The sequence below is a fragment of the Aquitalea sp. FJL05 genome (assembly GCF_003852595.1).
Classification (GTDB): domain Bacteria; phylum Pseudomonadota; class Gammaproteobacteria; order Burkholderiales; family Chromobacteriaceae; genus Aquitalea; species Aquitalea aquatilis.
Window position 1 is genome coordinate 56,104 of record NZ_QAJS01000010.1, and the last position, 57,671, is coordinate 113,774.

General features: G+C 59.6%; 49 protein-coding genes, 1 other RNA gene and 1 pseudogene (2 of these 51 only partly in view). 32 read left to right on the forward strand and 19 right to left on the reverse strand.

Annotated features, from left to right (window positions below):
* Together DBR44_RS10845 and DBR44_RS19505 are read left to right on the forward strand one after the other, a co-directional pair.
* Positions 1-2,772: the 3' portion of a translocation/assembly module TamB domain-containing protein gene (locus DBR44_RS10845; RefSeq protein WP_124644079.1), read on the forward strand. Its footprint begins 1,056 nt before the window's first position; the window shows 2,772 of its 3,828 coding nt (coding positions 1,057-3,828); the start codon falls outside the window, past its left edge; it ends in the stop codon at positions 2,770-2,772.
* Positions 2,773-2,875: 103 nt separating this feature from the next.
* Positions 2,876-4,996, forward strand: coding sequence for an amidohydrolase (locus DBR44_RS19505; protein WP_158613597.1), 2,121 nt, complete (start codon positions 2,876-2,878; stop codon positions 4,994-4,996).
* Here DBR44_RS19505 and DBR44_RS10855 read toward each other — a convergent pair.
* Positions 4,970-8,146, reverse strand: coding sequence for an EAL domain-containing protein (locus DBR44_RS10855; RefSeq protein WP_124644080.1), 3,177 nt, complete (start codon positions 8,144-8,146; stop codon positions 4,970-4,972). The genes DBR44_RS19505 and DBR44_RS10855 overlap by 27 nt on opposite strands.
* Positions 8,147-8,251: 105 nt before the next feature.
* On the opposite strand from DBR44_RS10855, the gene rnpB reads away from it, so the two are divergent.
* The 6 genes from rnpB (at position 8,252) to purD (ending at position 14,114) form a co-directional block, all read left to right on the forward strand.
* An RNA gene (rnpB, locus tag DBR44_RS10860) (RNase P RNA component class A) lies at positions 8,252-8,614 on the forward strand.
* A 144-nt stretch (positions 8,615-8,758) separates the two neighbouring features.
* Entirely contained in the window at positions 8,759-9,778 is a 1,020-nt protein-coding gene (gene dusB, locus DBR44_RS10865) for a tRNA dihydrouridine synthase DusB (RefSeq protein ID WP_124644081.1), read from the forward strand.
* 93 nt (positions 9,779-9,871) lie between these two features.
* Positions 9,872-10,108 carry a helix-turn-helix domain-containing protein gene (locus DBR44_RS10870; RefSeq protein WP_045845804.1) on the forward strand — a complete coding sequence of 79 codons (237 nt, stop codon included), beginning with the start codon at positions 9,872-9,874 and terminating at the stop codon, positions 10,106-10,108.
* A gap of 145 nt (positions 10,109-10,253) precedes the next feature.
* Positions 10,254-11,831 (forward strand): bifunctional phosphoribosylaminoimidazolecarboxamide formyltransferase/IMP cyclohydrolase, encoded by a 1,578-nt coding sequence (purH, locus tag DBR44_RS10875; protein ID WP_124644082.1) that lies wholly within the window; start codon positions 10,254-10,256, stop codon positions 11,829-11,831.
* 75 nt (positions 11,832-11,906) lie between these two features.
* A complete protein-coding gene (locus DBR44_RS10880; RefSeq protein ID WP_124644083.1) occupies positions 11,907-12,758 on the forward strand; it encodes a hypothetical protein in 852 nt (283 codons plus the stop codon).
* A gap of 78 nt (positions 12,759-12,836) precedes the next feature.
* Positions 12,837-14,114 (forward strand): phosphoribosylamine--glycine ligase, encoded by a 1,278-nt coding sequence (gene purD / locus DBR44_RS10885; RefSeq protein ID WP_124644084.1) that lies wholly within the window; start codon positions 12,837-12,839, stop codon positions 14,112-14,114.
* A 326-nt stretch (positions 14,115-14,440) separates the two neighbouring features.
* Here purD and DBR44_RS10890 read toward each other — a convergent pair whose 3' ends face one another.
* The 10 genes from DBR44_RS10890 to DBR44_RS10930 form a co-directional block, all read right to left on the reverse strand.
* Positions 14,441-15,679, reverse strand: coding sequence for a capsule biosynthesis protein (locus DBR44_RS10890; RefSeq protein WP_158613598.1), 1,239 nt, complete (start codon positions 15,677-15,679; stop codon positions 14,441-14,443).
* Positions 15,680-16,003: 324 nt separating this feature from the next.
* The gene (locus DBR44_RS19770; RefSeq protein WP_233578488.1) at positions 16,004-16,744 is read right to left on the reverse strand and encodes a hypothetical protein; all 741 of its coding nucleotides are present in this window, start codon (positions 16,742-16,744) and stop codon (positions 16,004-16,006) included.
* Positions 16,735-17,970, reverse strand: coding sequence for a hypothetical protein (locus tag DBR44_RS19775; RefSeq protein ID WP_233578490.1), 1,236 nt, complete (start codon positions 17,968-17,970; stop codon positions 16,735-16,737). Before DBR44_RS19775 ends, DBR44_RS19770 begins: the two co-directional genes overlap by 10 nt.
* 182 nt (positions 17,971-18,152) lie before the next feature.
* Positions 18,153-18,758 (reverse strand): acyltransferase, encoded by a 606-nt coding sequence (locus DBR44_RS10900; RefSeq protein ID WP_124644086.1) that lies wholly within the window; start codon positions 18,756-18,758, stop codon positions 18,153-18,155.
* The gene (locus DBR44_RS10905) at positions 18,758-20,980 is read right to left on the reverse strand and encodes a galactosyltransferase-related protein (RefSeq protein WP_124644087.1); all 2,223 of its coding nucleotides are present in this window, start codon (positions 20,978-20,980) and stop codon (positions 18,758-18,760) included. The genes DBR44_RS10900 and DBR44_RS10905 overlap by 1 nt, the downstream gene beginning before the upstream one ends.
* A 30-nt stretch (positions 20,981-21,010) precedes the next feature.
* The gene (locus tag DBR44_RS10910) at positions 21,011-22,480 is read right to left on the reverse strand and encodes a polysaccharide biosynthesis/export family protein (RefSeq protein ID WP_199731024.1); all 1,470 of its coding nucleotides are present in this window, start codon (positions 22,478-22,480) and stop codon (positions 21,011-21,013) included.
* 182 nt (positions 22,481-22,662) lie between these two features.
* A complete protein-coding gene (locus DBR44_RS10915; protein ID WP_158613599.1) occupies positions 22,663-23,778 on the reverse strand; it encodes a lipopolysaccharide biosynthesis protein in 1,116 nt (371 codons plus the stop codon).
* Positions 23,771-24,433: an ABC transporter ATP-binding protein gene (locus tag DBR44_RS10920; RefSeq protein ID WP_124644152.1), complete on the reverse strand. Its 663-nt coding sequence runs from the start codon at positions 24,431-24,433 to the stop codon at positions 23,771-23,773. Before DBR44_RS10920 ends, DBR44_RS10915 begins: the two co-directional genes overlap by 8 nt.
* Positions 24,430-25,203, reverse strand: a complete 774-nt coding sequence (locus DBR44_RS10925) for an ABC transporter permease (RefSeq protein WP_124644090.1) — start codon at positions 25,201-25,203, stop codon at positions 24,430-24,432. The genes DBR44_RS10920 and DBR44_RS10925 overlap by 4 nt, the downstream gene beginning before the upstream one ends.
* Positions 25,200-26,147, reverse strand: coding sequence for an SIS domain-containing protein (locus DBR44_RS10930; protein ID WP_124644091.1), 948 nt, complete (start codon positions 26,145-26,147; stop codon positions 25,200-25,202). Before DBR44_RS10930 ends, DBR44_RS10925 begins: the two co-directional genes overlap by 4 nt.
* A 213-nt stretch (positions 26,148-26,360) precedes the next feature.
* On the opposite strand from DBR44_RS10930, the gene DBR44_RS10935 reads away from it, so the two are divergent.
* The 11 genes from DBR44_RS10935 (at position 26,361) to gap (ending at position 38,449) form a co-directional block, all read left to right on the forward strand.
* Positions 26,361-27,089: an ABC transporter substrate-binding protein gene (locus DBR44_RS10935; protein WP_124644092.1), complete on the forward strand. Its 729-nt coding sequence runs from the start codon at positions 26,361-26,363 to the stop codon at positions 27,087-27,089.
* Positions 27,090-27,170: 81 nt separating this feature from the next.
* Positions 27,171-27,758 (forward strand): L-threonylcarbamoyladenylate synthase, encoded by a 588-nt coding sequence (locus DBR44_RS10940; RefSeq protein WP_233578492.1) that lies wholly within the window; start codon positions 27,171-27,173, stop codon positions 27,756-27,758.
* Positions 27,759-27,793: 35 nt separating this feature from the next.
* On the forward strand, positions 27,794-28,453 hold the full coding sequence (gene tolQ, locus DBR44_RS10945) for a protein TolQ (RefSeq protein ID WP_370449648.1): 660 nt from the start codon (positions 27,794-27,796) through the stop codon (positions 28,451-28,453).
* Between the two features lie 115 nt (positions 28,454-28,568).
* Complete coding sequence (yedA, locus tag DBR44_RS10950; protein WP_124644094.1) at positions 28,569-29,501, forward strand: drug/metabolite exporter YedA; 933 nt, start codon at positions 28,569-28,571, stop codon at positions 29,499-29,501.
* A 42-nt stretch (positions 29,502-29,543) separates the two neighbouring features.
* The gene (locus DBR44_RS10955) at positions 29,544-29,840 is read left to right on the forward strand and encodes a hypothetical protein (protein ID WP_124644095.1); all 297 of its coding nucleotides are present in this window, start codon (positions 29,544-29,546) and stop codon (positions 29,838-29,840) included.
* Between the two features lie 86 nt (positions 29,841-29,926).
* Positions 29,927-30,661: a GntR family transcriptional regulator gene (locus DBR44_RS10960; RefSeq protein ID WP_059286461.1), complete on the forward strand. Its 735-nt coding sequence runs from the start codon at positions 29,927-29,929 to the stop codon at positions 30,659-30,661.
* Complete coding sequence (gene nagA / locus DBR44_RS10965; RefSeq protein WP_124644096.1) at positions 30,658-31,779, forward strand: N-acetylglucosamine-6-phosphate deacetylase; 1,122 nt, start codon at positions 30,658-30,660, stop codon at positions 31,777-31,779. The genes DBR44_RS10960 and nagA overlap by 4 nt, the downstream gene beginning before the upstream one ends.
* The gene (locus tag DBR44_RS10970; protein WP_233578494.1) at positions 31,760-32,782 is read left to right on the forward strand and encodes an SIS domain-containing protein; all 1,023 of its coding nucleotides are present in this window, start codon (positions 31,760-31,762) and stop codon (positions 32,780-32,782) included. Before nagA ends, DBR44_RS10970 begins: the two co-directional genes overlap by 20 nt.
* 173 nt (positions 32,783-32,955) lie before the next feature.
* On the forward strand, positions 32,956-35,457 hold the full coding sequence (ptsP, locus tag DBR44_RS10975) for a phosphoenolpyruvate--protein phosphotransferase (RefSeq protein ID WP_124644097.1): 2,502 nt from the start codon (positions 32,956-32,958) through the stop codon (positions 35,455-35,457).
* Positions 35,458-35,520: 63 nt separating this feature from the next.
* Positions 35,521-37,263 carry an N-acetylglucosamine-specific PTS transporter subunit IIBC gene (gene nagE, locus DBR44_RS10980; protein ID WP_124644098.1) on the forward strand — a complete coding sequence of 581 codons (1,743 nt, stop codon included), beginning with the start codon at positions 35,521-35,523 and terminating at the stop codon, positions 37,261-37,263.
* 175 nt (positions 37,264-37,438) lie between these two features.
* On the forward strand, positions 37,439-38,449 hold the full coding sequence (gene gap, locus DBR44_RS10985; protein WP_124644099.1) for a type I glyceraldehyde-3-phosphate dehydrogenase: 1,011 nt from the start codon (positions 37,439-37,441) through the stop codon (positions 38,447-38,449).
* 217 nt (positions 38,450-38,666) lie between these two features.
* Here the strand turns inward: gap and DBR44_RS10990 are convergent, their stop codons facing one another.
* On the reverse strand, positions 38,667-39,110 hold the full coding sequence (locus DBR44_RS10990; protein ID WP_124644100.1) for an Lrp/AsnC family transcriptional regulator: 444 nt from the start codon (positions 39,108-39,110) through the stop codon (positions 38,667-38,669).
* 454 nt (positions 39,111-39,564) lie between these two features.
* Here DBR44_RS10990 and phoB point away from each other — a divergent pair, with 454 nt between their 5' ends.
* From phoB to tal, 4 genes are all read left to right on the forward strand, one after another.
* A complete protein-coding gene (gene phoB / locus DBR44_RS10995) occupies positions 39,565-40,254 on the forward strand; it encodes a phosphate regulon transcriptional regulator PhoB (protein ID WP_124644101.1) in 690 nt (229 codons plus the stop codon).
* Between the two features lie 7 nt (positions 40,255-40,261).
* Entirely contained in the window at positions 40,262-41,581 is a 1,320-nt protein-coding gene (phoR, locus tag DBR44_RS11000) for a phosphate regulon sensor histidine kinase PhoR (protein ID WP_124644102.1), read from the forward strand.
* Between the two features lie 130 nt (positions 41,582-41,711).
* Entirely contained in the window at positions 41,712-42,011 is a 300-nt protein-coding gene (locus DBR44_RS11005) for a Dabb family protein (protein WP_158613600.1), read from the forward strand.
* 93 nt (positions 42,012-42,104) lie between these two features.
* Positions 42,105-43,166, forward strand: coding sequence for a transaldolase (gene tal, locus DBR44_RS11010; RefSeq protein ID WP_124644155.1), 1,062 nt, complete (start codon positions 42,105-42,107; stop codon positions 43,164-43,166).
* Between the two features lie 79 nt (positions 43,167-43,245).
* Here the strand turns inward: tal and DBR44_RS11015 are convergent, their stop codons facing one another.
* The gene (locus DBR44_RS11015) at positions 43,246-43,776 is read right to left on the reverse strand and encodes a hemerythrin domain-containing protein (RefSeq protein ID WP_124644104.1); all 531 of its coding nucleotides are present in this window, start codon (positions 43,774-43,776) and stop codon (positions 43,246-43,248) included.
* 372 nt (positions 43,777-44,148) lie between these two features.
* Here DBR44_RS11015 and DBR44_RS19780 point away from each other — a divergent pair.
* Positions 44,149-44,436, forward strand: a pseudogene (locus tag DBR44_RS19780) (GNAT family N-acetyltransferase); the annotation flags it as partial.
* Between the two features lie 3 nt (positions 44,437-44,439).
* The gene (ampD, locus tag DBR44_RS19785) at positions 44,440-45,015 is read left to right on the forward strand and encodes a 1,6-anhydro-N-acetylmuramyl-L-alanine amidase AmpD (protein WP_233578505.1); all 576 of its coding nucleotides are present in this window, start codon (positions 44,440-44,442) and stop codon (positions 45,013-45,015) included.
* 246 nt (positions 45,016-45,261) lie between these two features.
* Here ampD and kup read toward each other — a convergent pair whose 3' ends face one another.
* Positions 45,262-47,127 carry a low affinity potassium transporter Kup gene (gene kup, locus DBR44_RS11025; protein ID WP_124644106.1) on the reverse strand — a complete coding sequence of 622 codons (1,866 nt, stop codon included), beginning with the start codon at positions 47,125-47,127 and terminating at the stop codon, positions 45,262-45,264.
* A gap of 300 nt (positions 47,128-47,427) precedes the next feature.
* On the opposite strand from kup, the gene DBR44_RS11030 reads away from it, so the two are divergent.
* The 3 genes from DBR44_RS11030 to DBR44_RS11040 are packed head-to-tail and all read left to right on the forward strand — an operon-like array spanning position 47,428 to position 51,131.
* Positions 47,428-49,134, forward strand: coding sequence for a proline--tRNA ligase (locus tag DBR44_RS11030; RefSeq protein ID WP_124644107.1), 1,707 nt, complete (start codon positions 47,428-47,430; stop codon positions 49,132-49,134).
* On the forward strand, positions 49,134-49,772 hold the full coding sequence (locus DBR44_RS11035) for a lytic transglycosylase domain-containing protein (protein WP_124644108.1): 639 nt from the start codon (positions 49,134-49,136) through the stop codon (positions 49,770-49,772). The genes DBR44_RS11030 and DBR44_RS11035 overlap by 1 nt, the downstream gene beginning before the upstream one ends.
* Before the next feature lie 51 nt (positions 49,773-49,823).
* A complete protein-coding gene (locus DBR44_RS11040; RefSeq protein WP_124644109.1) occupies positions 49,824-51,131 on the forward strand; it encodes an Nramp family divalent metal transporter in 1,308 nt (435 codons plus the stop codon).
* 67 nt (positions 51,132-51,198) lie between these two features.
* Here the strand turns inward: DBR44_RS11040 and DBR44_RS11045 are convergent, their stop codons facing one another.
* The 5 genes from DBR44_RS11045 to DBR44_RS11065 all read right to left on the reverse strand — a co-directional run bounded on the left by DBR44_RS11045 (position 51,199) and on the right by DBR44_RS11065 (position 53,763).
* Positions 51,199-51,696, reverse strand: coding sequence for a MarR family winged helix-turn-helix transcriptional regulator (locus tag DBR44_RS11045; protein WP_124644110.1), 498 nt, complete (start codon positions 51,694-51,696; stop codon positions 51,199-51,201).
* Between the two features lie 155 nt (positions 51,697-51,851).
* Positions 51,852-52,397, reverse strand: coding sequence for an RDD family protein (locus tag DBR44_RS11050; protein WP_124644111.1), 546 nt, complete (start codon positions 52,395-52,397; stop codon positions 51,852-51,854).
* Between the two features lie 22 nt (positions 52,398-52,419).
* Positions 52,420-52,809, reverse strand: a complete 390-nt coding sequence (locus DBR44_RS11055; protein ID WP_124644112.1) for a DUF3106 domain-containing protein — start codon at positions 52,807-52,809, stop codon at positions 52,420-52,422.
* Positions 52,802-53,200 (reverse strand): DUF3619 family protein, encoded by a 399-nt coding sequence (locus tag DBR44_RS11060; protein ID WP_124644113.1) that lies wholly within the window; start codon positions 53,198-53,200, stop codon positions 52,802-52,804. The genes DBR44_RS11055 and DBR44_RS11060 overlap by 8 nt, the downstream gene beginning before the upstream one ends.
* Positions 53,197-53,763, reverse strand: a complete 567-nt coding sequence (locus DBR44_RS11065; protein ID WP_124644114.1) for an RNA polymerase sigma factor — start codon at positions 53,761-53,763, stop codon at positions 53,197-53,199. The genes DBR44_RS11060 and DBR44_RS11065 overlap by 4 nt, the downstream gene beginning before the upstream one ends.
* A 226-nt stretch (positions 53,764-53,989) precedes the next feature.
* On the opposite strand from DBR44_RS11065, the gene ilvB reads away from it, so the two are divergent.
* The 4 genes from ilvB to pssA all read left to right on the forward strand — a co-directional run.
* Complete coding sequence (ilvB, locus tag DBR44_RS11070; protein ID WP_124644115.1) at positions 53,990-55,756, forward strand: biosynthetic-type acetolactate synthase large subunit; 1,767 nt, start codon at positions 53,990-53,992, stop codon at positions 55,754-55,756.
* Positions 55,757-55,766: 10 nt separating this feature from the next.
* On the forward strand, positions 55,767-56,258 hold the full coding sequence (gene ilvN / locus DBR44_RS11075) for an acetolactate synthase small subunit (protein ID WP_059284698.1): 492 nt from the start codon (positions 55,767-55,769) through the stop codon (positions 56,256-56,258).
* 63 nt (positions 56,259-56,321) lie between these two features.
* On the forward strand, positions 56,322-57,338 hold the full coding sequence (ilvC, locus tag DBR44_RS11080) for a ketol-acid reductoisomerase (RefSeq protein ID WP_124644116.1): 1,017 nt from the start codon (positions 56,322-56,324) through the stop codon (positions 57,336-57,338).
* Between the two features lie 229 nt (positions 57,339-57,567).
* A protein-coding gene (pssA, locus tag DBR44_RS11085; protein WP_124644117.1) for a CDP-diacylglycerol--serine O-phosphatidyltransferase crosses the window boundary here: on the forward strand, positions 57,568-57,671 show its 5' portion. Its footprint extends 658 nt past the window's final position; only the first 104 of its 762 coding nucleotides appear in the window; it begins with the start codon at positions 57,568-57,570; its stop codon lies off the right edge, out of view.

Below are 57,671 nucleotides of genomic sequence, written 5' to 3' on the forward strand. Positions count from 1 at the left end.
GGCGGTGGTCAGCTCAACCTCACCGGCAAGGTCGAACACAACTCGCTGGACATCGTGGCGCTGCTGGACAATATCGGCCTGCGTACCCTGCATGAGGCCGCGCCGGATGATGTCATCAAGGGCACGGCGCGGGTGGCCGGAGCGCTGAGCGGACCTGATATCAAGGCCAGCCTGTACGGCAAGACCCTGCAATTGCAGACAGCACTGGGCTTTCAGCAGGCGGCTGCTGGCAAGGTGCTGCTGCTGCGCCAGCTGGATCTGACTGCCGGTGCCGGCAAAGTGGCGTTGAGCGGCCAGTTGGGGCTGGAAGGGCGGCAGGAATACCTGCTGGAAGGCAAGTTGCTCAAGGCTGATCCCTCGCGCTTGCAAGCCGGTTTGCCGGCTGGCGAACTGAATGCTGCCATCAAGGCCAGCGGTCAGCTGGCCGCGCCGCTCAGTGGCAAAGTGGGCCTGCAGTTCGCACCCAGTCGGCTGTCGGGTGCCGCCTTGTCCGGCCAGTTCAGCGCCGATTGGCAGGGACAGCGTTTGCGCCAGCTGGCTGCCGACCTCAGGCTGGCCAGTAACCGGCTGCAGGCCACTGGTGCTTATGGCGCAGCTGGCGACAAGCTCAAGCTGTTGATTGATGCGCCCAATCTGTCGTTGCTGGGGCGGGATTTCTCCGGTGTGATCAAGGGCCAGGCCGAACTGGCCGGCACCCCCAAGGCACCGCTGCTCAGCGCCAGCCTGCGCGCCGAACGCTTGCGCCTGCCGGGCAATCTGGCGGTGCAGAGCCTGAGTCTGGACGGCGACATCAAGGCTGACCCCAGCAGTCCTTTCCGGCTGCAACTGGTAGCCGACAAGCTGCAGGCCGGCAGCTTCAGTGCCGAGCAGCTGCGGGCACAGGGCAGTGGTACCCGCACCCGCCACCGGCTGCAACTGGATGGACGACTGCGGCTGGACGGCCGCCCCTATGGCTTGCAGCTGGCCGCCAGTGGTGGTCTGCCGGTCAATAGCGGTCAGTGGCAAGGCGTGCTGGAAGGCTTGGAACTGACGGGCAAGCCCGGACTGAGCCTGCTGTCACCGCTGGCGCTGGAAGCCGGTGCGGCGCGCATCAAACTGGGCAGTGCCCGGCTGGCGCTGTTGGGCGGCAGCCTGAGCCTGAGCGAGCTGACCCGTACCAGCGACGGAGCCCTGAGCACGCAAGGCCATGCCGAGGGCTTGCGGCTGACCGACTTGGCCCCGCTGCTTCATTTGCCGGTCGAGCAGAATCTGGTGCTGGATAGCGGCTGGGACTTGAAGCTGAACGGTAATCGACCACAAGGTCAGCTCTGGCTGAAACGCGTGGCCGGCGACATCAGCCTGCCGGCCGAGGCCGGACGTCCTGCCGCACTCGGACTGAAATCTGCCCAGCTCAGGCTGCGCTTTGACGGTGGCAGCCTGTTGTTCGACACCGACATCGACAGCCGCTATGCCCAGCTGACCGGCAAGGGCAGCCTGCCATGGAATGGTGGGGTCATCGACAGCCGCACCCCGCTGTCGGCCACCGCCTCGGTATCGCTGCCTTCATTGGCCAACCTGGCGCAGCTGTCTTCGCCCTCGCTCGAACTGGCCGGCCAGCTGTCGGCCAATCTGTCGCTGACCGGGCCGCTGGGACAGTTGCAGGCCCAGGGCTCCATCCAGGGCAGCAAGCTGCTGCTGGCCGACCATAAAACCGGTATCCGGCTGGGCGATGGCGTGTTGCAGGCCAGAATGAGTGGCCGCAGCCTGATCCTGGACAAGCTGCGCTTTGCCGGTGGCCAGGGTGAAGTGAGCGCCAGCGGCAGCCTGGACCTGAAAGAAGCCGGACCGGATGCCACGGTGAGGGTCACGCTCAACAAGTTCAGCGTGTTCGATAAGCCCAGCCGCAAACTGGTGGTATCCGGCAGCACCGAACTGAGCATGGTGGATAAGAAAATTTCGCTGACCGGTCGTATTCGTGCCGATCAGGGCCGTATCGACCTGCCCAAGACCGGTGCGCCCAGCCTGAGCGACGATGTGGTGATCAAAGGGCGCGAGAATGCCGAGCCGTCGGCCTTTGCCAGCCTGCCGCTGACCGTGGCGCTGGATCTCGATCTGGGCGAGCGTTTCCGTCTGGTTGGTCAGGGGCTGGACGTGGAGCTGACCGGCGTGGTCAAGGTCACGGCCAATCCGGGCATGCCGCCGGGCGCGCGCGGACAGGTGAGGGTGGTGAAGGGGCGTTACAAGGCTTATGGCCAGGATCTGGATATTGAGCAGGGCATCATCAGCTTTGTCGGCCCGCTGGATAATCCGGTGCTGAATGTCGTGGCCAAGCGCCATCTGTCCCCGGTGGGGGCTGGTGTGGAGGTGACCGGCAGCGTGGCCGCGCCGCGCATCCGGCTGGTGGCCGATGAGTCGATGTCGGAAAAGGACAAGCTGTCCTGGCTGGTGTTGGGTCATGCTGCCAGTGGCGATCGCGACGATGCTGCGCTGGCTGCCTCCGCCGGCATGATGCTGGCCGGTTCCATCAATGATCAGGTTGGCCTGTTCGACGAGCTGGGGTTGGCCAGCCGCAAGGAAAGAACCCTGGCCAATGGTACGGTAAGCCCGGCCGAGCAGGTGGTGACGGTGGGGCGTCAGCTCACCCGTGAACTGTACCTGGGCTACGAATATGGCGTGACCAGCGCCGATCAGGCAGTCAAGCTGGCCTACCAGCTGAGCAAGGGCTGGTCCATGGTATTGCGTGCCGGCACCAATACCTCGGTGGAGTCTCGCTACACCCTGCGCTTCGATTAGCGCCAACGCCTGGCGGGCCGCCCTGCACTTTGTCCCGGTATCGCCCGCCAGGGTTTTTCTCCCAGTCTTTGCAGTCCTGTACCTGATTGCGGAGACTGTTCCCATGCACAGCGCCATTCTGCCCGGCATCCTGCGTATCAACGATGAAATGGTGGCCCTGCGCCGCCAGTTGCATGCTCATCCCGAACTGGGTTTCGAGGAGTTCAATACCCGGCGGCTGGTGATGGAAAAGCTGCAGGGCTGGGGCTACCAGCTCACCGAAGGTATCGGCGGCACCGGGGTGGTGGCGAGTCTGCATTGCGGTCGCGGGCCAACCATTGGCCTGCGTGCCGACATGGATGCCCTGCCCATTCAGGAGGAAACCGGCCTGCCCTGGGCCAGTCGCATCGACGGCAAGATGCATGCCTGCGGTCATGATGGCCACACCGCCATCCTGCTGGCCGCCTGCGAGCTGGCACGCAGCCGGCGTTTTGCCGGCACCCTGCACCTGATTTTCCAGCCGGCAGAGGAGGGGCATGGCGGCTCCGGTGCCCAGCGCATGCTGGATGACGGGCTGTTTCAGCGCTTTCCCTGTGATGCCATCTTCGCCTTGCACAATATGCCGGGCATCCCGCTGGGCAAGCTGGGTTTTCGTGCCGGCCCCTTCATGGCCTCCACCGACACCATCACCATTCTGATCCATGGCACTGGTGGTCATGGCGCCATGCCACAACGCGCAGTCGACCCGGTGGTGGTGGCGGCGTCGCTGGTGCTGGCATTGCAGACCATTGTTTCGCGCAATGTGCCACCGCTGGAAACGGCGGTGCTTACCGTGGGGGCCATTCTGGCCGGCGATGCCGCCAATGTGATTCCGGCCAGTGCCGAATTGCGCCTCACTGTACGCGCGCTGAATCCGGCTGTGCGTGATTTGCTGCACCAGCGCATCCGCCAACTGGCCGAGCAACATGCCGCCGGTTTCGGCGCACAGGCGGAGGTGCTGTTTCAGCATGGCTATCCGGTCTTGGTCAACGATGACGTGATTACCCAGCAGGCCATGTTGCTGGCGAGCGAGTGGCTGGGTGCCAACAACGTCATCGCCGATCTGGAACCATTGACCGGCAGTGAGGACTTTGCTTACTGGCTGGAGCAGGTATCCGGCCCGGTGGTGCCGATCTGTCTGCTGATGCTGTACCACGAGGTGAAAGATCCCCGGCGCTATGGCCTGCTGATGGGGGTGATCACGGCAGTCAATGGCGGCATTGCCGGCATCGATGCCATTGCCGGTGGGGTGCTGGCGACCCACTTCGGCTTCCGGGCGGTATTCTGGTGTATTGCCATGGTGGCTGCTCTGGCCTGTGTGCTGGTAGCCAGGTGCGCGCCGGAGTCGCGCCCGTCGGCTGGTGCCGTCATGGACTGGCCCGGAGTGGGGTGGCTGGTGCTGACGCTGGCCAGCCTGCTGTGGGCGCTGAATCTGGCGGCGGCTCCCGGGCCTACGCACTGGAGCGGCATCGGCGGCATGGTCTTGCTGGCGCTATTGGCATTTGTCTTATTCCTGCGTCGGGAGCAACGTAGCCCACAGCCGCTGGTGGCTCTGGACATTCTGTGCCGGCGCAGCACCTGGGCACTGTTGCTGACAACGATACTGACCATGAGTGGCGTGTTCGCCATCATCAATGGCCTGGTGATGTCCCATGCCCAGCAAGCGGGCAGTGGCTTTGGCCTGGCTGCCGATCAAGCCTCGTGGTTGTTGCTGACGCCCTATGCGCTGGTGGGCTGGCTGGTGGGGCCGTGGGCCGGGCGGCTGGCACCGCAATGGGGATATGGCCGGGTATTGCGATGGGGATTGCTGGGCAGCATGCTGGCCATCGTGCTGATGCTGGTTTGGGGCTTGTACAGCCTGTGGTGGATGGTGGCTGCCTGCGTGCTGGCCGGCGTGGCCTATGCCGGTACCGCCAATATCATGCTGAATGGCCTGGGTGTGGTGCTGTCGCCACCACAGTATCCGGGGCTGTTGCCCGGCCTGAATGCCGGTGCCTTCAATCTGGGGGCCGGGCTCAGCTTCGCCGTGCTGCCAGCGCTGCCGGCCTGGCTGCCGGGCGTTCCCGCCGCAGCCAGTGGCATGCTGCTTGGTTTGTGCATCGTGGGCCTGGCCTGGCTGACTTCATTGCTGATACCGCGCCCGCAAGCGGCCGAGCTGGCCACGGCTGCTGGGCGGGTGTCAGCTGACGCTGACCAGCTCGCCTAGTTGGCGGGCAATGGCGGTGGCGTCCTGTGGCTTGCCCAGCAGATAACCCTGGATGCCGCCGCAACCCAGCTGGCGCAGAAAGTCGCACTGTTCCACGGTTTCCACGCCTTCGGCCAGCGTGCTCATGCCAAGGGCGCGTGCCAGGTGAATGATGGCGGACACGATGGCGGCGTCTTCGCTGTCACCGGGCAGGTCGCAGACAAAGGAGCGGTCGATCTTGATGGTGTCCGGGGCAAAGCGCTTGAGGTAGGCCAGGCTGGAGTAGCCGGTGCCAAAGTCATCGACCGATAGCCGCACCCCCATGGCCTTGAGGATGGCCAGCTGGCGCGAGGCCAGGTCGGCGTCTTCCATCAGTGTGCTTTCGGTGACCTCGATTTCCAGGCAATGGCCGGGCAGGCCGCTCTCTTGCAGGGCATCCCGCACTTCGTCGATGAAGTCCAGCCGTGCCAGCTGGCGGGCCGACACATTGACAGCGATCTTGGGTAGTTGCAGGCCCTGTGCCCGCCAGCGTGCCATCTGCAGGCAGGCCTCGCGCATGACCCAGCGCCCCAGCGGCACAATCAGGCCGCTGTCTTCCGCGATGGGGATAAAGCGATTAGGCATGATCAGTCCCTCTTCCGGGTCCTGCCAGCGCAGCAATACCTCGCAGCCGATCAATGTCTGACTGTTGATGTCGTGTTGCGGCTGGAATAACAAGAACAGCTCATCCTGCTCCAGCGCCCGGCGCAGCCGGTTTTCCAGTTGCAGCCGGTCCGCCACCTGAGTATTCATCTCGCGAGTATAGAAGCGGAAGGTGTTCCGGCCATGTGCCTTGGCATGGTACATGGCCAGGTCGGCATTCATCAGCAGGGTCTGAATATCATTGCCATCACCTGGCAACAGGCTGATGCCGATGCTGCATCCCACCACCAGCACATTGCCATCGATATCAAACGGTGCCTGCATGGCGCGCAGGATGCGCTCGGCGACCTGGGCTGCCTCGTCTGGCTGGGCGATGGCCGGCAGGATGAGCACAAACTCGTCGCCGCCGGTACGACCCACGGTATCCAGCTCGCGCACCGCGCCGCACAGCCGGCTGGCTACCTGCTTGAGCAGTTCGTCGCCACTGTTGTGGCCCAGGGTGTCGTTGATGTTCTTGAAATGATCCAGATCGACAAACAGCACGGCCAGCTGGCCGCCGTGGCGCTCGGCCAGGCGGATGGCTTGCTGCAGGCGGTCGTTGACCAGGATGCGGTTGGGCAGGTCGGTCAGGGCATCATATTCCGCCAGATGCTGGATGCGTGCCTCGTGTTCCTTGCGTTCGGAAATATCGGTAAACAGTGCCACGTGGTGGGTGATCTGGCCCTGTTCATCGGTCAGCACACTGATGTTCAGCCACTCGGGGAAGGCTTCGCCGTTTTTGCGCCGGTTCCAGATTTCTCCTGACCACTGGCCGCGCTTGTCCAGGCTGTCCCACATGCGGGTGTAGAAATCGGCATCGTGCTGGCCAGAAGCCAGTAGCGCCGGGGTCAGCCCCAGCACCTCCTGTTCGCCAAAGCCGGTAATCAGGCTGAAGGCACGGTTGACTGCCAGGATGCGGTTGTCGGCATCGGTGATCAGGATGGCTTCATTGCTGGATTCGAATACCTTGGCTGCCAGCCGCTGCTGCCGGTCGGCATGGTGGCGCGGGGTGATATCGCGGGCGGTGGCACACAGATAACTGTCACCGTGGTAGTCGATGCCGGTTAGCGTGACTTCCAGATGCAGATGTCCCTGGCAGCATTGCAGCCGGGTTTCGAAGGTATGCGGCAGGCTGACGTCGGTCGGGGCAAACAGCTGTCGCTCCAGTTGCTGCAGTCCTTCCGCTTCGGCTCCCAGGCAATCCAGTGCGGCGCGGTTGGCATAGACCAGCCTGCCGTCGGCAGCGCGCAGCGCGACCAGATCGGTAGCGTGGTCGATCATGAAATGACTGAGCTTCAGCTCGCGGGTGCTGGCTTCCAGCTCGGCATGGCTTTGGCGCAAGTCCTGCTGGTAGCGGGCCACCAGCGCATTCATCCAGCGCACGAAGAACCAGGAAAACAGCGCCGCACTGGCCATGGCCAGCAGCGTCATCAGCAGGGTGGTATCGATACGGCGCAGCAATTGCTGGTCCAGCTGCTGGCGGGCCTGTACGCTGCCGTCGCGAATGGACTGGATATGCATGGCCGTCACCAGCGTCCACTCCCAGCCCGGCAAGTGGCGGACATAGGCCAGATGGGCGACCGGATTGGCATTGCCGGCTTCGCGCACGGCGTACTCCATGAAACCGCCGCGATTGCCCAGTTGCAGCACTTCCAGCACCCGCTTGCGCAGTTCGGGTTGCAGCGCCAGATAATGCTTGCCCTGCAAGGCCGGTTCAGCGGGGTAAAACAGTAATACCCCCTGATTGTCCACCACCATGAAATCGTCACCATCACGGCCCATGTGCATGCGCGAGAGCAGGGTGATGGCCCGTTGCTGCAGGCTGGCTTCGACATTGGCAATGTATTCGCCGCTGCCGATGACCCAGCGATAGGGTTTGAACTGGCGCGAATAGGCTACTTTGTCCGACATGCTGTGGCTGCCTGGCAAATACCAGCGATAGGCGGTAAAGCCTTGCTGCTCCGGGTTGCTGACCGATTCGATCAGCGATTGCATGATGTAGCGGCCATGGTCATCGCGATTATCCAGCAAGGAGCTGCCTTCGCGCTCCGGCGCGGTGGGCAGCAAGACGCAGCGCCCGTCCATGGTGTCGATGAAGAAATAACCGCGACCTTCGAAAAAGCGCAGCGGGCGCAGCGCCTCGACAATCAGTGCCTTGATGCGCGCTTCAGGCAAGCGCTGGTGTTCGCGCTGCCAGATGCCATCGGCCACATGGTAGGCCTGGTCGACTTGTTCCTTCAGTTGTTGCTTGAGCAGGTCGGTGGAGTGGTCGCGCAGGGCCAGCAGGGTCAGCGCGGTGTGATCGCCAGAGGATTGCAGGTAGTCGCGCGCATGCTGGTAGGCATCGCCTTCGATCTGTTGCTGACGCGAATGGAAATCTGTCCAGCTGGTCAGCAGGAAATAGCCTGCCAGCGTCAATGCCAGCAAGAAAATGATGACCAGCGTGCCAAGCAGCTGCAAGCGCGACAGCCTGGCCTGATTCAGCTCCATTCTTAAACGAACCCCGCAGAAATGACCCGCTAGTATAAATGAATGCTATTTCGCTGCAGGAAAAAATGCCGCGTGTTTGATCTGCTTCGGGTAAACTGTCGGCTGGAAGTCAGACAGACAGTCGCCGCGCCGCTGCGCAAGCAGGGGCGGGGAGGAAAGTCCGGGCTCCATAGAGCATGATGCCGGCTAACGGCCGGGCGCCGTGAGGCGACGGAAAGTGGAACAGAGAGCTGAACCGCCGATGGCTGACTTGTCAGCACAGGTAAGGGTGAAAAGGTGCGGTAAGAGCGCACCGCGGACGTGGCGACACGGACGGCAGGCTAAACCCCATCAGGAGCAAGACCAAATAGGGGGGCGTTAACGTGGCTCGCGTTGTCCCCGGGTAGGTTGCTTGAGACTGTCGGTAACGGCAGTACTAGAGGAATGACTGTCCAACGACAGAACCCGGCTTATCGGCTGACTTCCAATCCCCACCCCTTCTGCAGTACCCGGCTGTACCATTATCTTCTCGCTATCGATCTTGCTCAAAAAATAAGCAAAAAGGTTTTTACTGCTTAAAAAAAAAGCATTACAATGGCCGCCCTTTTGCTTGTTTGACCGCAGAAAACCCTGATGCGCATTGGTCCTTATACCCTGAAAAACCGGCTGATCGTGGCACCCATGGCCGGTGTGACGGACAGGCCGTTTCGCATGCTGTGCAAGAAAATGGGCGCAGCCATGGCGGTGTCGGAGATGATCACCTCCAACAAATCGCTGTGGGCCACGGCCAAGACCTTGCGCCGGGCTGATCATGCCGGCGAGGTGGAGCCGATTTCGGTGCAGATCGCCGGCTCCGACCCCGCCCAGATGGCCGAGGCCGCGCGCATCAATGTCGAGCAGGGTGCGCAGATCATCGACATCAATATGGGATGCCCGGCCAAGAAAGTGTGCAATGTGGCAGCCGGTTCCGCCCTGCTGCGTGACGAGGCGCTGGTTGGACGCATTCTGGACGCAGTGGTCAGGGCGGTGGATGTACCGGTCACGCTGAAAACCCGCACCGGCTGGAGTCCCGAACACCGCAATGCCCTGCGCGTGGCCAAACTGGCAGAAGACTGCGGCATTGCCGCGCTGGCGCTGCATGGCCGTACCCGTGAAGACATGTATCGCGGCGATGCCGAGTACGACACCATCCGCGCGGTCAAGGCCAGCATCGGTATTCCGCTGATTGCCAACGGGGATATCGATACGCCGCACAAGGCGCAGCAGGTATTGCAGTACACCGGGGCCGACGCGGTGATGATAGGCCGGGCAGCGCAGGGCCGACCGTGGATTTTTCGCGAAATACAGCATTTCCTCGACACCGGCGCGCTGTTGCCGCCGCCGCAGGTCAGTGAAATCAGCCAGATCATGCTGGAACATCTGGATGATCTGTACGGGTTTTATGGCGAATACTCTGGCTGCCGGATCGCGCGCAAGCATATTGCCTGGTACACCAGGGGGCTGAGGGGCTCCAACGAGTTTCGCCAGGCGATGTATCAGCTGGAAGACACCACGACGCAACGACAGGCCGTGGCCGGCTACTTTGATCAGTTGGCCGCGCAATCGGAGCGGCTGGAATATGACTCCCTGCCGGAGGAGTCGCTGCCGGTCTAGCCGGCAGGGGAGTACGGTGCTAAAGGTGCCCGGGGCCGACATCGGGGCGAAGCAGCAGTGTTCACACGAAATGCTGAAGACAGAACAATAAACATGCAAAACAACGAACATATTTCCCAGTCGGTACGGCTGGCGATGGAACAATATTTCCGTGATCTGGACGGCGAGATACCTGCCTCCATCTACGACATGGTGCTGGCCTGCGTGGAAAAGCCACTGATAGAGGTGGTGCTGACACACACCCAGGGCAACCAGACTCGGGCTGCCGAGTTGCTGGGGCTCAATCGCAATACCCTGCGTAAAAAAATGAAGTCGTATGATTTGATATGAAGATAAACCGGCCATACCCCACACAGGATGGCCGGTTTTTTTGTGCCTGCCAGCAGCGCAAGGCATACCGAACCAGACCTGATGCGGGCATCAGGTCCAAGCTTGACCAGTTTTTTTCATTCATTAGCCAAGGTGGTAGAGAAACATGACCAAAATCGAACGCGCGCTGATCAGCGTCTCCGACAAGACCGGTGTTCTGGAATTCGCACGGGAACTGGCCAAACTGGGCGTGCACATCCTGTCTACCGGCGGCACCGCCAAACTGCTGGCCGATAACGGCGTGCCGGTGACCGAAGTATCCGACTACACCGGCTTCCCGGAAATGCTGGATGGCCGCGTCAAGACCCTGCACCCCAAGGTGCACGGCGGCATCCTGGGTCGTCGCGACCTGCCGGAACACGTGGCCAAGATGGCCGAATACGATATCGGCAATATCGATCTGGTGTGTGTAAACCTCTACCCGTTTGAAGCCACCATCGCCAATCCGGACTGTGTGCTGGAAGACGCCATCGAGAACATCGACATCGGCGGCCCGACCATGGTGCGCTCTGCCGCCAAAAACTGGGCCCATGTCGCCATCGTTACCGATGCCGCCGACTACGCCGCACTGACTGCCGAGCTGCAAGCCAATGACGGCAAGCTGGCCAAGACCACCCGCTTCGAACTGGCCAAGAAAGCCTTCACCCACACCGCCGCTTACGATGGTGCCATTTCCAACTACCTAACCAGCCTGGCCGATGGCGTGGTGAGCGGCAAGCCGGAACGCGTGGCTTTCCCGAACCGTCTGAACGCACAGTTCGTCAAGGTGCAGGACATGCGCTACGGTGAAAACCCGCACCAGTCGGCCGCCTTCTATCGCGATCTGGACCCGGCTGCCGGCACCATCTCCGGCTACCGCCAGCTGCAGGGCAAGGAGTTGTCCTACAACAACATCGCTGATGCCGATGCCGCCTGGGAAGCGGTCAAGACGTTCGATGCGACTGCCTGCGTCATCGTCAAGCACGCCAACCCCTGCGGCGTGGCCGTGGCTGGCGACACGCTGAGCGCCTATCGTCTGGCCTTTGCCACCGATACCACCAGCGCCTTTGGCGGCATCATCGCCTTCAACCGTCCGGTGGATGCCGAAACCGTGGAAGCGGTGACCGGCCAGTTCCTGGAAGTGTTGATTGCCCCGTCCTTCACCGAAGAAGCCAAGGCCATCATCGCCGCGAAGAAGAACGTGCGCGTGCTGGAAATCCCGCTGGAAACCGGTGCCAACCGCTTCGAACTGAAGCGTGTAGGCGGTGGTGTACTGGTACAGACCCCGGACATTCGCAATGTGGCGCTGGACGAACTGCGCGTGGTGACCAAGCGTCAACCGACCCCGCAAGAGCTGTCCGACCTGCTGTTCGCCTGGCGCGTGGCCAAGTTCGTCAAGTCCAACGCCATCGTGTTCTGCAATAACGGCCAGACCGTCGGCATCGGTGCCGGCCAGATGAGCCGCGTGGACTCCACCCGCATCGCCGCCCGCAAGGCGCAGGATGCCGGTTTGAGCCTGCAAGGTGCCGTGGCCTCCAGCGATGCCTTCTTCCCCTTCCGTGACGGTATCGACGTGATCGCGGAACAGGGCATCAAGGCCATCATCCAGCCGGGTGGCTCCATGCGTGACGAAGAAGTGTTCGCCGCTGCCGACGAGCATGGCATTGCCATGGTGCTGACCGGCGTACGTCATTTCCGCCACTAAGCAGCGCCAGCCTCCCCGTTGCACTTGCAGCGGGGAGCACCGTGCCAGGTCGCGCCAGTGCCTGGCGGAGAAACCGTGAACAAGACCAACAGGACCATGCTGCTGATTGTGCTGATACTCGGCCTGGCCGCCGGCGTGTACTGGCTGGAACAGCCTGCCACGCCACCCGCGGCAGTGCCGGCCGTGGCCCATGCGCCTGACCTGAAGCGTCTGGCCGAACAGGCCGTGGCGGTTTACCGCAGCCAGCAGGACATGCAGGCCGGGCCGAAACCGGGCCAATGGAAGCTGCAGGCGCAGGCCAGCAATAGTCCGGGGCCGTTTGTCGGTGCGTTCGGCCCCTTGCAACTGGCGCGTGATGGCCAGGGCCGCCAGTTGTTGCTGAGCACTTTTGTGGCAGATACGGCAGATTCGGCCGGCGAAGGCATGGACAGCTTTGCCGCCTCCGGCATCAGCCGCCTGTTGTGCTTTGTCTTGCAAGATGGCCAGTTTGTGCTGCAAACCGAAAAACAGCTGGAAATGGGGACCAACGGCATGGCCGCTGCGGCCCGGGTGGTGCAACTGGGCCCGCAGGAGTGGGGCTGGGTCATGCAGAGCGCTTACACCCAGCAAGGCTACAGCGCCAGTACGGTGGAATTTTTCCATGCCGTGGCCAGCGACATCCGCAGCATGGGCCGCCTGACTGAACAGGCTGACAATAATGGCGTGTGTGCCGATGCCGCTGGTGCCGGCTGCCCGGCAGTGACCGATCTGCAGGTACGCTGGCAGTGGCTGCAGCAAGCGGGCCAGCCGGTCGGCCGTTTTTACCCGCTGGATATCAGCTGGCAGGGCCGGATCGACGGCAAGCCGGTCAGTGGTCGACGCCAATTGCTGCCGGATGCAAACAGTGGAAACTACCCGTTTCCCCCCAGCTTGAATGTACAATTCTGACCGTAGTCCCACCATGGCTGCGGCACAATGCTGGCGACGGCAACATGCCTGTCGCCCAACGATGAAGGATCTCGCAAGATGAAAGTGTTGGTAATCGGCTCTGGTGGCCGCGAACACGCGCTGGCCTGGCGTATTGCCAAGTCCAGCCGCGTCTCCAAGGTGTTTGTGGCACCGGGCAATGCCGGCACCGCGCTCGACCCCAATCTCACCAATATTGCGCTGGCCAGTAATGAAGAACTGGTCGCCTTTGCCCGCAGCGAAGACATCCAGCTGACCGTGGTTGGCCCGGAAGCCCCGCTGGCTGCCGGCGTGGTGGATGCCTTCCGTGCTGCTGGCCTGAAAATCTTCGGCCCCACCCAGTACTGCGCCCAGCTGGAAAGCTCCAAGGACTTCGCCAAGGCCTTCATGCAGCGTCATGGCATTCCCACTGCGGGCTACCAGACCTTCAGCGATGCTGGCGAGGCGCATGCCTATGTCGATGCCAAGGGTGCGCCCATCGTGATCAAGGCCGACGGCCTGGCCGCTGGCAAGGGCGTGGTGGTGGCACTGACGCTGGAAGAAGCGCATGCCGCCATCGACGACATGCTGGTGGGTAACAAGATGGGCAGTGCCGGTGCACGCGTGGTGATCGAAGACTTTCTGCAGGGCGAAGAAGCCAGCTTCATCGTCATGGTGGATGGTGATCACGTGCTGCCGATGGCCACCAGCCAGGACCACAAGCGCCTGCTGGACGACGACCTCGGCCCCAATACCGGCGGCATGGGCGCGTATAGCCCGGCACCGGTGGTCACCCCGCAAGTGCACAACCGCGTGATGCGCGAAATCATCCTGCCGACGGTGCAAGGCATGAAAAAGGATGGCCACAGCTATACCGGCTTTCTCTATGCCGGCCTGATGATAGACAAGGACGGTAACCCGTTTACCATCGAATTCAACTGCCGCTTTGGCGACCCGGAAACCCAGCCCATCATGGCGCGCCTGAAGTCCGACTTCACCGTGCTGCTGGAGGCAGGCGTCAATGGCAAGCTCGATCAGGTCGAAGCCGAATGGGACCGCCGCGTGGCGCTGGGCGTGGTACTGGCTGCCGCCGGCTACCCCGAGGCCCCGCGCAAGGGCGACGTTATCAGCGGCCTGCCGGCTGAAACCGCCGACAGCATGGTGTTCCATGCCGGTACCACTTTTAACGACAGCAAGCAGGTGGTCAGCCATGGTGGCCGTGTGCTGTGTGCAGTCGGTCTGGGTGACAGCGTCAAGATGGCACAGGCCAAGGCCTATACCGTGGCCGATGCCATCCATTTCGATGGTTGCCAGCTGCGTCGTGACATTGGCAGCAAGGCGATCAACCGGCCCAAATAAGCGCTAGCTATCCGCGAGAAAACCGAACGGCATCCGCAAGGCTGCCGTTTTTTTGCGTGTTTTTTATGTGGGCCAGTCCTCTCTTGACAGGATATTCACCCGCCCGGCGCTATATTTTTCTCATCCGCGCAGCCTGTTTTCGGGAGAGAGAAATGTTCTGTCGGCACCATGTAAACACCACACCCCCGGAGTCCGACAGTTGGGGCCATGCCCTGCTGCGTTTCATTCGACACGAGCGCCGCTGCTGGCGGCGCGTTGGCTACTGGCTGGCCCGGTTCAGCAGTGAAACCCCGGCCATGCGCTGCGGTGCCTGGCATGCGCAGGTTTCAGGTCGGCCACAGCAACTGACAGGCCAGCACAGCCAGCATGGTCAGAATGAATCTGACGCGATGACGAGGTGATGCCGGAGCTGAGCCTGCCGGAGAAGCCATCCAGTGGCAGGCACCATAAAAAGAGCCATTCAATTGGGTATGGTGCAGCAATGACCGACGTAGCTGTCGGTAGCGTTGCGGGTCTGGTACCGGTGCCCGTTGCCAGAATTCAGCTAGCGGGCACTGCGCAGTTAGCCCCGGCATGTCATACAGCGCGCTACCCAGGGTGATGACGGGTTTACCGTGATATAGAGCGGACAGTCCGACTGTACTGTTGATGGTAATCACCCCTCGACTGGCCTTGAGCAACGAGGGTAGATGGGCATCATGCAGATAATGCACACGCTGGCAGACGCCCAGCTGTAGCGCGATCTGGCGTATCTGCTGCCGATACTGCCGATGCCCCCGGTCCATCGGGTGGTGCTTCAGCAGCAGGTGGTGATCATGCGCTGCATGGCGAGCAAACGAGGTGATGACCTCGCGAATGAATTCCTGCACATCGCCGTAGCTGCTGTGATGTCGCACCTGGCTGTCATTGAATACTTGCAGGGCGACCAGAAAGAATCGATTCTGCCGCAGACCCAGCATGTCGCGGCGCAGCCGGTATTCGGTAAGGAGGTAGAGCATTTTACGCAGGCCTGAGCGCATCCATCGCCATGCTTCCGGCACGGGCAGGAGTGGTTTGTGGTGCTCATAATGCGGATAGCGCCAATGCAGCAGCCAGCAGGCACCGTAATACGCCATCGCCGACATGGCCATGCGCGGATAAGACGCGTTAACCGGTTTGGCCGGATGATGTTCGCCCAGAGCTGGAGTCGTGAGCGCAGCGGAATACCCGGCCAGCGATGAGCGTGCATTGACGCCGTCTTTTTCCAGAGTGATGTAGTCTGGCCGCAGATACCCTTCCTCAAACACATAGAATGCCAGATGGCACTGTCTGGCGATGGCTGCGGCAGTCTGGTGGTATTGGCGACAGTCTCCGAAGCAGACGATGGCCTCAATGCCCCGTTCTGCCAGATAGGCGTGCAACCAGATGGCAAATTCTTCGGGTTTACCGCAGTAATGTTCCGCCTGCTGGTTGCCATAAAACAGCCAGTCACCACCATTGAACAACACGCGGTAAACCATGCACTTGTGTTGTTGCAGCCAGTAAGCAAACTGGTAAAAGAAAAAGCCCATTGGCCCTTGCAGCAACAGGATTCTCCTGTGTCTGAGCAGGGCCTGTAGTGCAGGAACATGCGTCGTCGCCACTGGCTGTGAAGAAGAAGTACCCCTTACCGTGGTGATAGGGTCGGGAGGTGGTGTCGGGCTGGGTGGGGATAAATCGTTGGGCGGCAAGCGCGGCTCCTGCACGGTTTCGAATACCTTGCCCCGAGGCATGCGTCTTGGTGCCTCAGGTAGCTTAAGTACAACCGAAAATGCAGAGCGAATCTGTTACCGGATACTGGTTGGAGAGCAGGAAAACTCCTGGATATGCGACGATATTCATCAAGCAGCTGCTGGATATGCCGGTCGTGGTCAGCGCATGACACTGCGCCATAGCATGCGCAGTTTGCCAAGCTGCTTGGAAAGCCAGTTGCCATGTAGGCGTGTCGCTGTTTTGTCAGTCTTTTGGTGGGCAAGCAGAGTGGCGGCCTGGCTGGGCGAGATGGCATCGCCGCTGACGGGATCGATATAACAGGGATAGAGCAACAGGCTAGCTGCAATCAGCTCGCTCAGTGCCAGGCGTCTGGCACGACGTTTCCAGGCCGGATGAGGCGTGCCACTCGCCAGCGGGACATTGGCGAATACATCCTGGGTCAGGCCCCAGCCAGCATAAAAGGGTAGACCATAGCAAACCACGCGCTTACCACGCAGCAATGCTTCAAAACCCGCGAGCGAGGTCATGGTGTGAACTTGGTCCACCTGCTGTAAACAGAGATGCATATCGCACTGCGTCGTGACCATGTCAGCCAGGCTGTCACTGTCTTTAGCTGTGATGCTGCCAATGCGATTGCCACTGACGACATCGGGATGTGGTTTGTAAACGATGAACGCTGTTGGGTATGTCAGCCGTACCGACTTGAGCAGAGCAAGATTGGTCTGTATCCATGGCGATCCGTTGCAAATCGAGGCATCGTCTTCCACTTGCCCCACCACCAGAATGACGACAGCGGGCCTGGGCAGGGGTAGCTGTAATGCATCCTGACCAACATTGTATTTGCCAAGCCCGGCACGGAGCAGTTGTGCCCGTAGTGCTTCTGCCTCTGCTAGATCCATGTCTGCAAACTGCTGCGTGGCCAGCAGCGTTTCCAGGCGAGATGGCTGGCGTGGGTCGAAATATATGCCCTCATCATCCAGTGCCAGCGATAACGGTGGAGTGAGGTTTGAACTAAACCCACCGAACGGATGAACCCATCTTCTATCCGCAGCAGCGGCCAGTTTCGCTCTTGCGCCAGATGCAGAATGTCAGCCTGGCCGCTGCCCCATACCGCGATCTTGCGCATTGGCTGCATGGGTAAATACTGTAGCGCTTTGGCCGATCGGACAAAACGCACTGTGCAGGAGGGCTGCCGTAGGAAAGGGGCGAGCACTGCCCGCTTCCACCAGCTCATGCCGATACAGACCAATTCCCCGCGTAGGCGATCATTGATTGCTTTTTGGCGCTGCAAATGATGGATGACATCAAATAGTGTGCCTAGGCCACCCGTGCTTGGATTCACATAGCGGCAATACTGCAGATAGGAGGCGGCAAATAATTGCTGCAGTGTTGCCGCTCCCCGCCGTTTGGCCAGATCGGCGGCCAAAGGATGGCGATCATCGCTCAGGCCCCAGCCGGCGTACCAAGGCTGGCCGAAGGTCACCACGGGTTTGTTGCAGAGCAAGGCCTCGAAGCCGAGCTGCGAACAGACGGTGTAAACCTGCGCTATATGCGGCAGTAGCGTGAGTGGATTGGCATCAACGCCAAGCAGCTGCACACGTTCTTCCATTCCGGCTAGCCGGGTGAGATAGCCCTGTTTCTTGCCACATAGTACATCTGGATGCGTTTTTATCCAGATCTGTTTCGTCGGGTTTTCTTGCACGGCGGTGCGCAACATTTGTCGGAAAGTGTCAGCATCTGCATTGCCGTAACGTACAGACCTATCCCCTACGGTCTGGTCGACTACCAGTACCGCGTCGTGCTGCCAGCCCACCGGTGGCAAGAAGTCAGGCGCATGGTTGTATTTGGACAAGCGGTAAGCTAGCAACAAGGCCATGCCGTGCTGCGCATTGTGCAATAGCACATGGGCTGCTGCCTGTCGTTCCGGCTCTGCGGTGTTCTGGCAGTCAGCTGCCAATTGTCTGACCAATATCTCCAGCCGTGACGGTTGGCTGGCGTCATAGTAAATCCCCAGATCATCTGCCACGATGGACCAAGGTGGATAACCTTGTGCACCTAGCCCCAGCGAACGGATGAAACCATCTTCCAGTGCCAGATAGCTCCCGCTACGGCGCTTGGCATGCAAACGTAGCTGTTTGGTAGCCGGTCTATGCCCCCAAGCTGCCCAGGTACGGTGGGGCTGCCCATCTTGTGTGCCAAGAGGGCACCAGTAACAGGGCTGTTGCAGCAGTATTTCCAGCCTGGGCAAGTTGAACAGCCGCCACGAGCGGATGGCGATACCGGCGCTGCATGGATATGTTTTCCGAGTCATCCCAGCAAGCGTCTGTCCCAGTTGATGCCTTGTCGAATCGGGCGTGCAGGAATGCCCGCTATAATCTGGCCACTGTCGGGAAAGGTGTCACATACCAGAGAATGAATCCCCACAACGCAATTACTTCCGATATGGCTGCCCTTGAGTATGGTGCAGTGTGCACCAATCCATACATGGCTTTCCACGCGGATATCCGCTGCTGGATTAATTCGCTTTCCGTCACTGGATTGAAAAATGGCATGTGAGTCGGTGGAACGTATTTCAATTCCCCAGGACAGCATGCAGTCTGCGCCAATAAAAATGCTACTTCCTTCCCCGCAGATTAAATTGGCACCACCCATGGTGCAACTTTGGCCAATATTTATTTGATTGCCATTGGCCAGTTTCATGATGAAGCAGCCTTTTAGTCGGCATGAGTTTCCAATGTGCAATACATTTTCATTGCTTTCAATTTGTATATTTAACCCGTTTAATTCACATTTGCTACCAATGAGAATTTTATTGTTATCTCCTTTTATCTTGATATTGAGATTTTGTTGATTGTCTAGCACCGTTGAACTGTTAATTTCATTGCCAAGCCCAAGCATTGAGATGTTTGCCATCAGAGTATTTTTCCAAGTAAATTCAGTAGCCGATAACGAGAATCTAAGAGGAATGATCTAGGATCTTCTCGCAATTTTTTTATTTTACGCGCACGAGTGGAAGGTAAGGGTTTAATCATTGATTTTTCTATTTCGTGCGTAATTTTTTTGGGTTGTATACTAATGCTGGGCTTTTCCGCTATGATAGGCTGCGGGTGTGGGGGAGCTAGCTTTGGCGTGCGGTATCGATCAAATAAAATTGAGCTTTGTGGAACGGTTTTTTCTTGTGGGTAATAATTTATTCCCGGTTGCCCAGGTATTCTTATTTGGTAAAAATCAATCGATGTTGTAATAGTCATACGGCCAGTGTCTTTCCACGGTATTTCACGGGTTTGAAAGTGACCAAATGAGTAATAGTCCATGATTAGATATTTCAAAAACCGTAAAATGGTTTCTTGGTGTGGCTGAAAATTTTTCAATCCATCTTCAATATCACTAACAGTTCTGACCTGATGGGTGAGTAGCGGAGATCCATAAAATGCATCACCGGCTAATAAAACAGGTTTTTCATAGAGCATGCCCAGTATCCCAACCCCCGAGTTGATGAGAAGCACTGCTGAACTAATGGCAAGCAAGTCCTTGATGTTGATGTTATTCGCAAATATTGCACCAGGCAGGTCGGGGGTTTCATCTTCCAGAGGATGTTTTTTGATAACAAAGACATATTCATCATTGAGCTGAGATATCGCATTTCTGATGAGTTCAATAAATCCTTCATATCCCCCTATTTTTTTACAGAAATGGAGAATGACCGTGTCACTTGGTCTTTGTAGTGGGATGAAGATGATTTTTTTATGTCGCGGCAGCATTAATTTTTTTCTTGTTGCCTCTATGCCGAGTAACGCAGCTTGCTTTTCCAGTGATTCATCCAGTGTTTTTTCTTCAATAATATAATTACGAATATAATCCTGTTCATTTTTTGTGATCGGTACGTTCCAAATATCTTCGTCGAATTTTTTGCTATCTGCATTGAAGCCGGTGTCATCAAAAAATACCGAATTGCGTAATGCACCTCGCTCGGCGATTATAAATTTAATATTGTTATTTTTTATGGTATTAAATAATTTTTGGCGGTGTTCGTTTGCATATGGATTATGAAATAGTATTCGAGTTATATCGTGTTTTTTAATATACGAAATCAATATTTCTGGGGTGAAATTATTTTCATCTTCGTAAAATATTTCGCCAAGGAGAGGTGCGGTTTTTTTGTTGTAGATAAAAGGATTTGTCAAGGAAAAACATAATGTCTTTCCCTTGTCTAGTGCGGCAAGAGGGGGTGGTTCTTCTCCCCGCGAGCTGAATTTTTTTACTTTTTCTTCAAATAGTTGCTTGTTTATAGCTTTTCGTTTCATGTAACCGGAATGGCCATCAATGGCATGCCAGGAATGAAATAAAACAATTCCTTTTTGAAAAGTAATATCGCCAAAAAGTCTATAAATGCTTTTCCACCCCTGGTAGCGGTTTATGTGACGGAATGACTGATTATCGGTGAGAAAATTTTCCGGGAGAGGGAAGTAGCGTGATGCCCGAATGCAACGCGTATTGAACTCAATATCCTCATAGCCCCACTCAATGAAATCTTCATCGTAGCCACCTCGTGATAGATAGTAATTCCGGTTGAATACGGTGACGGATGTTCCGGTGGAAAATTTTTCTATGTAATGAGTATTTTCGTTAAGAAGATGTTGGATAAACAGATTTTTACGCAGATGACTGGGAGTGGTGTAATAAAGTTCGGTGGCAGATTGTGTAAGGTAAATAACACCGAACATTAAGAAAAGGGAAGCATTGTTGGTTAAATTTTGTATTTGTATCTCATTGAGAACATCGCTATAAAATCCATCGTAGGGCATTAGGTCAACATCTTGAAACATAATGAATTCAGATGGAACGGCGCACACCCCAATATTGCGAGCTCTGCTCATGCAGACTGGTTCAAGTTCGCTTTCAATATGCAGATAATTATATCCGTGGTTTTGGCATATTTTTTCCAGCTCTCTGCTGATGTGACGAGGTGAGCCATCGTCTGCGATGGTGAAATGAACAGAGTGAGGACGCTGTGTATCCATCAGCGGATAGTTTAAACGATCAAGTAGATCGGGGCGTTTGTCAGTCCAACGGAATGGGATAATCACCTCAAGCAGGGTAGGGGAGTGATTTGTTTTGAGTTGAAATGGTTTCATGTTTATTTCCAATAATAGAAATATATAGTTTTAAAATGAGAATATTACTTTGGCAGAGACGGCAATTTGATACAAAATTTGAGTTATGCTGCGTGTGATTTCAATATTTTTTGCTTCTATTTTTGGTAATACCATTATTTCATCGCCTGCCTGGATGGAGGGATTACGGTCGGTAATGACGGCTCCGTTTTGCCGAATAATGACAATGCGAGAATCGTCCGGCTCTTGCATGAAGCCACCTGCACGTTTGATATAGTCTGTTGCGCTCAGACCGCGTTGCCAGCCAAGTGCATTGGGAAATAGCACCTCGCCGTGTACCTGCACCACGCTGCTTTTTTCCGGGATGCGAATAATGTCGCCGTCTTCCAGCAGAGTGCTGCTCAGATTTTCTTCATTCAGAATCACCTGCCCTTTAGGGGTGACTTTGCGCGCTTGTTCGACGAATTTGCTAATCAGTTCGGCTTCTTTGCTGCGCAAGTCAGCCTCTTCCTTGGTCGCTGAGCGGGCGGAAAGTGCGCTTTCCTGCAGCTTGTTGAGCGCGACATCCAGCATTTCCTGCTGTCGCTGGGCGACGGATTGGCGAAACAGTTGCAGAGCATTAGTTTGTGACATGCTGTTGCCGCGCAGTTGGGCAAGGATGTCGGCCATGCTGGCCCCATAGGGCAGTACGATGGCATGTTCGCCGGAGTGGGCTCCTTCCACGCGGATCTGGATGGTGCCGGCATAGCGGTCGGCGGTGACGGTTAGCTGGTCGCCGTCTTCCAGCTGCAGCCCCTCGATGGCAGCCAGTGCGTGGTATTCGCTGCGGCGCGCGCTGCCCTGGCCACGCACAATGCTGACGTGGGTGGCGCCAGGTTTTGGCCTGGCCATGGCCAGGGCCTGCTGCAGCGTGATGCTGGGGTGGGGAAATTCGAAGTCATAGGCGTTGTACACCTCGCCGCGCATGGAGAAGGTATGCTGGCGCGGCCCGACGACGATCACGTCGCCATCGGCAAACTGGGTGACATCCAGCTGTCCGTTCAGTAGGAAACGGTAGAGATCGATCTGCAGTCGCAATTGCCCGGCGCGCAAGATGCGAATATCCACATAACTGCCTCTGGCATTGTCCACGCCGCCAGCCTTGTCCAGATAGCTGAGCGGGCTGTCGGCCGCCAGGCCGCCATAGAGGCCTGGCTGTTTGACGTAGCCGGTGACGAAGACCTTGACCGGCTGGGCCGTCTCCAGGCTGGCGTACATGCGGACATTGGATTTGTATACCTTGCCGAGCTGTTGGCTGATGTGTGGGTTCAGTTCGGCATTACGCACGCCAGCCACTGCAACCGGGCCGACATTGGGAATGAAAATATTGCCTTGCGGATCGACTGGCAATTGGCCTTCGTAGGGAAATGCCCCCCACAGGCGCAGATTGATACGGTCACCCAGGCTGATCCGGTAGTCTGGATTGAAGCCGCTGCTTGGTATCTGGCTAAAATGACCATCGAATAATTGCGCTCCAAACATGTTGGAAGTTGCTTTCCCCGGATAAGCCGCGGCTGCTTGAGTAGTGGCAGCGTTTTCAATACTGGTCGCGGCCAAGGCGGCTGTTCCAGAAGCCAGCCATGCCAGACCGAGCAGTAGCGCGAGGCTGGTGGGCAGCGCAGTAGTCCGTGCGTGTTGGGATGAGGTGCGCATGAGTGTGTTGCCTAGGTGTAATGGTCTTCAATGATGGCGCTGGCCAGTTTTAGTGTGCCGCACAGCAGCAGCAGTACCAGTGCGGCGCTGATCAGCCACCATGCGCGCTGCGGGTATTCGGCCTCTTCTGCGAGGCTGGGTGTGGCAATAACAGCTAGGCTTTTGATGTTGCGGCCACTATCGACCCGGGCTTTTTCCAGACTGTTCAGTGCTAGCTTGTAGAGATCGGCGGCAAAGTCGAGCCGTCCTTTGAGTTCGGCATATTCGGCAGCGGTGCGGTTGAGGCGATTGCCGGAGGGGGCGCTGAGCTTGGACTTTTCCTTTTCGATTTGCTGTTTCAATGCGCCCAGGGCATGTCGTGCGGCTTCGATCTGGGGAGCATCTGCCTGCAGATAGCGCTGCAGATTGTCCAGTTCTGCTTCTTGTTGTGCCTGGCGGGTTTCCATTTCTGCGATCATGCGGCTGGCCGCCTGGCCTTCCTCTACCGGGTTGATGACCCGATGCTGGTTCTGAAAGCGCAGCAGTCGTTCGCGTGCCTGGCTTAGTGCCAAATAGGCATGGTCAGTTTCCTGGTGGGCGAACTGCATTTCTTCCCGCGCAATCTTGCGGGACAGTTCGTTGAGAAAGCGTCCACTTTCGTTGAGTAGGATTTGGTTCAGGCGCTGCGCGGCAGCAGGAGTGAAGCCTTCGCTGCGCACGACCAGCATGCCGGTCTTGTCGTCGAAGCGCAGGCTGAGCCGATGGCGGTAGTAGTCCAGCAGTTGTTCCCTACTGGCATCGGCGGGCAGTTGGTAGAACCAGTCCATCCCGGCATCGCCAAAGGCATGGTGCAGGTTGAACTGGCGGTGGACCAGATACAGCATGTCCGGCGATAGCAGATATTCTTGCAGCAGCATGGCATCGTCGCGCAGGGCGCTATTGCCGTAGCCGCTGCCGATGAGGCTGCCCAGCGTCAGTTCTGCATTGCCGGTCTGGCCTGCTTGTTTGACCACGATGCGAGATTCGCTGACATAGCGTGGCTGTGCCAGCAGCAGATACGCACCGAGCAATGTCAGCGGCAGGACGACGAGCCAAAGCGTCAGGGATTTGCCGCGCAAGCGCAGCAGCAGCGCCGGAGTGTCAGACATGGTTCTCTGCCCGGTATTGTGCGATGCCGAGGTCAACATCATCGAAGTAGCGCAGGCCCTGGCTATCTAGCAGCAGGGCGACATCACAGAACTGGCGTAGTTGCTGCAGATTGTGTGAGACAAAAATGAATTGGCTGTGCTGCCGGCGCTGTTGGATCAGTGCGGCGCTTTTTTGTCGGAAGACGGCGTCGCCCACCGCGGTAATTTCATCCAGCAGGTAGTAGTCGAAATCGAAAGCCATGGACAGTCCGAAGCCCAGACGTGAGCGCATGCCTGAGGAATAGCTTTTGAGTGGCATGTCGAAGTAGCGCCCCAATTCGGCAAACTCTTCGACAAAGCCTACCTTGGCTGCCAATTCATGCGGCTTGGCATACAGCCGCGCCACGAACTTGACGTTTTCCCGGCCGCTCATGCTGCCTTGGAAACCAGTGGATAAACCGACTGGCCAGGAAATGGTTTTGTCGCTGTGAATGCGACCACGATCTGGGCGATCCATGCCGCCGATCAGTCGCAGCAGCGTGGATTTACCCGCACCGTTGCGCCCGAGCAGGGCGATGCTTTTACCGGAGGGAATTTCCAGGTTGACCTGTCGGAACAGATAATGCCGTCCGGCAGGTGTCTTGTACGATTTGCAAAGGTTCTCGAAACGGATCATGAGCGCCGCAGGGCATTGGCCCGGCCTTTGTATAACAGCAGGCTGAAAAACAGCAGACCCAGAGTCCATAGCAGCAGATAGCTGCCATGGACATGGTCTGCCGGATAGGATGCCACTAGAGCGTGGCGGATCAGCTCGAGCGCGTGTGCCAGCGGATTCCACAGCAAATAGGTCTGGTATCGTGCAGGAACCAGTGCCAGGGGGAACATCACCCCGCTGAGGAAATACAGTGGCTTGAGCAGTAGCGGAATGAGCTTTTCGCTTTCTGGGTAAGCATGGCCGAGCAGCATGAACAGCAGGCCCAGGCTGAAACTGAAGAGCAATAACAACATCCAGTAGCCGCACAGTGCCGGGAGCTGATCCAGTGCAATGGTCTGTCCGGCTAGTGCCAGACCCAGCAATAGCAGTAGGAAGACTGCCGTGCCGATGACACCCTCCAGCAGGGTGCGTGCCAATATCAGATCGATGGCTTGCACCGGGCGGTAGCTGAGCAGGCCCTGATTGGCATCAAGTGCGTTGAGGGAGCGGGAGACAATCTGGTTGAACATCAGAAATGGCAGCACTCCGCACAGCAAAAAAAGCGGAAACGGAATGGACGGAATACTGCGGTGCATGATGTAGCCAAACAGCAGCAGCAAGATGCTGATATGGGCCAGTGGCTCCAGCAGGCACCACAGATAGCCCAGCCGGTATTTGCCGAAGCGGGTTTTTATTTCGCGCAGAAACAAAGCCAGTACGGTACGGCGGATCAGATCCAGTTGCGGTTTCATGCGCACAGGTCAAGCAGCCTGATCACCCCGGTCGCCATGTGCTGAGGGTTGATTGCCACCAGCGCGGTGACCTGATGGCGCGCCATCTTTTCCTGTGCTGCGCTTAATGGTGCATCCTGCGGGATGGTGAGTGGAGCGGGCGTCATTAACTGATGTGCCTGCAGCTGGCCGAGTACCTCATGCTGTTCCATGGCACGGCGCAGATCGCCATCGGTAATGATGCCCAGCGTCTCTTGTGTTTCGCCCACGACTAGGGTCAATCCCAACTGGCCGTGAGTCATGACGTTGACGATGGTCCGGAAAGGGGCCGACAGTGAGCAGCAGGGAGGGTGCCGATGCATCACGTCGCCGACCCGGGTCAACAGTTTTTTCCCCAGCGATCCTCCGGGATGCCTTCGGGCAAAGTCTTCTGGCTGAAAGGCCCGCTTTGTCATCAGCGCCATGGCGAGGGCATCTCCCATCACCAGCATCATGGTGGTCGAGGTGGTGGGGGCCAGATTATTCGGGCAGCACTCGCGGGGAACATCGACATGCAGCGTCAGATCGGCGACGGAAGCCAGTGTCGACATAGCGACTGCCGTGATGGCGATGACCGGTACGCCTAGTTGTTGCAAGTGTGGGAGCAGCCGCCGGATTTCGTCGGTTTCACCACTGTAGGACAGCAATAGCACACTGTCCTGTGCGGTAATCATGCCCAGATCGCCATGAAAGGCTTCTGCAGGGTGAACGAAAAAGCTGGGACTGCCGGTAGAGGCCAGGGTGGCGGCAATCTTGCGGCCGATGATGCCCGATTTCCCCATGCCACAGACCACCAGCTTACCTTGTGTGGCCGCAATCAATTGGACAGCTTGCTCGAAATCCACAGACAGACTCTCGGCCTGTTTGAGCAGGGCGTGTCCCTGCTGCAAGAATACATTCGCACCGATTTGCACGCTGTCGGGCATGAGCGACATTTCCCTGATGATTTGAAGCGTTCACCTTAGGGCTAGCCTGGCTATTGATCTATCAGACTGGTCGTGCCATTTGGGCGGATCAGTCTGCTGTCATTCACTTCTATTTCTTGTCAGCGCAAGTACCCGATAGCGCAAGTGCTCATCCTTGACTAAGGTGAACAGAGGGAGCAGGTATGGTTCCCGCGTTGAATCGGGAGGGGCAATATGCGCATCCAACTTCATCTGGCCAGCCTGCTGTTGCTGTGCAGCCAGCTGGTCCAGGCAGCCCCTCCGCTGCGGGTGCTGACCGAGGATTACCCGCCTTTCAACATGATGGGGCCGGGTGGCCACATCAGCGGTTTGTCCACCGACATCGTACAGGAGCTGTTGCGGCGCGCTGGTGTCGCTTACGACATTAGCTTGCTGCCCTGGATCCGCGCTTTCAATCTGACGGTGCTGGAGGCCAATACCTGCCTTTACTCCACGACCCGGACCGACAGCCGCGAGCATCAGTTCAAGTGGATAGGTCCGCTGGTGGAAAACCCCTGGGTGCTGTATGCCCGGGCTGACAACCGCCACGCCATCCTGTCGCTGGAAGAGGCGCGCAGTTTCAAGATTGGCGGTTATAGCGGCGATGCCACCTCGCAATACCTGATCGACCGTGGCTTTGATGTCGATCTGGCCAATACCGACCAGCTCAATGTCAAAAAGCTGCTGGCCGGGCGCATCGATTTCTGGGCCACCGGCAAATACCTGGGGGCTTCCTTGCTGGCCAGGGAGAAAGCCGGCAATGTGCGGCCGGTGCTCACCTTCAATACCACCTTGCTGTATCTGGCCTGCAATCCAGCCATGCCGGACATTCAGGTGCAGCAGCTGAATGAGTTGCTGCGTGCCATGCAGCGTGACGGTACGTTTGCGCGCATCAATGCCAAATATCTTAACCAGAAAGACTGAAACCGCTGCAGATCGCGGTTTCATCCCGGGCGAAGCTGCCGCTACAATGGCAGCTTCTGTTTTTTTGTGGTTTGTTAGCCGATGTCCCATCTGCCATTGCTGTCGTCCCGTCGCCGCTTGCCCAAGGCCGGCCTGATGCAGCAGGCACGCGCGCGCTTGCGAGCGGGCGGCGTGATTGCCTATTCCACCGAATCCTGTTTTGGCCTGGGCTGTCTGCCCGAGGATGCACGTGCCATCCGGCGCGTACTGGCGGTGAAAGCCAGACCAAACCACAAGGGCCTGATTGTCATCGCTGCCGATGTCAGCCAGATCCGCCATCTGGTGAAGCCGCTGACGGCGGCACAATGGGCGGAACTTGCCGGCTACTGGCCCGGTCCTTATACCTTTTTGTTGCCAGCCTCGCATAAAGTGCCGCCGGCCTTGCGGGGGCGTCATGCGCAGCTTGCCGTGCGCATTACCGCCCATGGCGAAGCGGCTGCCCTGTGCCGGGCGCTGGGGACGGCGCTGGTGTCGACCTCGGCCAACCGTGCCGGCCAGCGTTCGCTCAAGACGGCGCGTGCTTGCCGGCAGGCCTTTGGCGAGCGGGTACTGACCCTGCCTGGCCGTATCGGCAAGCGCAGAAAGCCTTCTACCATCATCGATTTCGCCAGCGGCCGCGTTTTGCGCTAGGCCGCGCTTTTTGACAAGGAAACATCGTGCAGCAGATTTCCATTTTCAGTCTGGTGATGAATGCCAGTCTGGTGGTGCAGCTGGTCATGGCCGGTCTGGCCGTGGTGTCCGTGCTGTCCTGGGCACTCATCTTCAACAAGATTTCCGTGTTGCGCTCGGCGCGACGCCACAGTGACGAGTTTGAACGCAATTTCTGGAGCGGGGCCGATCTGAACCGGCTGTACGAGGATGCCAACCGGCGCAACGACAGCGTGGGCATGGAGCGCATCTTCCAGTCGGGCTTCGCCGAATTCCTCAAGCTGCGCGGTCGCAGCGGCGCCGAGCTGTCGGACATCATGGACGGCTCACGCCGTGCCATGCGCGCCGCCGCCCAGCGCGAGCTGGATGCGCTGGATAGCCATACTTCCTTTCTGGCGACGGTGGGTTCGGTCAGCCCCTATGTCGGCCTGTTCGGTACGGTGTGGGGCATCATGCATGCCTTTATCGGGCTGGGTAATGCCGGCCAGGCTACCTTGTCCACGGTGGCACCGGGTATTGCCGAGGCGCTGGTGGCCACGGCCATCGGCCTGTTTGCTGCCATCCCGGCGGTGGTGGCTTATAACCGCTTTGCCACCGATGTCGACCGGCTGGCTACCCGCTTCGATACCTATATGGAAGAGTTTTCCAACATCCTGCAGCGGCTGGCCACGCGCTAGGCGGCAGGGTAGCAGGCCGGGATTGTTCTGCCTGCAGAACAGATCTTTTCCCGCCAAGGCTTGAGTTTTCTGCATGCGGAAGGCATGGTAAGCGGCCAGTATCCCCGAGTCCGCCATGTCTTCCCGCCACGCTTCGCTGTCCATGCTGACCCTGTCAGCCTTCTTTGCCCTGTATGTGATCTGGGGCTCTACCTATTTCTTCATCCGCATCGGCATTGAATCCTGGCCACCCTTCATGATGGCCGGCCTGCGTTTTCTGTTTGCCGGTAGCGTGATGCTGGCCTTTCTGCTGCTGCGTGGTCATCGTTTGCCCAGCCGGCAGGAGTTGCGCGGGGCGGCGATTCTGGGGGTGTTGATGCCGGCTATCGGCAATGGCTTCGTCACCCTGGCAGAAAAGCAGGTGTCCTCCGGGGTGGCTGCGTTGGTGGTGGCGACCGTGCCCTTGTTTACCGTGCTGTTTGGCCGCTTCTGTTTTGGCCTGCGTGCCACACGGCGCGAGTGGGCGGGTATCGCACTGGGCATGCTGGGCATGTTGGTGCTGAATCTGGGGTCCAATTTGCGTGCCAGCCCGCTGGGGGCTTTCTGGCTGCTGTTCGCTTCGGCCGGCTGGGCGCTGGGGTCGGCCTGGAGCCGGATCATCGTGCAGCCCAAGGGGCCGATGGGCAGTGCCTGGATGATGATCTTTGGTGGCCTGGCCCTGCTGCTGGGCAGTGCTGCGGTGGGCGAGCGCCTGGCTGCGGCACCATCATGGCAAGGCTGGGTGGCCATTGCCTATCTGTCGATCTTCGGCTCCATGCTGGCCTACAGCGCCTATCTGCATCTGCTGAAAACCGTCTCCCTGGCGGCAGCCACCAGCTATGCCTACGTCAACCCCATCATTGCGGTGATGCTGGGGGTGTTGCTGCTGGGCGAACATGTCGGCCAGCAGGAAGTCATCGCCATGGCCATCATCCTGTCCGGCGTCATTCTGATCAGCTGGCGCAAGCGCTGGTCACTTGTTGCGGCCCGTGGCGGCCGCTTCAGTCCACTCGCAAAGGGCCGTGCGTAAGCAGCGGCCCTTTTTGCATGTCGGCAAGCGTGCCCATACCAGTTGCTGTGGTTTTCTGGCCACGCTGCCGCCGCATTGCTGACGCAGCGATTTTCTATCCCAGGGCATGTGGTGCTGTTCGGCTTGCTGCTGGTCATTCGACTAGCTCTGCACGGTTTAGCGCGTTATTTATTACCAATTCAATACCAATTTTCGCTTGAGCATGCGGCGGCAGTCTGCTCACTGCGCTTGCAGATCGGCCAGCGTTGGCTGCTTTACTACCTGTTGCCTTGCTGTCAGGCAGGTTTTTGCTGGGGTTTTGAGAAAATTGGTATTGACGTGGTATTTAAGTGGTATTAACTTCATCAGCAATCCAGCCGCTAGGCGCAACAGGTAATGAGTGCGATATTGAGCCTGTTATCGTCAAGACCACATGCAGACCGCTTATGGAAAATCGCTGGAGTGCACTCAAACCGGAAGGTGAATCCACCACCCCGCTGTATTTGCAGCTGGCCAGAAAACTGGCCGATGCCATTAACGCCGGCTGGTGGCAGGCCGATGAGGCCCTGCCGTCGGAGCGGACCTTTTCTGAAGAACTGGGCATTTCGCGGGTAACTGCCCGCAAGGCCATGGATGTATTGCTGGAACAGGGGCTGATTCGCCGCCGTCACGGCTCGGGCACCTTTATCACGCCCCGGCTGGAGCAGCCCTTGTCGCGGCTGACCGGGTTTACCGAACAGTTGCGCCAGCGCGGCTTCGAACCCTCATCGGTATGGCTGGAGCGGGGCATTCATCCACCCAGCAACGACGAGGTGATCAAGCTGGGCTTGTCTCCCACCTCGCAGGTGGCGCGGCTGAAGCGGCAACGGCTGGCTGACGGCGTGGTGATGGCGATAGAGATGACCACATTGCCAGTGGCCTATCTGCCAGAGCCGCATAAAGTGGGCAACTCGCTGTACGCCTATCTGGATGCGGCTGGCCATTCGGTGGTGCGTGCCTTGCAGCATATTCGGGCGGTGAATGCCTCACCCGAGATCGCTGCGCTGGCCGGCATCCGCCAGGGTGAGGCCATGCTGTTGATTACCCGGATCGGCTTCAATGCCGACAATCTGGCAATAGAACTGACTGATACCTATTGCCGTAACGATTACTACGACTTTGTCGCTGAACTGAGACGATGACGACACAACATGTACTGCAGGGCCGCATCCTGAGCGGTAATGGCTGGCTGGACGGCACGATCACCCTGGGTGCGGATGGCCGCATCGCCGCCATCGATGGCCGGCTGGCCTCTGGCCGCGCGGTAGAGCGTTACATCCTGCCCGGCTTTATCGACCTGCATGTACATGGCGGTGGCGGGGTAGACATCATGGAAGGCGGCAGGGCGGCCGAAGCGGTTGCCCGGCTGCATGCGCGGCATGGCACCACCGCCATGCTGGCCACCACCATGACCGCGCCAATGGATGAGATTGAAAGCGTGCTGGCTGCGCTGGGGCCTTGTTGCCGCCAGCGCACTCCCGGCACAGCACGGCTGCTGGGTGTGCATCTGGAAGGGCCTTACATCAACCCCGGCAAGCTGGGTGCCCAGCCGGACGATGCCTGTCGCGCCGTGCTGTCGCAAATCGAAAAGCTGGGTGAACTGGCCCCCATCGTCCTGCTGACGCTGGCACCGGAAATCCCCGGCCACATGGAGATCATCCGTGCGCTGAGCGATGCCGGCATCCGGGTGCAGATCGGCCATACCCTGGGCAGTTACGAGGACGGCGTGCAAGCGCTGGAGCAGGGCGCTGCCGGTTTTACCCATTTGTTCAATGCCATGAGCGGCCTGCATCACCGCGAGCCGGGCATGGTGGGTGCCGCGCTGGCGCATGCCGAATATGCCGAGCTGATTCCGGATCTGCTGCATGTGCATCCCGGTGCCATCCGCACCGCCTTGCGCGCCATTCCCCGGCTGTACTGCGTCACCGACTCCACCGCTGCCGCCGGCATGCCGGACGGCGAGTACAAGCTGGGTTCGCATGCCGTCACCAAGTGCATGGGCGGGGTGCGGCTGGCCGACGGCACACTGGCCGGCAGTACGCTGACCATGGATCAGGCCTTGCGCAATCTGCTGGCCATCGGCTTGCCGCTGGCCGAGGCCTCACACCGGCTGTCGCTGTATCCGGCCGATTACCTGGGCCATGCCGACCGTGGCCGGCTGGAAACCGGAGCCTGGGCCGATGTGCTGGTGCTGGATCAGGCCTTGAATTTGCTGGATGTCTATCTGGAAGGGGAACACCTTGTCGTCTCTGATGTATGAAGAAGCGCTGTCTGCGGCCGATGCCGTGGCCACACAACACATGTATGCCGACGAGGGCCTGGCAGTGCTGGGCCGCGAACTGGCTACCGCCCGGCCCACACTGGCGCTGACCGTGGCGCGTGGCAGCTCGGACCATGCCGCCAGCTATTTTGCCTATCTGGCCATGCAAAGGCTGGGCGTGCCGGTGGTGTCGCTGCCGATGTCGCTGGTGACGCTGCATCATGCACCACTGGCAGTGAAAGGCCAGCTGGCGGTGGCACTGTCGCAGTCTGGCCAGAGCCCGGACCTGATCGACACCATGAGCCGCCTGGCCGAGGCCGGCGCCCGCACGGTGGCGCTGGTCAACAAGCACGAATCACCGCTGGCGGCTGCCTGTGAGTGGTCGCTGCCCTTGTGTGCCGGCGAGGAAAAGAGTGTCGCCGCCACCAAGAGCTATATCGCCTCGCTGTCGGCGGTGGCCCGGCTGGTGGCGCACTGGCAGGGTGATAACGCTTTGCTGAGGGCGCTTGATGCGCTGCCGGAGCAACTGAAAGAGGCCTGCCATCAGGACTGGAGTGCGGCCATTCCGGTACTGGCTGCGGCCGAACGCATCATGGTGGTAGGGCGCGGTCTCGGCTTTGCCGTGGCGCTGGAAGCTGCGCTCAAGTTCAAGGAAACCTGCTCCATCCAGGCTGAAGCCTTCTCCGGCGCAGAAATCAAGCACGGGCCAATGGCACTGATCGACGAAGGCTACCCGCTGCTGGTGTTTGCCCCGCGTGGACCGGAGCAGCAGGGGCTGATCGCCCTGGCCGCCGAAATGCGTGGCCGTGGTGCCCGTGTGCTGCTGGCGGCGCCGGCCGATGAGCCCAGCCGTGACCTGACCCTCAGCGTCGCGGATGACGAGGCACTGGACCCCTTGCTGGCCATCCAGAGCTTCTACCTGATGGCCGCGCAATTGTCCGAGGCGCGTGGCCTCAATCCCGATACTCCGCGTCATCTGTCCAAGGTAACGCGCACGCATTGAAGCCTGATCCAGACATGGCTGCCAGCAGGCAGTCAGTGACAGAACAGACACGGTTTGGTGCCGTGTCCGGCCCTGCTTGCGCCTGTGCTTGGCGCAGCAGGCCGGGCAGGGCCTGAACGCCAGGAATCCTCCCTGTGGGACGGCGCTTCCTGGCATAGACAGGAGGATGTCCGATGAACCCTTCGCTGCAACTCATAGCCCCTTTCAGCGGGCCGCTGCTGCCCTTGTCGCAGGTGCCCGATCCGGTATTCGCCGGCCTGATGATGGGCGATGGCCTGGCCATCGACCCCCTGTCTTCCACCCTGCTTGCTCCCTGTGATGGCGTCATCAGCCAGTTGGCGCGCACCCACCACGCCCTGACGCTGACTGCTGCCAATGGCGCACAAATCCTGCTGCATATCGGTATCGATACAGTACAACTGGGGGGTGCCGGCTTTACTGCCCTGGTGGCACAGGGCGACAGCGTGCGGCAGGGGCAGGCTTTGATCGAGGTCGATCTGGATGTCGTGGCACGGCAGGCGGCTTCGCTGATCAGCATGCTGGTGATCGCCAACGGCGAACACTACCAGCTGGACGAGCGCGCCAGCGGGCTGGCACAGGCTGGACAAACCCCACTGCTGCGTCTGCATGCCATGCATGCCGCCACGACTGCATCGGTCAGCACCGAGGCCAGCGAAAGCCGGGGGCGCGCTACGGTACGGCATGCCGGCGGCCTGCATGCCCGCCCGGCAGCGCTGGTGCAGAATGCGGCGCGGCCGTTTGCCGCCCAGGTGCAGGTGGCGTTCAAGGGGCATAGCGTCAACGCCAAAAGCATGGTGGCGCTGATGACCTTGGGTGTTGCCGAAGAGGACGATGTCGAGGTGCTGGCCCAGGGCAGCGATGCCGCGGCTGCGGCTGCCGCCGTGATTGCTGCGCTGCAGACGCGCAGCCAGGGCGCGCATGCCACGGCACAGCCGGTAGCGCGCCCGACGGTGGCAGTGGCGGGCATGCTGAGTGGCGTGTGCGCTGCACCGGGTCTGGCCATTGCACCGGTATTCAGACTGGATGTCCGCGAACCGGAACCGGCGCAATCGGCAGATGATCCGCAGCGGGAAGCACGGTTGTTGCAGCAAGCCTTGCAACAGCTGCGTGGCCGGATAAGCCAGTCCATCAACGAGGCCATGCGGTGCGGTGCGCAGGCTCAAAGCGAAATTTTCTCTGCTCATCTGGCCGTGCTGGATGACCCGGAGCTGTTGCAGGCCAGCCAGCGGGGCATCGCCAGCGGCCTGAGTGCCGGCTTTGCCTTTCGCCAGGCCATCAGCACCCAGTGCCAGCTGCTAACCGGGCTGGGAAATCCGCTGCTGGCCGAGCGGATTGCCGACCTGCGCGATCTGCAGCGCCAACTGCTGCAGATACTGCTGGGCGAGGAGAGCCCGCCACCGGTGTTGAGCGTCCCGGTCATTCTGGTGGCCGACGATCTTGCCCCCTCCCAACTGGCCAGCCTGCCGCAGGACAAGGTGGCCGGCATGCTGACCGCAGCGGGTGGTGCCACGGCGCATGTGGCCATTCTGGCGCGTGCGCTGGGCATCCCGGCACTGGTGGCCTGCGGGCCGGCCGCCCTGCAATTACATACCGGGCAACAGGTCTTGCTGGATGCCAGCCAGGGCTGGTGCCATCCGGCTCCGGATGAGCGCACCCTGAGCGAAGCCGCCGGGCGCATTGCCGCGCTGGCCCAGCGAAGACAGCACATGCAGGCCTGCGCCAATGCCGCCGCCGTCACACTGGACGGTGTCAGCATCGAGGTGGCGGTCAATATCGCCAATGCCGATGAGGCGCGCGAAGGGCTGCTGCATGGAGCGGACAGTGTGGGCCTGACCCGGACCGAATTCCTGTTCATCGACAGACAGCAGGCCCCGGATGCGGCCGAGCAGCAACAGGCCTATCAGGCAGTACTGGATGCCATGCCGGAGCGTCCCGTCATCATCCGTACCCTGGATGTGGGCGGCGACAAGGATGTGCCCTATCTGCAGCTGCCTGCCGAGGCGAATCCGGCACTGGGCTTGCGCGGCATCCGTAGCGGCTTTGCCGACCCGGCCCTGCTCGACCTGCAGCTGAATGCCCTGTTGTCGGTACGCCCCCTGTCACGGCTGTGCATCTTGCTGCCGATGATTAGCGAAGTGGACGAACTATTGCAGGTGCGGCAGCGGCTGGAACTGCTGGCCGGCCAACTGGGGCTGAGCGAGCGTCCGCAGCTGGGGGTGATGATTGAAGTGCCTTCCGCTGCCCTGCTGGCCGACCAACTGGCCCGCCATGCCGATTTTCTCTCCATCGGCACCAATGACCTGACCCAGTACACCCTGGCCATGGACCGCTGCAATGCCACGCTGGCAGCGCGGATGGATGCCCTGCACCCCGCGCTGTTGCGACTGATCGCCATGACGGTGGAGGGGGCGCGCCAGCATGGCAAGTGGGTGGGCGTGTGCGGCGCACTGGCCTCTGATCCGGCCGCCGTGCCGGTGCTGGTTGGCCTGGGAGTGACCGAGCTGTCGGTCAGTCCCGGTCTAGTGCCCGAGATCAAGAGTCGCATCCGTGGGCTGGACTTTGCCGAATGTCAGCGCGAGGCACGCGCCATGCAGACGCTGTCTTCTGCCCGTGAAGTACGTCAACGCGCACAACACTGTTGGCCGGCTGCCTGAGCCGGCTTGCGGACAAAACGGGATGGCCAGCAGGCCGTCCGATAAACCCAAGGAGGAGTTGAGGTGAGTACACAGAACAAGTTTGCTGGCATCCAGCAGCTGGGCCGTGCCCTGATGCTGCCGATTGCCGTATTGCCGGTGGCCGGCCTGTTGTTGCGGCTGGGCCAGCCTGATCTTTTGAACATCAAGGTGATGGCCCAGGCCGGCGATGCCATTTTCGGCAATCTGGCACTGATTTTTGCCATCGGTGTCGCCGTGGGCTTTGCCCGCGACAACAACGGCGCGGCCGGCCTGGCCGGTGCCATCGGCTATATGGTGCTGACCGCGGTGCTGAAAGTGATGCCCGACACGCTGCTGGGCTACGAGGGCTTTAAGTCGCTGGTGCACCTTGACCCCGCGGGCAAGCCTTTCGCCATCAATATGGGCGTGTTGGCCGGCATTTTGGCCGGCCTGGTGGCTGGTGTGCTGTACAACCGCTACAAGGACATCAAGCTGCCAACCTATCTGGCCTTCTTTGGCGGCAAACGTTTTGTGCCGATTGCCACCGGCTTTGCCATGCTGCTGCTGGGGGTCCTGCTTGGCCTGGCCTGGCCGCCGGTGCAGAACGGCATCGACGCGCTCGGCAAATGGCTGATCGGCGTTGGTGAAATCGGCCTGTTCCTGTATGGCATTCTCAACCGCCTGCTCATCGTCACCGGCCTGCATCACATCCTCAACACCATGGTGTGGTTCCAGGTGGGTGATTACACCGATGCCGCCGGCAAGCTGGTGCATGGCGACCTGACCCGTTTCTTTGCTGGCGACAAGAGTGCCGGCATGTTCATGAGCGGCTTTTTCCCGGTGATGATGTTCGGTCTGCCCGCCGCCTGCCTGGCCATGTATCGTGCGGCCAAGCCGGAAAACAAGGCTGCGGTGGGAGGCGTGCTGTTCTCGATGGCGCTGACGGCCTTCCTGACCGGGGTCACTGAACCGGTCGAGTTCGCCTTCATGTTCCTGGCTCCGGTGCTGTATGCCATCCATGCGGTGCTGACCGGTGTTTCCATGGCGCTGATGTATGCGCTGGGCGTACATCTGGGTTTTGGCTTCTCTGCCGGCCTGTTCGATTACCTGCTCAATTTCGGCATTGCCCAGAAACCGTGGCTGCTGCTACCGGTGGGCCTGCTCTATTTCGTGGTGTATTACAGCCTGTTCAGCTTCTTTATCCGCAAATTCAATCTGCAAACCATGGGGCGGGAGGATGCCCCGCAGGTCGCCGTGCAAGTGGTGGAGGGCTCGGCGCGTGCGCATGGCTTCATCCTGGCGCTGGGCGGTGCGGCCAACCTGAAAGCGGTGGACGCCTGCACCACCCGTCTGCGTCTGCAGGTGGTGGATAACGCCAAGGTCGACGAAGCTGCGCTCAAGGCCCTGGGCTCGCGCGGGCTGATCAAGCCGGCGGCCGGTAGTGTGCAAGTGGTGCTGGGGCCGGAGGCCGATCTGATTTCCGATGAAATCCGCAACGCCTTGCAGCAAGGCAGTGTGGTGGCGGATGGCGCAGCCCCTGCGGTGATGGTGAGCAGCGTCAAGGCCGTGGCCAGCAGTGGCCAGCGCAACGACTGGCTGCAGGCCCTGGGTGGAGCAGCTAATGTAAAGCATGTGGAGGCCGTCGCCGGCAGCCGCCTGCGCGTGGAAGTGGCCGATGCCAGCCTGGTGGATGAGCCTGCCCTGCACGCCCTGGGCGCGCGCGGTGTGACCACATTTTCCGGCAATCTGCTACATGTGGTATTGGCAGAAGACCCTGCTCCTTTTGCCAGTTTGTTGCAGGCATGATCCTGCACGGGCACTACAGGGCGGTGGGCCTTGTCTGACAAGGATTTCACCGCTTTGTTGGTAGCCTGCACACTACTTTTGTAGTCGCTTGCTTACAGAGCAAAAGGAGCAGAAATTGAACGGCGCAGGGCACGCTTAGATGACCTTGCGCCATTATCATTTTGGAGGATGCATCATGACGTTGAAAGTTGCCATTAATGGTTACGGCCGTATCGGCCGCATGGTGGTCCGCGCCTGGCAGGAGCGTTTTGCTGACCGTGATATCGAAATCGTGGCCATCAATGACCTGGGCAAGCCGGAACTGCACGAACACCTCACCCGCTTTGACAGCGTGCATGGCCCCTTCGGTGGCACCGTTGCGCTGGAAGGCGATGCCCTGGTGGTGAACGGCAAGCCGATCAAGCTGTTGTCCATCCGAAACCCGGCCGAACTGCCGTGGAAAGAACTGGGCGTGGATGTGGTACTGGAATGTACCGGCATCTTCACCAAACGCGACAAGGCTGCCCTGCATCTGGAAGCCGGTGCCAAGCGCGTGCTGATTTCGGCTCCGGCCAACGACGCCGATGCCACCGTAGTGTTCGGTGTCAACGACGATGTCCTCACCAGCGCCATGACCGTGGTCTCCAACGCTTCTTGCACCACCAACTGTCTGGCCCCGCTGGTTCAGCCGCTGATCGATACCATCGGGATCGAACGTGGCCTGATGACCACCATCCACGCCTACACCAACGACCAGGTACTGCTGGATACCGATCACTCTGACCTGCGCCGTGCCCGTTCTGCCGCGGTGTCGATGATCCCGACCAAGACCGGTGCCGCCGCCGCCGTGGGCCTGGTGCTGCCCAAGCTGAAGGGCAAGCTGGATGGCTTTGCCGTCCGCGTCCCGGTGAGCAATGTCTCGCTGGTCGACCTGACCTTCACTTCCTCCCGTGACACCACGGTGGAAGAGGTCAACGAACTGATCAGCACCGCTGCCAAGGGCCGTCTGGCCGGCGTGCTGGCCGTCAACACCCTGCCGCTGGTCTCGCGTGACTTCCTGCACCATCCGGCTTCCAGCGTGTTTGACTCCACGCTGACCCGTGTCATTGCCGGTCGTGAAGTCAAGGTGCTGTCCTGGTACGACAACGAGTGGGGTTTTGCCAACCGCATGCTGGATACCTCGCTGGCCTGGGTGGCTGCCAAGTAATCCGTTTCTCCCTGGTGGCGTCAGAACCGCCAGGGGGAAACCGGTGCAGTAAACCCGGCAGGCATTGGTCAGAAGATGCCTGCCAGGGTGCTTCGTTCGTAGATGTGCTTCTATATGGTCTCTCCCAAGAGTTTGGCCGAAGAATCGTCGATTCTTCGGCCATTTTTTTGTCTGGGAAGGACTGCATCTGTGGTGGCCGCCAGGTGTGGTGGGGTTTTCAGTCGTCCTGCAGCAGTTGCGGCATGCGCGGTGCGACCGGCATGTCGATGATGATGGAGGTTTTTGTATCGCCAAACTGCATCAGTTGGGCGATCAGTGCCTGCAGGCTGGGCATGGCGTCGACCGCCACCTTCATCATCAGGCCACTGGTGCCGGTGATGGAGGCGCACTCCAGCACCTGGGGCAGGCTGCGGATGCGTTCCAGCACCACGTAATACTCCAGATGCTTCACGGTCAGTTCGATCATGCACAGAATCGGCAGTCCCACTTTGGCGGGGTCGATTTGTGCCTGGTAGCCGGTGATGACGCCCAGTCGCTCCAGTTTCTCCACCCGGTCGGCGATGGCTGGGGCCGACAGGTTCACCCGCCGTGCCAGTTCGGCAAAGCTGATACGGGCATTTTCGTGCAGGGCGGCCAGAATTTTTTTGTCGAATTTATCCATGCTTTGAATCGAAAGTTTAATGGCCTAAAAAAGCCATTTTACAAGGCATTAATGCGAAAAATCCCATATTTTTACATTAAATTATTGCTGCTTGCTCCGTACAATGCCTGCCGTATCAGAGCTGTTTCGGCACTGTCCCGCCGGGATGGCTCTTGTCCGGATTCGTTGCTGATGGGTTCATGTGCATGTAACCCGTTTGAAACTGTCCTGGTGATCTCTTTGTCCCTGGTCTCAAGTCAGACAAACAAATTTTTGACGAAGGCCATTCCGGGTCTGCCTTGTGGCAGGCCCGTTTTTTTTTGCCTGTTTTCCGGGCCAGGCATGGCAAGATGACAGCCTTGTTCGCTGTGTTGGTGCGTGCGGCAAAAGTTTCGGCAACTATTTAAGAAATGTCATATTTCTGTAATCGCCGGTTTTTATCCTTGCCATAATCAAACCGGGACTGGACCGATACATGGCTGCCAATATTTTGCTTGTCGAAGACGAACCAGCGATTCAGGAACTGATCGCCTTTAACCTCACCCAGGCGGGGCATCACGTCTTGCGCGCCAGCACGGCCGAAGCCGCCCTGACCCTGGTGCGCAATGCGCTGCCCGATCTGGTATTGCTGGACTGGATGCTGCCGGGCGCTTCCGGGGTGGATATCGCCAGGCGCTTGCGCTCGGACGAGCGCACCAAGCATATCCCCATCATCATGCTGACGGCCCGCTCCGACGAGCAGGACAAGATTACCGGGCTGGAGTCCGGTGCCGACGACTACATCACCAAACCCTTTTCGCCGCGCGAACTGCTGGCCCGCATCAAGGCCGTGCTGCGTCGCCGTGCCCCGCAGATGACCGATGATGCGGTCGAGGTGCAAGGCTTGCGGCTGGACCCGATCACCCATCGTGTCAGTGGCAATGGTGGCACCATCGATCTGGGGCCGACCGAATTCCGTCTGCTGCATTTCTTCATGACGCACCCGGAGCGTGTACACTCGCGTTCCCAGCTGCTGGATCAGGTGTGGGGCGACCATGTCTTCGTGGAAGAGCGCACGGTCGACGTGCATATCCGCCGCCTGCGCAGTTCGCTGGAAACCACCGGCCATGATGCCCTGATTCAGACCGTTCGCGGCACGGGTTACCGTTTCTCCACCCAGCAGTGAGGCAGTCTTGCGAGAATTCCTGCAGCGTACCCTGGTTTGGCTGATTGTCATCCTCTTCATCGGCCTGGGCTTCTGGGCCTTCTCCGGCCCGATTGAAGGCCTGATCGCTGCCGGCCTCAGCCTGTTGGCCTGGCTGGGCTTTCATCTCTATCACATTGCCCTGCTGCTGCGCTGGCTCGACCATCCCACCGCCGAGCGGGTTCCCGATGGCTTCGGGGCCTGGCATACGGTGTTCATGACGCTGTACCGCACCATGCGTACCCAGATGCAGAGCAAGCGCAAGCTGACCAATGTGCTGGAGCGTTTCATCAATGCCGGCGAAGCCATGCCAGACGGTGTGGTGGTGCTGGACGAGCATGACCGCATCGAGTGGATCAACCCGATGGCGATGGAGCACCTGAATCTGGACCGCAAGCAGGATGTGGGTAACCAGATTCTTAACCTCATCCGCCAGCCCAGTTTCCATGCTTACATGAAAAATGCCAGCTTCAGTCAGCCGCTGGTGTTGCAGTTTGTCCAGCCACGCGAGCTGGTGATTTCGGTACAGCTGGTCCCCTTCGATTCCACGCGCAAGCTGCTGCTCAGCCGCGACATCACCTCGCTGGAGCGGGTGCAGACCGTGCATCGCGACTTTGTCGCCAATGTCTCGCATGAACTGCGCACGCCGCTCACCGTGGTGGGCGGCTTTCTGGAGACGCTGGCCGACATGGAAGAAGTGGATCAGGCCACGCTCAGCCATTTCCTGCCGATGATGATGGAGCAATCGCGGCGCATGCAAAGCCTGGTGGAAGATCTGCTGACCCTGTCGCGGCTGGAAAACAGCCCCAAGGCGGTGGCAGCGGAAAAGGTCAACATGCAACTGATGCTGGATACCCTGATGGTAGAGGCCGAAGGGCTGTCACAGGGACGGCACCAGATCAAGCTGGAAAAGGATTGCAGCCAGTGGCTGTGGGGCAGTGCGCAGGAATTGCATTCGGCTTTTGGCAATCTGGTGTCCAATGCCGTGCGCTACACCCCGGAAGGTGGCGCCATCACCCTGTCGTGGAAGGCCGAAGGCGAACGCCTGCGATTTTCCGTCAAGGACAGCGGCATCGGTATTCCGCGCGAGCATATCCCGCGGCTGACCGAACGCTTTTACCGGGTGGACCGTGGCCGTTCCCGCGGCAATGGCGGCACCGGCCTCGGCTTGGCTATCGTCAAGCATGTGATTGCCCGCCATAACGCCAGGCTGGATATCAAGAGCGAACCGGACAAGGGCAGTACTTTCAGCGTGATTTTCCAGCGCGAACGTTCGGCCGAGCCGGAAAGCGGCTCCCACAGCGCCTGATTGGCGCGCCGACTGGCCTGCACACAGCGCAGGCCACCGTCGGCAGGGCTGGGTCTAGTAGGCCGGCCAGTACTCGCCAGCCCGCCCTACGGCGGGTAGGATGGCAAGTCCCCTCTGGCAAGGAGCCGACATGCTGCATCATGTGGTGTTGTTGCGTTTTACTGCGGCGACTACGCCGTCCGATATTGCCGAAATCAGCCAGCGCTTTGCCGCCTTGCCAGCACGCATTGCCGGCATCCAGTCTTTTGCCGGCGGGCCGGATTGCAGCCCGGAAGGCTTGCAGCAGGGTTTTACTCACGGCTGGCTGTTAAGCTTTGCCGATGCGGCCGCCCGCGATGGCTATCTGCACCATCCAGCCCATCTGGATTTCGTTTCTTTCCTCAAACCATTTGTTGATGACGTTTTAGTCAGTGATTTCCATGCAAGTTAGCGGAAAATCGCTGCGTTTGGGGCTTGGCCTGCCTGCGCTGGCGCGCTAGGATATTCCTCCATAATGCAAACTACCCTGTTCCCGGACCACACCATGAATCGTCTGCAATCCATTCGCCCGTTCGGCCAGCGTATCTGGCTGGATAATCTGTCCCGTGAGCTGCTGGCTTCCGGCCAACTGGCCACTCTGCTGCAAGAAGACGGCATTGCCGGCGTGACTTCCAATCCGGCCATTTTCTACAAGGCCATCAGCAGCGATGCCAGCTACCAGGGCGATCTGGCGCAGCTGAAAAGCAATACCGCACTGACGGCAGAGCAGCGTTACGAGGCGCTGGTGGTGCCGGACATCCAGGCCGCATGCGACCTGTTGCTGGAACAGTACCGTAGCAGCCAGGGCAATGATGGCTATGTCAGCCTGGAAGTCTCCCCGGCACTGTCGCACGACGAAGCCGGCACGCTGGCCGCAGCACGCCGCTTGTGGGGCGAGATTGGCCGCCCCAACGCCATGATCAAGATCCCGGCTACCGCAGCAGGTATCCGCGCCTTCCAGACGCTGACCGCCGAAGGCATCAACGTCAACATCACCCTGCTGTTCAGCCTGCCGCAGGTGGAAGCGGTATGGGATGCCTATATCGATGGCCTGACCGCCCGCCATGCTGCCGGCAAGCCGGTGGCCGGCATCAAGGCCGTGGCCAGCTTCTTCCTGTCGCGTGTCGACAGCCTGCTGGACCCGCAATTGCCGCCAGCATTGCAAGGCAAGGCCGCCATTGCCCTGTCCAAGGTGGCCTATGCCCGCTATCAGCAGCGCTTCCATGGCTGCGAGTTTGCTGCGCTCAAGGCCGCTGGCGCCTGGCCGCAGTTCCTGTTGTGGGCCTCTACCGGTACCAAGAATGCCGCTTACTCCGACGTGCTGTATGTGGAAAGCCTGATTGGCGATGAAACCGTCAATACCGTGCCGGATGGCACGCTGGCGGCCTTCCGCGATCACGGCGTTGCCGCACTGACCTTGCCGCAGGATGCGCAGCAGGCCCAAGCCACGCTGCTGGATGTGGCGGAAGCGGATATCGATCTGGTGGCCGTGGGCGACAAGCTGCAGCAGGATGGCCTCAAATTGTTTGAAGATGCTTTTGCCGCGCTGCTGCAACTGACTGCCTGAGGCTTGCGGCAGGCTGCCAAACAAAAAAGGATGCCAGATGGCATCCTTTTTTATGGTTCACGTCCGGGGTGGGGCGCGTTCAGCAGGCTTGCTGGCGACGCTGGGCCATGCGTAGGCCAGCATTGCGCAGCTCATCCGTATTCAGCGTGGCAGCTGCCGTGGGAATCAACCATGCCTCTTCCGAGGCAGCGTGCTCACGGTACTGACGTACGAACTCGGCCACGGCATTTTCGCTGATGCTGTCGATATCACCATTGCGCAAGGCGCGCAGGTCGTCACGGATGGCATTCCAGCAAGAATGCAGGTAGCCGTGTTCGGCTTCCAGTTGCTCGATGCGGGCTGCTGCCGTTGGCACCCGTTCCAGCAGGATGGGGAACAGTTCCTCTTCTTCGTCGATATGGTGGGCCGGGCCGGCCACATCGAAATAGCGGATGACGCTGTCTATGGTGTTTTTTACCGCCTCGTTCACGCCATGTTCCGCGATGTAGCCGGGCAGCTTGTCCAACTGGTCGCAGAAGCGGCGGATCTTGTCATGGCAAGCCAGCAGCATGTCCAGGGGTTGTTCGAAGCTGGCGCTGCTGGTATTGCCGATATCATTCAGGGTAAGCATGGTGGGTGGCCTCAAGCTGGGTGAATGTGTCGAGTGTGCCGTGCTGCAATGCAAAAAACCATGATTCTGCTCAAATGCGCGGCACTCGGTACGCAGTGGCCAGTGCTGCTGGCACAATAGGCCATTGTGCGCCCGAGCAGGGTGGGTTGCCCAGTGAAATACGGTGGTGGGTGCTGGGTGGCGATGTTGCGGCGGCAAAGACCGACGAGAAAGGTAGTGATGGACATTCCCTTTGAAATCAAGTCAATACGACTGGACGACCCGCAGCTGGCGGCCGAGGCCCTGCGTATCCAGCTACTGGCGCATCAGGTGGAGTGCGCGTGGCTGGATTATCCCCAGTTACCGCTGATGTGGCCTGACCTCGCCGCCGTGATGGCCTGCCGTGACCGTGTGCTGGGTGCGTTTGAGGGGGCCGTGCTGCGCGGTGTGCTGGTGGCAAGCAAACGTCAGCAGGGCGGCTGGCATATCGAGCGCACGGTGGTTGATCCGGCCTGCTTTGGCGCTGGCTGGGCTTATCGCTTGCTGAATCATTTGCTGGCAGATGCCGACGAGGTCAGCGTGGATACCGCCGAGGTCAACACCGCGGCGGTGGCGCTGTATCACAAGGCGGGTTTTGTGCTGGAGCAGCGCTGGAAGGTGCCGGATGGCCTGGTGCTGTGGCGCATGGTCTATCGGGCCGGCCGTGTGCAGCCGGTACTGCATCTGGATGGCAATGGCTGGGTGCGCGAGGCGCGACAGATTCCTTCACCCAATTGCGATGCCCGCGAGGGCGGGGCGGCCGAGTTGCTGGTCATTCACAATATCAGCCTGCCACCTTATCGCTATGGTGGTCAGGCGGTGGCCCAGCTGTTTACCAATACGCTGGACCCGGCAGAAGATCCTTACTTTGCCAGCATTCATCAGTTGCGCGTCTCCGCGCATTTCTTTATCCGCCGCAGCGGGCAGCTGCTGCAGTTTGTTTCCGTGCATCAGCGTGCCTGGCATGCCGGCGTGTCCAGCTGGCAGGGGCGCGAGCGTTGTAATGACTTTTCGATAGGTATCGAGCTGGAGGGCTGCGATTTCGAGCCCTTTGCTGATGCGCAGTACCAGATGTTGCTGGCGCTGCTGCGCGAATTGCGTGCTCAGCTGCCCTTGCGCGGCATGACCGGGCATGAGGACATCGCCCCGGGGCGTAAAACCGATCCCGGTCCTTACTTTGACTGGGCCAGGGTGAGGGGGGAAATCGACCTGCCGGCGTAGTGCCGGCACTACATAGTAAAATTTCATCCGTTTTGCATCATGTGGCCGGCTGTTTTGCGTCGGCCATTTTTGTTGCAATAGGCGGATCAGTAGATGTTAATTACGGTTGTTTTCAATTTAAGTATCTGTATTGTATGAAATTTCACTGTGCTGGCAGGCGGTTTGTAATCGATTACATTGCATGAATTTGGCATGGCAAATAAAAAAGGCAGGCTGAAAAGCCTGCCTTTTGATGTAGTTGCTTGACTACAGTTCGACTTGCGCGCCGAGCTCCACCACGCGGTTGGTCGGAATCTGGAAGAAGTCGGTGGCGCGCAATGCGTTCTTGCTCATCCACACAAACAGCCGCTCGCGCCAGCGCGCCATGCCCGGACGTTCGGTGGAAATGATGGTTTCGCGCGACAGGAAGAATGAAGTATCCATCAGCTCGAAGGCCAGGCCATCCGCTTCGCACAGCTCCAGTACATTGAGCACGCTCGGGTCTTCCTTGAAGCCGTAGCGGGCCACCACGCGCCAGAATGACGGTGACAGCTGTACCACTTCCAGTCGCGATTCATTGCTGATGTAAGGCACATCCTCGGTGCGGATGGTCATCAGCACGACACGGTCATGCAGCACCTTGTTGTGCTTCAGATTATGCAACAGCGCATGCGGCACGCCGTGCAGGGTGCTGGTCAGGAATACCGCCGTGCCCTGTACGCGGGTGGGCGGGAAGGCTTCCAGGTTCTCGATAAAGCTGTCCAGCGGCAGAGCCTGTTCACGCAGACGGTCAAACAGCAGTTTGCGGCCCTGTTTCCAGGTGGTCATCAACAGGAAAATCACCATGCCCAGCACCAGCGGCAGCCAGCCGCCGGAGAACAGCTTGAGCAGGTTGGCAGTAAAGAAGGCCGTATCGATGATGCCGAAGAAAATGGTAATGCCCAGTGCCAGCGGCAGCGGCCAGCGCCAGTTGACGCGTGCCACCACGAAGAACAGCAAGGTGGTGATCAGCATGGTGCCGGTCACGGCAATGCCGTAAGCCGAGGCCAGGTTGTCCGAGCTCTGGAAAATCAGCACCACCACCAGCACGGCCACCAGCAAGGCCCAGTTGACGAAGGGCAGATAGATCTGGCCGATTTCGTTTTCCGAGGTGTGGGAGATTTCCATGCGCGGGCTGTAGCCCAGCTGGATAGCCTGGCGGGTGAGCGAGTAGGCACCGGAAATCACCGCCTGCGAGGCAATCACGGTGGCCAGGGTGGCCAGGATGATCAGCGGCAGCAGCGCCCATTGCGGCGCCAGCAGGAAGAAGGGGTTCTTGATGGTTTCCGGTTTGAGCATCAACAGCGCGCCCTGGCCGAAATAGTTCAGCACCAGTGCCGGTAGCACCAGGCCATACCAGGCGCGGCGAATCGGCGTTTTGCCAAAGTGGCCCATATCAGCGTACAGCGCTTCGGCACCAGTCAGTGCCAGCACCACCGAGCCCAGCGTCAGGTAGGCACCCACGCCATGGTGAGCCACAAAGTTATAGGCATACCAGGGATTGACGGCCGCCAGAATGCCCGGTGCCTGCACAATCTGCAGCACGCCCAGCACACCCAGGATGGAAAACCACACCAGCATCACCGGGCCAAACAGCATGCCCACGCTGGCCGTGCCAAAGCGTTGCAGGGCGAACAGTCCCACCAGCACGGTAATGGCGATGGGCAAGACATAGGGCTGCATGCTGGGGCTGAGCACTTCCAGGCCTTCTGCCGCGGACAGCACCGACATGGCCGGGGTGATGATGGCGTCGCCATAGAACAGCGAGGCACCAAACAGGCCCAGCAGCACCACTTTCCAGCGCGCGGCATGGGTGACGTAGTGTCGTGCCAGCGCCATCAGCGCCATGATGCCGCCTTCGCCGTGGTTGTCGGCGCGCAGTACAAACACAACGTATTTGATGGAGACCACGAAGATCAGCGACCAGAAGATCAGCGACAGGATGCCGAAGATATTGTCAGGGGTCGTGGCAAGACCATGCCCGGTAAAACATTCGCGCAGCGTATAGAGCGGGCTGGTGCCGATATCTCCGTACACCACGCCCAGCGCAGCCAGCGTCAGGCCGGTCATGGCTTGTTTATTGTGAGCCTGCATGATGTGAGTGTGAGTTCTTTGTGTAGTTAAGCATGCAATGCCATTCCACTTGCGTCCATGTTGCGGTGCAAGAAACGGGAATGGCCTGTGAGCGCGAAGGTTACTACTGAGTCGGGGCAGCGCCAAGCTAATGCTGTGTTCCTGCCATTTTTACCTTGTGCCATGTAGGGGGAAAACGACAAAGCAGCATGGAATTCCCGCTGCTACCCTGACAGCATGCGGCGCAGGACAGGATGCTTTCCCGCCAAGGCTGCAAAACGCTACAATCATCCCCATTTAGCCGAATACCAAGGACGCATCATGCGCGCATCGCAGTTTTTCATTTCCACCCTGAAAGAAGCTCCCGCCGACGCCGACATCACCAGCCAGAAGTTGATGATTCGTGCCGGTTTTATCCGCAAGCTTGCCGCCGGCATTTACTCCTGGATGCCGATGGGCCTGCGCGTGGTGCGCAAGGTGGAAAACATCGTGCGTGAAGAAATGAACCGCGCCGGTGCCATTGAAGTGTCGCTGCCGGTCGTGCAGCCGGCTGGCCTGTGGCAGGAATCCGGCCGCTGGGACACCATGGGCGAGGAAATGCTGCGTTTCAAGGACCGCCACGAGCGCGACTTCGCCCTGCAGCCTACTGCGGAAGAAGTGATTACCGACATCGCGCGCAGCGAGCTGCGCAGCTACCGCGCCCTGCCACGTAACTTCTACCAGATCCAGACCAAGTTCCGCGACGAGCGCCGTCCGCGTTTTGGCGTGATGCGTGGCCGCGAATTCACCATGAAGGATGCCTACTCCTTCGACCGTAGCGCGGAAGCCGCCGGCCTCAGCTACGAAAACATGTACAACACCTACTGCCGCATCTTCGACCGCCTGGGCCTGACCTACCGCGCCGTGGCTGCCGATACCGGTGCCATCGGCGGTGACCGTTCGCACGAATTCCAGGTGATTGCCGATACCGGCGAAGACGCCATCATCTACTGCCCGGATTCCGATTACGCCGCCAATATCGAACTGGCCGAAGCCGTGGCCCCGGCTGGCGAGCGCCCGGCTGCCGCTGCCGAACTCACCAAAGTACACACGCCCAAGGTCAAGACCATTGCTGATCTGGTGGCATTCCTGAGCATCGACATCAAGAGCACGGTCAAGGCGCTGGTGGTGGAAGGCGCGGAAGGCGAGGCGGTACTGCTGCTGGTGCGTGGCGACCACGAACTGAACGAAGTGAAGGCCGAGAAAATCGCCGGCATCAAGAAACCGCTGACCATGGCCAGCCCGGCATTGATCCGCGAAGCATTCGGCGCCAATCCGGGTTCGCTTGGCCCGGTAGGCTTCAAGGGCCGCATGATTGCCGATCGCACCGTGGCCAAGATGGCCGACTTTGTCATCGGTGCCAACGAAGACGACCAGCACTATACCGGTGCCAACTTCGGCCGCGACTGCGCCGAGCCGGAAGTCGCCGATATCCGTAATGTGGTGGCTGGTGACCCCAGCCCGGACGGCAAGGGCGTGCTGGCCATCCAGCGTGGTATCGAAGTGGGCCATGTGTTCTACCTGGGCACCAAGTATTCTGCCGCCATGAATGCCACCTTCCTCGATGAAGACGGCAAGCCGAAACCTTTCGAAATGGGCTGCTACGGTATTGGTGTGACCCGTATCCTGGGCGCGGCCATCGAACAGAACCACGACGACAAGGGCATCATCTGGCCGGATAGCCTGGCACCGTTCAATGTGGTGATCTGCCCGGTGGGCTACGACCGTTCGGCCGAAGTCAAAGCTGCTGCCGACAATCTGTATGCCGCACTGCTGGCCAAGGGTGTGGATGTGATCATCGACGACCGTGGCGAGCGTCCGGGCGCGATGTTTGCCGACTGGGAACTGATCGGCGCACCGCATCGCGTCACCATCGGCGACCGTGGCCTGAAAGAAGGCAAGGTCGAGTACCAGCAGCGTCGCGATGCCGCGGCAACGCCGGTTGCAGCAGATGCTATTCTGGAACATCTGCTTGCCAAGCTAGCCTGATGAAAATCCTCCTGTCGCTGTGTGCCCTGTCTTCCCTGCTGGCCTTGTCGCCAGCGTGGGCGGGTGCGCAGCGCGAGGAGGCGCTGGCGGCCAATGTGGCTTCGGCCATGAGCCGCACCATCGCCGACATCAATGCACCACGGCTGGTGTTCGATACGCCGCAGGAAGGCCAGGCCTGGCTGGCCGAGATGTCGCGCCGGCTGCAAAAGCGCATTCCCGACAGCTGGATGCGCGAACGCCTGCTCACCACCATTCAGTACGAAGCCACCCGCGCCGGGCTGGACCCGCAGCTGGTACTGGGACTGATCCAGGTGGAAAGCGGCTTTAACAAATACGCCATTTCACCGGTTGGTGCCCGCGGCCTGATGCAGGTGATGCCCTTCTGGGTCAGGCAGATCGGTAACCCGCAGCACAATCTGTTCGAACTCACGCTCAATCTGCGCTATGGCTGCACCATCCTGCGCCATTACCTGGATATCGAACGCGGCAGCCTCTACCGCGCCCTTGGCCGCTACAACGGTAGTCTGGGCCGGCCGGAATATCCCAATCTGGTGATTGGTGCCTGGAAGAAAAACTGGGCATGGACGCCAGTTGAATCGGTGAAAATGGCTGGTGTCAATTTGCCTTTAGGCCAGTAGATACCACTGCGTCCGGCGCGCATTTTCGGCCTTTCTGTTTGAGGATGTTGCATGTTTTCCCTCCCGCGTACCGCTACCGCTCCGTTTTGCCCCTCCGAAGTTCAAGGCAGTATCCGCATCGACGCCCATGCCGCATGGTGGCAGCGACTGCGCCGCTTTGCTGGCCCCGGCCTGCTGGTGGCTGTCGGCTATATGGATCCGGGCAACTGGGCCACGGATATCGAGGCCGGCTCGCGTTTTGGCTATGGCTTGCTGTGGGTGGTGGCGCTATCCAGTGTGGTGGCCATCGTGCTGCAGCTGATGGCGGCACGGCTGGGCCTGGTCACCGGCATGGACCTGGCACAAGCCAGTCGCGAGCGCTATGGCCCGGCCGGACGCCTGTTGCAGTGGCTCAGTGCCGAGCTGTCCATCATCGCCTGCGATGTGGCCGAGGTGCTGGGCTGCGCGCTGGCCTTCAAGCTGCTGTTTGGCGTGCCGCTGGCCTGGGGGGTGGGGCTGACGGCTTTCGATACCCTGATCGTGCTGGGCATGAAGGGCAAGGGCTTCCGCCAGATCGAAGCGGTCGTGCTGGGCCTGATTGCCACCATCGCGCTGTGTTTTGCCATACAGGTCTTCATGGTGGGGCCGGATTGGCAGGCGGTGGCGCGTGGCCTGCTGCCTTCCAGTCCTGGTGCTGATCTGCATCAGGCGGTGGTGCTGGGTCTGGGCATCGTCGGGGCCACCATCATGCCGCACAATCTGTATCTGCATTCTTCCATCGTGCAGACCCGGCGGGTGGAGGGCGGAAAGCATGCTCTGCGCGATACGCTGGCGCTATGCCGCGTCGATACCGTGCTGTCGCTGCTGCTGGCCATGCTGGTGAACGGGGCCATCCTGGTGCTGGCTGGCTCGGCTTTTCATGCTGTTGGCCAACCGGTGGTGGATGATATCGAACAGGCTTATCAGCTGATCACGCCGCTGGCCGGTGGGGCAGCGGCGCTGCTGTTTGGCCTGGCTTTGCTGGCGGCGGGGCAAAGTTCCACGCTCACCGGCACTGTAGCGGGGCAGGTGATCATGGATGGCTTCCTGCAAATCAAGATTCCCTGCTACCAGCGACGGCTGATTACCCGTGGGCTGGCTTTGCTGCCGGCCCTGCTGGGTGTGCTGCTGTTGGGAGAGGGCGCGGTGGGGCGCATGCTGGTGTGGAGTCAGGTGGTGCTCAGCCTGCAATTGCCCTTGGCCATGTGGCCGCTGCTGCGCATGACGGCTAGTCGTCAGCTGATGGGGGAGTTTGCCCTGGCTCCATGGCTACAGCTGGTGGGCTGGTTGTTGTTCGTACTGATCTGTGGCGCGAACCTGCTGCTGATCATCGGGCTGTAAATGAAAAAAGCCGCAGTAATGCGGCTTTTTTGCGTCTGGCGGCAGCGTGGCCGGCTGCTTGGCCGCTTCAGTCTTCCTGGGTCTGCAACAGCTTTTTCAGCAGTCCGGCCAATTGCACCTTCTCGGCGTCGTCCAGATTTTCCATCAGCTCGGCTTCGGCCGCCAGATGGTTGACCACGGCTTCTTCGATCACGGCAAAGCCCTTGGCGCTCAGTGTCACAATCACGCCGCGGCGGTCTTCCGGGTCGGGTGAGCGGGTGACCAGGCCGGCCTCTTCCAGACGGTTGATGCGGTTGGTCAGCGCGCCGGAGGAAATCAGCACCATGCCTTGCAACTGGTTGGGCGACAACTGATAGGGCTCGCCACGGCGGCGCAGCGCAGCCAGCACGTCGAATTCGCCGACGTTGAGGCTGTAGCGGGCCAGATCCTGCAGTACCCGGCGGGTAATGAAATATTCCATCCGTACAATACGACCGATAACCTGAGTGGACGAGGGGTTCAGGTCGGGACGTACTTCATTCCAGAGGGCGACGATGCGGTCGATCTGATCGGGCTGTTGATGCATTCTGCGTGCTTCCAGGTAAGGGAGGGGCCAGGCTTTCCGTTCCGGGCGCAAAGAGTACCATGACTTTTGGATGAAATATCTTCTATTGAAGATATTTTGCCAAGGTCAGCCGCGCCGGCTCGGCGACGACGCTGTCGCTGCCTGCACGCGCTGACTCAGCTGGCCTGCCGTGGGCGGCCCTTGCCGGGATGGGGCGGCTTGGGCAGGGTGATCTGGCGGGTACGCGCCAGGCGGTCGTGCAGAAACAGCCGCTCCTTGTCGTAGCAGGCCGCCAGATACGGCAGGATGCACCAGGCCAGCGAAATCAGCAGCGCCTCACGGCCATGCCCCAGATTGCGCGACCAAGCCAGATAGGAAATGGCGGGCATGCCGACAAACAGCAGCAGGCCGACGATATAGCGGAAACCGGCCTGACGCCAATCCATCAGCTGCCCGTCATCCTGTCGCACTATCTTCACCCGCCAGGCCTTCATGGCCACTGTCTGGCCCGATTTGACCCAGCTGCTGCCGAAATAGCCAAACAAGGAGCCGGCGAGTGCCAGCTGGGTGAGCAGGTCCAGCAGTAGCGACTGCCCCAGCCAAGCTTGCAGACCGGTCATGACGGCGGAAACGGTAAGCAGCAGGGCGGCAATCAGCAGCAATTCGTAAAGCTGGCTGCATAGGCGGCGGCCAATGCTGGCCGCGGTGAAGGTTGGGCTCATGATGATGACGGCAGGGTGATGCTCAGCCGGAAGCCTGTGGCTTGGGCTGGCTTTGTTTCAGGCGCTGGATGGCTTTTTCCCGCTCGGTAGCGGGCAGCCCTTGCAGCGTTTTCCAGTTTTGGCGGATTTGCTGGCGTTGCTCCAGCGTCAGATCAGACCAGCTTTTCAGCTTGCTTTGCAGACGCAAGCGGCCGGCAGGGTCCAGGCTGCGATATTCCGGCACGATGGCCAGCAGGTTTTTCTTTTTCTCCGGAGCATAACGGTCCCATTCGGCGGCCAGTGGCGCCATGACGGTTTGTTGCTCGGTATCTAGCTGATCCCAGCGTGGATTGTTCAGCGGGCTGGCCAGCACCGGCATGGCCAGCAGCCAGCCAGTCAGCAGCAAGGGTAATAAACGCTGTGGTTTAGTCATGCAGGCTCCCCGAGAAGTGCGGGTCCATCAGCATTTCCAAGGGCAGCTCGTGGGCCAGGATGGCCGCATCGACTGCTTCTTCCTCTACCAGCAGCCCCTCCATTACCCACAGGCCAGTGCCGGCCATCATGGCAAAACTCAGGGCCAGCACGCTGCGGCGCAAGCCCTGGGTATGGCGCTGCAGCCAGAGCGACAGCCGTTCGCGCAGGCGCGGCGCTTCGCCGATACGTGCATCAAAACGGACCAGTGCCTGTTCCCGGGCCTGGCGCAGGCGTTGCTGCTGGGCGGTACTGAGCTGATTGCCCGGTTGGTCCAGTATGGTGGTCACACTGTGCTGGAGCTTGTCGTCGCTGCCGGCTGGGATGCCGGAACCTTGTTTCGAGGGGGTCATAGCACCACTCCTTTTTGCTGCAGGATGGCCGCCAGCGTGTGGGTGGCACGTGAACAGTGCGTCTTGACGCTGCCTTCCGAGCAGCCCATCACCCGTGCGGTTTCGGCGACATCCAGTCCCTCCCAGTAACGCAGCAGGAAAGCTTCCCGTTGACGATTGGGCAGCAGTTGCACCGCGCCGTCGATCAGTTGGGCGACTTCTTTGCGGGCATACCATTTTTCCGGATTGCTGCTGGCCTCGTCCGCCGCGATGTTCAGTATTTCCAGCGGATCGGCGTTTTCGTCCTCTGCGCGGGTGGGCAGCAGCGATGACAGCAGGGTGCCAAAGAACTGGCGCACCTTGGCACGGCGGAAGTGATCGCGAATGGTGTTTTGCAGGATGCGCTGGAAAATCAGTGGCAATTCCGCCGCCGGTGCATGGGCGTAGCGGTCTGCCAGCTTCATCATGGAGTCTTGCACGATGTCCAGTGCGTTTTCGTCATTGCGCACGGCGTACAGGGCTTGCTTGAAGGCGCGTCGTTCCGCCGACTGCAGAAAGTCGGCCATTTCCTTGCGGCTTGCCATGTGTAGGGGAGATTCGGGTTGATGCCAACGAAAGATAGTAGCAGAGCCGGGCAGGCAAGGCCACCCCGCGGATTTCCCTGTTTTTACCGTGGCTTAGCGTGTTTTTGCACCTGCACAAAAGCACTTGACCGCCATTTGAGGGATAAGCTAAGGTCTTCCATCACAACGGGATGAAACACAAGTCAATTGCCAAGATTGACTGCAAGACAAGACAAAGAGGCACAAGATGCAGATATCGGGCGCGGAAATCCTAGTCCGTTGCCTGCAGGAAGAAGGAGTCGAATTTCTGTTCGGCTACCCCGGCGGCGCGGTTCTGGAAATATATGATGCCATCTTCCGGCAGGACAAGTTCAAGCACGTACTGGTGCGCCACGAGCAGGCCGCAGTGCATGCGGCTGATGCGTACTCACGCTCCAGCGACAAGACTGGCGTAGCACTGGTGACCTCGGGTCCCGGTGCCACCAATGCCGTTACCGGCATTGCCACCGCCTATATGGATTCGATTCCCATGGTGGTGATTTCCGGTCAGGTGGCCACGCCGGCCATTGGTCTGGACGCCTTTCAGGAAGTGGACATGGTGGGGATCACCCGCCCGTGCGTGAAGCACAACTTCCTGGTGAAGGATGTCAACGATATCGCTGACACCATCAAGAAAGCATTCTACATCGCCAAGAGTGGCCGCCCCGGCCCGGTGGTGGTGGATATTCCCAAGGACATTACCCAGCAACGTGCCGAATTCCATTACCCGGAAAGCGTGCACATCCGTTCCTATGTGCCTGCCACACGCGGCCATCCGGGACAGATCAAGAAGGCCATCAACCTTCTGCTGGAAGCCAAGCGTCCTTACATCTACGTAGGCGGCGGTGCCGTACAGGGCAATGCCGCAGCCGAGGTGACCGAGCTGGTCAAGTCGCTGGGCCTGCCGTGTACCAACACCCTGATGGGCCTGGGTGCCTATCCGGGCTCCGACCCGCAGTTCCTCGGCATGCTGGGTATGCACGGTACGTACGAGGCCAATATGGCCATGCAGTACTGTGATGTGCTGATTGCCGTGGGTGCACGTTTTGACGACCGTGTCATCAGCGTCCCCGCGCATTTCCTGTCGCAGCCGAAGAAGATCATCCATATCGATGTGGACCCGTCTTCCATTTCCAAGCGCGTGAAGGTAGACGTGCCCATCGTCGGCGACGTCAAGCACGTGCTGCGCGAAATGCTGGACATCCTGCAGCAGTCCGGGCAGAAACCGGATGCACAGTATCTGGCAAACTGGTGGAAACAGATCGAAGAATGGCGTGGCCACAACAGCCTGCTGTACACCCCGTCCACCGAGCTGATCAAGCCGCAGTACGTGGTGGAAAAGCTGTATGAAATCACCGGTGGCAAGGCCATCGTCGCATCCGATGTGGGACAGCATCAGATGTGGGCGGCGCAGTATTACAAGTTCGACAGCCCGAAGCAGTGGCTGAATTCCGGCGGCTTGGGTACCATGGGCTTCGGTTTGCCTGCAGCCATGGGCGCGCAACTGGCCAATCCGGATGCCACCGTCGCCTGTATTACCGGCGAAGGCTCCATCCAGATGAATATCCAGGAGCTGTCCACCTGCAAGCAGTACCACACACCGGTCAAGATCGTGGCGCTCAACAACCGCTATCTGGGCATGGTGCGTCAGTGGCAGGAATTCTTCTACGGCACCCGGTATTCCGAGTCCTACATGGATGCACTGCCGGATTTCGTGAAGGTGGCAGAGGCCTATGGCCATGTTGGCTTCAAGATCGAAAACCCGTCCGATGTCGAGCCGGTACTGCGCGAGGCCTTTGGCCCCGCCCTGAAGGAACGTCTGGTATTCCTGGACTTCCGTACCGATCAATCCGAGAACGTGTTCCCGATGATCCAGAACGGCAAGGGTCTGGACCAGATGGATTTGCCGCCGCACATGCGCGACGTCCAGCAGGTCCCCTTCGAGAACAACCGTGACTACGGCAATATGTGCTGAGGCGGACGGTATGAGACATATTCTTTCGATTTTGCTGGAAAACGAAGCGGGCGCACTGTCCCGCGTGGTAGGGCTGTTTTCTGCCCGGGCTTACAATATTGACTCACTGACGGTGTCGACTACCGAGGATCCGACACTGTCACGGATGACGATCGTCACGCATGGTTCCGACGAAGTCATCGAGCAGATCACCAAGCAGCTCAACAAGCTGATCGAGGTGGTCAAGGTGATAGACCTCAATGAATCCGAGCACATCGAACGCGAGATGATGCTGATCAAGGTGCGCGCTACCGGTAAAGACCGGGAGGAAATGAAGCGCATGGCGGATATTTTCCGCGGTCGCATCATTGATGTTACGGAAAAGACATACACCATCGAGCTGACTGGTACGAGCGACAAGCTGGGGGCTTTTATCGAGGCCATCGACCGCGCAGTGATCCTGGAAACGGTCCGTACTGGCGCATCCGGCATTGGCCGTGGTGAACGGGTTCTGAAAATCTGATATATCTATACATCTGACGGCGGGCCACAGCGGTGGCCGCCCGGATAACAAGGGACAAAGCAAATGAAAGTGTATTACGACAAGGACGCGGATCTTTCCATCATCAAGGGTAAGAAAGTCGCCATCATCGGCTACGGCTCACAAGGCCATGCTCACGCCCAGAACCTGAAAGAATCTGGCGTTGATGTGATCGTGGGTCTGCGCAAGGACGGCGCGTCCTGGAGCAAGGCCGAAGCTGCTGGCCACAAGGTGAAGGAAGTGGCCGAGGCAGTGAAGAAGGCCGATGTCGTGATGATTCTGCTGCCGGACGAATCGCAGCCGGACGTGTACCACAAGGAAATCGCCCCGAACATCAAGAAGGGCGCTGCGCTGGCTTTCGCTCACGGCTTCAACGTGCATTACAACCAGATCGTTCCGCGTGAAGACCTGGACGTGATCATGGTGGCTCCGAAAGGCCCGGGTCACACCGTGCGTTCCGAGTATGTGAAGGGTGGCGGCGTGCCGACCCTGATCGCCGTATATCAGGACAAGTCCGGCAAAGCCCGTGACGTGGCCCTGTCCTACGCTGCTGCCAACGGCGGCACCAAGGGTGGCGTGATCGAAACCAACTTCCGCGAAGAAACCGAAACCGACCTGTTCGGCGAACAGGCTGTACTGTGTGGTGGCGCGGTGGAACTGGTGAAGGCCGGCTTCGAAACCCTGACCGAAGCAGGCTATGCTCCGGAAATGGCTTACTTCGAATGCCTGCACGAACTGAAGCTGATCGTCGACCTGATGTACGAAGGCGGCATCGCCAACATGAACTACTCCATCTCCAATAACGCGGAGTATGGCGAGTACGTGACCGGCCCGGAAGTGGTGACCTCCGCCACCAAGGAAGCCATGAAGAAGGCGCTGTACCGCATCCAGTCTGGCGAATACGCCAAGATGTTCATCCTGGAAGGCAAGACCAACTATCCGAGCATGACTGCCCGCCGTCGCCTGACCGCCGATCATCCGATCGAAAAGGTTGGTGCCGAACTGCGTGCCATGATGCCCTGGATTGCCAAGAACAAACTGGTCGACCAGTCCAAGAACTGATTTCGAAGTCGGTCAGTGTGCCAAAGCCGGGGAACCCCGGCTTTTTTCATTGTTGCGTAGCGGTCACGCGTGTGACCGGGCCGGTGCTTTTGCTGCCGGGGCCGGCTTGGATTAAAATCACCGGCTCTGCGCGCATGCGCCCTTTGTCTAGATCGTCGACGTACTGACTGCCGGCCCGCGCCGGTATGTGCTCAGCGCCGTACCGATAGCTTCGTTTACGGATAACACCATGATCCATGACCCCGTTCCGGGTAAGCCGTCCCTGCGGCGGCAAGGTATTTACCTGCTGCCCAACTCTTTCACGCTGGCCGCCCTGTTTGCCGGCTTCTACGC

What these genes read in the sequence shown, in the direction of transcription:
- tal (WP_124644155.1), top strand. Translation starts at nt 42,105, where the DNA reads ATGAATCGTCTGCAATCCATTCGCCCGTTCGGCCAGCGTATCTGGCTG.
- DBR44_RS11050 (WP_124644111.1), bottom strand. Translation starts at nt 52,397, where the DNA reads ATGAGCCCAACCTTCACCGCGGCCAGCATTGGCCGCCGCCTATGCAGC.
- DBR44_RS10915 (WP_158613599.1), bottom strand. Translation starts at nt 23,778, where the DNA reads ATGTCTGACACTCCGGCGCTGCTGCTGCGCTTGCGCGGCAAATCCCTG.
- DBR44_RS11040 (WP_124644109.1), top strand. Translation starts at nt 49,824, where the DNA reads ATGTTTTCCCTCCCGCGTACCGCTACCGCTCCGTTTTGCCCCTCCGAA.
- gap (WP_124644099.1), top strand. Translation starts at nt 37,439, where the DNA reads ATGACGTTGAAAGTTGCCATTAATGGTTACGGCCGTATCGGCCGCATG.
- purD (WP_124644084.1), top strand. Translation starts at nt 12,837, where the DNA reads ATGAAAGTGTTGGTAATCGGCTCTGGTGGCCGCGAACACGCGCTGGCC.
- yedA (WP_124644094.1), top strand. Translation starts at nt 28,569, where the DNA reads ATGTCTTCCCGCCACGCTTCGCTGTCCATGCTGACCCTGTCAGCCTTC.
- DBR44_RS10925 (WP_124644090.1), bottom strand. Translation starts at nt 25,203, where the DNA reads ATGAAACCGCAACTGGATCTGATCCGCCGTACCGTACTGGCTTTGTTT.
- DBR44_RS11035 (WP_124644108.1), top strand. Translation starts at nt 49,134, where the DNA reads ATGAAAATCCTCCTGTCGCTGTGTGCCCTGTCTTCCCTGCTGGCCTTG.
- ilvC (WP_124644116.1), top strand. Translation starts at nt 56,322, where the DNA reads ATGAAAGTGTATTACGACAAGGACGCGGATCTTTCCATCATCAAGGGT.
- DBR44_RS10930 (WP_124644091.1), bottom strand. Translation starts at nt 26,147, where the DNA reads ATGCCCGACAGCGTGCAAATCGGTGCGAATGTATTCTTGCAGCAGGGA.
- DBR44_RS10855 (WP_124644080.1), bottom strand. Translation starts at nt 8,146, where the DNA reads ATGGAGCTGAATCAGGCCAGGCTGTCGCGCTTGCAGCTGCTTGGCACG.
- DBR44_RS10960 (WP_059286461.1), top strand. Translation starts at nt 29,927, where the DNA reads ATGGAAAATCGCTGGAGTGCACTCAAACCGGAAGGTGAATCCACCACC.
- DBR44_RS11060 (WP_124644113.1), bottom strand. Translation starts at nt 53,200, where the DNA reads ATGACCCCCTCGAAACAAGGTTCCGGCATCCCAGCCGGCAGCGACGAC.
- DBR44_RS11030 (WP_124644107.1), top strand. Translation starts at nt 47,428, where the DNA reads ATGCGCGCATCGCAGTTTTTCATTTCCACCCTGAAAGAAGCTCCCGCC.
- DBR44_RS10905 (WP_124644087.1), bottom strand. Translation starts at nt 20,980, where the DNA reads ATGAAACCATTTCAACTCAAAACAAATCACTCCCCTACCCTGCTTGAG.
- nagA (WP_124644096.1), top strand. Translation starts at nt 30,658, where the DNA reads ATGACGACACAACATGTACTGCAGGGCCGCATCCTGAGCGGTAATGGC.
- DBR44_RS11005 (WP_158613600.1), top strand. Translation starts at nt 41,712, where the DNA reads ATGCTGCATCATGTGGTGTTGTTGCGTTTTACTGCGGCGACTACGCCG.
- DBR44_RS10940 (WP_233578492.1), top strand. Translation starts at nt 27,171, where the DNA reads ATGTCCCATCTGCCATTGCTGTCGTCCCGTCGCCGCTTGCCCAAGGCC.
- kup (WP_124644106.1), bottom strand. Translation starts at nt 47,127, where the DNA reads ATGCAGGCTCACAATAAACAAGCCATGACCGGCCTGACGCTGGCTGCG.
- DBR44_RS19505 (WP_158613597.1), top strand. Translation starts at nt 2,876, where the DNA reads ATGCACAGCGCCATTCTGCCCGGCATCCTGCGTATCAACGATGAAATG.
- DBR44_RS10870 (WP_045845804.1), top strand. Translation starts at nt 9,872, where the DNA reads ATGCAAAACAACGAACATATTTCCCAGTCGGTACGGCTGGCGATGGAA.
- DBR44_RS11015 (WP_124644104.1), bottom strand. Translation starts at nt 43,776, where the DNA reads ATGCTTACCCTGAATGATATCGGCAATACCAGCAGCGCCAGCTTCGAA.
- dusB (WP_124644081.1), top strand. Translation starts at nt 8,759, where the DNA reads ATGCGCATTGGTCCTTATACCCTGAAAAACCGGCTGATCGTGGCACCC.
- phoB (WP_124644101.1), top strand. Translation starts at nt 39,565, where the DNA reads ATGGCTGCCAATATTTTGCTTGTCGAAGACGAACCAGCGATTCAGGAA.
- DBR44_RS19770 (WP_233578488.1), bottom strand. Translation starts at nt 16,744, where the DNA reads ATGGATCTAGCAGAGGCAGAAGCACTACGGGCACAACTGCTCCGTGCC.
- DBR44_RS10990 (WP_124644100.1), bottom strand. Translation starts at nt 39,110, where the DNA reads ATGGATAAATTCGACAAAAAAATTCTGGCCGCCCTGCACGAAAATGCC.
- purH (WP_124644082.1), top strand. Translation starts at nt 10,254, where the DNA reads ATGACCAAAATCGAACGCGCGCTGATCAGCGTCTCCGACAAGACCGGT.
- DBR44_RS10910 (WP_199731024.1), bottom strand. Translation starts at nt 22,480, where the DNA reads ATGTTTGGAGCGCAATTATTCGATGGTCATTTTAGCCAGATACCAAGC.
- DBR44_RS11065 (WP_124644114.1), bottom strand. Translation starts at nt 53,763, where the DNA reads ATGGCAAGCCGCAAGGAAATGGCCGACTTTCTGCAGTCGGCGGAACGA.
- DBR44_RS10935 (WP_124644092.1), top strand. Translation starts at nt 26,361, where the DNA reads ATGCGCATCCAACTTCATCTGGCCAGCCTGCTGTTGCTGTGCAGCCAG.
- ptsP (WP_124644097.1), top strand. Translation starts at nt 32,956, where the DNA reads ATGAACCCTTCGCTGCAACTCATAGCCCCTTTCAGCGGGCCGCTGCTG.
- DBR44_RS11055 (WP_124644112.1), bottom strand. Translation starts at nt 52,809, where the DNA reads ATGACTAAACCACAGCGTTTATTACCCTTGCTGCTGACTGGCTGGCTG.
- ilvB (WP_124644115.1), top strand. Translation starts at nt 53,990, where the DNA reads ATGCAGATATCGGGCGCGGAAATCCTAGTCCGTTGCCTGCAGGAAGAA.
- ampD (WP_233578505.1), top strand. Translation starts at nt 44,440, where the DNA reads ATGGTCTATCGGGCCGGCCGTGTGCAGCCGGTACTGCATCTGGATGGC.
- ilvN (WP_059284698.1), top strand. Translation starts at nt 55,767, where the DNA reads ATGAGACATATTCTTTCGATTTTGCTGGAAAACGAAGCGGGCGCACTG.
- DBR44_RS10900 (WP_124644086.1), bottom strand. Translation starts at nt 18,758, where the DNA reads ATGGCAAACATCTCAATGCTTGGGCTTGGCAATGAAATTAACAGTTCA.
- DBR44_RS11045 (WP_124644110.1), bottom strand. Translation starts at nt 51,696, where the DNA reads ATGCATCAACAGCCCGATCAGATCGACCGCATCGTCGCCCTCTGGAAT.
- DBR44_RS10920 (WP_124644152.1), bottom strand. Translation starts at nt 24,433, where the DNA reads ATGATCCGTTTCGAGAACCTTTGCAAATCGTACAAGACACCTGCCGGA.